The sequence below is a fragment of the Vibrio sp. 1557 genome (assembly GCF_033340175.1).
GTDB lineage: Bacteria > Pseudomonadota > Gammaproteobacteria > Enterobacterales > Vibrionaceae > Vibrio > Vibrio alginolyticus.
Window position 1 is genome coordinate 1 of sequence record NZ_JAWOVZ010000013.1, and the last position, 57671, is coordinate 57671.

Consider the following 57671-nt stretch of genomic DNA (forward strand, 5'->3'; position numbering starts at 1 on the left):
TTTAAAATACAAAACGCCCGATGAAGTACATCGAGCGTTTTAGTTAAAAAGTGTCAACCCATATCAGGACGGGTCAAATACTTCAAAAAAGTGACTAAGCGATATTCGTCACCTCTAGGATCAGCTCGGCTTTTTTAGGTAAATAAATACTGAATTTACTGCCCTTTCCCCATTCCGACTCGGCTTTTAGCTCACCACCCGTTTGGCTGAGGATACTTTGAGAGACCGACAGCCCTAACCCTGTGCCTTCTCGCTTCGTCGTGTAAAATGGTGAGAAGATTCGATTCAAGTTTTCTGGCTTAATACCGCAGCCCTCATCGATAACATGAATCGCGGCTCCTTTCACTTCTCCCTCTTCAATCCAGTCTTCACTGACTACTGTTAAAGTGCCTTTGCCGTTCATTGCGTGAATGGCGTTCATTTGCAAATTAACTAAGATTTGTAGCAAGTGGTGACGGTTTATCTCAACGGACGTATGCGCTTGTAGGTCAGTCACAAACTCAACGTCGCGTTTCTTGGTGCCAGTTTTAACCAAGGTGATGCTTTCATCAATAATAGGATTGACATGTTGCCAAGTGATTTCATCTTGAACACCGCCTTGGCGACTGTATTGCAATAAACTGCGTGTGATATTGCGGATACGATCAATTTGCGCGTGAATCGCATCAATTTCTTCTTGTACTCGACTTGCATCGTCACCCAATTCAAAATGGATCAATTCTACGTTGCCAAGAATCACGGCGGTTGGGTTATTAATTTCGTGAGCAATCCCCGCGGTGAGTTCTCCCAGCGCTGCCAGTTTTTCATGAACAACGAGTTTGTCGCGGGTTTGGTTGAGCAATTGAATATGCAGTTCAAGATCTTGGGTTTTTTCTCTCAGGCTTGCCGTACGCTCTTGAACTTTGCATTCAAGTTGAGCTGCGGAGTTTTTCAGTTCAATTTTGCGCTCTTCTAGCGCGTCTAACATATCATCAAACTGTCTGGCTAACTGCGCAAGTTCATGATCGGCATCTAATCCTAACGGGCCAATCCGTTTTTCTTTACCTTGTTGGACCTGCTTCACCACTTTGTGAATGCGTTCGATCGGTCGAAACAGATCATAAGAACCGCGATATACCATCACGCCAGAAACCAGCAATAACATAACCGTAATCAAGCTGATTTCGGCAATGTTGGTCATGTAGGCTTTAACGAATGGCCACATTAGGTAACCGGTATAAAGCATACCAATGACGTTGTCGTATTGGTCTTTGATCGGTTGATACGCCGTAATATACCAAGCGTCATACACATAGGCTCGGTCAACCCACTGTTCACCCTTCGAAAGTACTTGGTTATACACTTCTGCGCTCACGCGAGTGCCTATAGCGCGCCCTAGTCTATGATCGCTGTCTAAAGGAACGTTGGTGCTCACACGCAAATCATCAAGAAATACCGTCAACGTACCCACAGGGCGAAGGCGGTCATTATCACTTAAGTATATGAGATCGCGGATTTGATCCACCAGCACTGTACTATTGTTAAGGAGCAAACCACCATCAAGAAAGCCGATCAAATCGTTCGCTTGGCTGTATACCGGAATCACGGTTCGACTGACTAACCCACGCGCCTCCCTGTCACCATCAGCAAGAATAGGCACTTCTGCTCGTTTGGCGAGTTCAGGATCGAGGCGTTCGAGTTCTTCTTTATTGAGTACATCAAAAAACGATTCGCGCTTGGTGAGATCCATAAAGCGGAATTTGTTTTCCATGGAATTAACGCGTTGGAAAGAGAGAAAATCTAAAGCATATCTTTTCTTCTGCTCTGTGACCCACTTTTGCAGGTCACCTTGTGGCATTCCTTTATTAATGCGAATACGGAAATCGTACGAATCGGCAAACGCCCGCACGTAATTGGCTTGCTTTTGCTGTAACAACGTTACACTGTTATTTGCAACACCAAGACGTTCCGAGACATCAAGCAGCGCATTTTGCCACGTGTAATGAATAGACCAATAAATGGTAATGCCGATCAGAGCTAACAATGTGAGGAAAATCGGCGCAGAGGTTAAGAATAACAAGCGATAACGCACCATGGTTTTAAAACGGTGCGTCCATTTTGACAATCCTTTGTGCTGTGGGCCGTTAGTCGGCATATTCCTCACCCTCAGAATCCCATTCTTTGTACTTACGTTCTAAGGTCTTGCGAGCTACGCCCAAGTCACGAGCAGCAGCAGACTTATTGCCTTCATGCAAGTTAACGACTTGTTTAATATGTGCTTTCTCGACTTCTTTTAACGTCCAGCTGTTTGGATAGCCTTCGCCAGTAAATTCTTTGCCTTCTCTAAAGGTTGGTAACTCAGCAGAGTGAGAAACAGTAATCGATACATTAGGCAGTGAATGCCCGCCATTCAGCTCTCGCCAATAGTGTGCAGGTGGTTTGCCAAGCAAGATACAACGCTCAATCAAGTTTTTCAGCTCACGAATGTTTCCCGGCCAATCGTACTCACTCATGGCTTCCATGTCCTCGTGCGCCCATTTTGGCGCAGGCATACCGAGCTCGCGCGTCAGCATGTTGCTGAAAAATGGCACCAACTCAAATAAGTCGGTTTTGCGCTCTCGCAGCGGACACACTTCAATTTTCAGAACGTTTAAACGGTAATAGAGGTCACTGCGGAAATTACCTTGATTGACCTCTTCTTGCAGGTTTCGGTTGGTTGCCGCTACGATACGGACATCAATACTGATCTCTCTTTCTGAACCGACAGGGCGAATCGTACGCTGCTCTAACACACGTAATAATGATGCCTGCATTGCAAGTGGCATCTCCCCGATTTCGTCAAGAAATAAGGTGCCACCGTTCGCAACACGGAACAAACCTTCACGCGATTTTTTTGCACCGGTAAACGCGCCCGATGTATGACCAAACAACTCACTTTCTAAAAGCTCTGGTGCAATCGCGCCGCAGTTGATTGGCACAAACGGGCCCGTTCGCCCACTCGCCTGGTGGATACCTCGTGCAACTAGTTCTTTACCCGTACCCGACTCACCTTCCACCAAAACAGAAGCGCGTGATGGTGCAAATTGGTTAATAAGTTGCTTAAGCAGACGCGTTTTTTCTGAGCCGCCGATGATCTCTGAGGTATTGTGACGTTGGTAATCGCGTGTCATGGCGTACTGCATGCGTTCGTTCAAACGGCGATCCATACAGCGACTGACCGCTTTTAACATCTGCTCAAGGTTGAATGGTTTGAGGATAAAGTCGGAAGCACCGAGCTGTAGCGCTCGAATGGCAATTTCTAAATCCGCATAACCCGTCATAAAAATCACATCGGCACGTTTGTCATCATCTTCAAACGCTTCTTCCCACTCAATTCCAGAACGCCCTGGCAGATTAATATCCAGTAAGATCAGATCATAATGTCGAGAATTACGCAGTTGTTCTGCTTCTTCGATGCTACCAGCTGTATCGACATGTGAAAAAAGCTTACCCAATGCCTTTTTCAAGATGGCTTGCATGCCTAATTCATCATCGACGACCAGTACGGAAAAGGCGCTATATTGTTGGTTTGTACTAAGATGGGATTGAGTAGACATATTTACCCCAGATGGATTTCGATGGGACAGAGTGTACCAAGTTTAAACAGAGATACCCTACAAAAAGTGCGACATTTTGTACCAACGCAAACTTTTATGCAAATAACCCCATGATTTAGTGCATAAACCAAGCACTTTAAGCTTGTAAAAGGTTGGCATCTTGTTTGCTATAAGGTGGATACGGAGCGCATTTAAGTGATCTCAGGATGTTGATGTTTGCTTATTCCAACACCCTAAGACAACTTGCGTATTACGCTAATCGCTCTCGTCCAAAAAGGCTTCTCCCTAAAACCTGGAGAGATTCCAAAGAATCATTGGAAAGGAACACATAAAAATGAAAAAAATTGCGCTAACTCTGGCTGCAACGTCTATCACGCTTGTAAGTTACTCTGCGTTTTCTGCTCAAGACGGAGAACATGTTCGCCTTGCAACCACAACCAGTACTTACCATTCAGGTTTACTTGATTACCTGCTTCCACAATTTGAAAAAGACACGGGCTACAAAGTCGATGTTATTGCTGCAGGTACGGGTAAAGCCTTAAAAATGGGCGAAAACGGTGACGTAGATTTGGTGATGACACATGCACCAAAAGCTGAAGGCGCATTTGTTGAGAAAGGCTACGGCGTTTTACCTCGCAAGCTAATGTACAACGACTTTGTGATTGTAGGCCCGAAAGCTGACCCAGCAACAATCAAAAATGACGAAGGCGTGTTAGATGTATTCAAAGAGATCGCAAACAAAAACGCAACGTTCATCTCTCGCGGCGATGATTCTGGTACGCACAAAAAAGAAATGGGCTTCTGGGCTCAAACTAAAATCGAACCGAACTTTGGTGGCTACCGTAGCGTAGGTCAAGGTATGGGCCCAACTCTAAACATGGCGTCAGAAATGCAAGGCTACACCATGACGGACCGCGGCACATGGCTGGCTTACCAAAACAAATTGGATCTAGAAATTCTGTTCCAAGGCGATGAAAAACTGTTTAACCCGTACCAAGTTATTCTTGTTAACCCTGAGCGTTACCCAACGATCAACTACCAAGGTGCGAAGGCATTCAGTGATTGGTTGGTAAACCCTCGCGGACAGGAACTTATCAATGGTTTCCGCCTAAACGGTAAACAACTGTTTGTTGCGAATGCTGAGAGCAAATAACGCAATATGAATCTTGCTGATACAACACTGGAAGCGCTTCGCTTACTGGTGAATTTTGATGCAGACCTATGGGAGATCGTTGCGGTCTCCTTTAGTGTTTCTATTACGGCAATATCCCTAGTGGTATTGCCGGCTATTTTGATGTCCTTTGTACTGGCGTATACCGACTTTCGCGGTAAATGGTTTTTGTTGTCGATCGTAAATACGCTGCAAGCGGTCCCTACCGTGGTGATTGGCCTGTTGCTGTACATGTTGCTGTCGCGTGCTGGCCCTTGGGGAGACTGGCAAATGCTGTTCACTCAGAAGGCAATGATCTTCGGCCAAATGGTGATCTGCTTCCCTGTTTTGGTATCGATGATGCATGGTGCATTACAATCTAGCGACCGTCGTGCAGTGGAAACTGCCATCACGCTGGGCGTCTCCATTCCGCGCTTGGCAGCTACGATGATTTGGGAAACCCGCTTTCCTCTACTTGCGGCTATCATTGCAGGGTTTTCACGTATCGTGACCGAGGTGGGCTGCTCAATGATGGTTGGTGGGAACATTATGGGCGTGACGCGAAATATTCCCACGGCTATCGCAATGGAAAGCAGTAAAGGTGCTTTTGCGCAAGGAGTTGCATTAGGAATTGTATTACTATCTTTAGCGTTGGCTCTAAACTTCTTCTTATCAAGCATGAGAGGCAAAGGCTACCTCAGAACATAGAACATGAAGCAAACAAACGACTCACCATTAACCCCATGTCGAGGCGAATTATGACTATAAAAATCACCGCCGAACAGTTATCCATGCGCTTTAAAGAGCGTGTGCTTTTCCACATCCCTGAGTTAGCCATCGGCCCAAATGATGCCATTTATCTCAAGGGTGACAATGGTGTGGGCAAAACTACCCTACTCAAAATCCTTGCTGGCTTGCTCAAACCCTCTACTGGCGATGTTGTTGCGCCAAAAGATACGTGGCTGAAAAGACTGACGTGTCGCAATGGTCGTGTCGATGTGATTTATCTCCATCAATCCCCTTACCTTTTTGACGGCACTGTATATGAAAACGTAGTCTATGGAGTGAAATATCAACAAGACACGCAAAAAGATAAGCGAGCTCAAGTTATTCACGCGCTGCGCATGGTAGGTTTAGAAACCTTAGCGGACGAACATATTTCCGTGTTGTCCGGCGGTGAAAAACAGCGCGTTGCCATGGCAAGGGCTTGGATTTTAAAACCGTCGATTTTATTGATGGATGAGCCAAGTGCGTCTTTAGACCAAGAATCCATTGAACGATTGGTAATGATGGCGAAAGATCTTTTGGATCGTGGTTCCAGTATCGTGGTGACAAGCCATCAGGCCAACGCACTGACCGACTTATGTAAAAAACAGTGGTGGATTAAAGACAAGACTTTGATAGAGTCTCCTCTGTTGTATGTCATACCAAAAGAAACATCCCAAGAGAATGCATATGCTTCAACCAACACAAACTAGTTGGGTCATTTTGGCTGGTGGCCAAGCCAGCCGTATGGGTGGAAAAGATAAAGGTCTGATTGAATTAAATCAGAAGCCACTCATCGAACACGTTATTGAACGTTTATCTCCACAAACTCCACGCATTTTAATTAATGCCAACCGAAACCATGATGCGTACAGCAAATTTGGTTTCGTATTTAGTGATCAATTCAAAGATTTCCCTGGGCCTATGGGCGGTATTCACGCGGGTTTGATGCATGCTGAAACTGACTGGGTCGGATTTGTACCTTGCGATAGCCCACAAATCAACACCGACCTTGTCGAGCGTTTCTGCCAGTTCGTCAAAGAAGACAGCGATATTTTGGTCGCGCATGATGGTGACCATCAGCAACCTGTTTTTACGCTCTACCACAAGCGCGTACTGCCAAAACTCACCGCATTTTTAGAACGTGGCGACCGCAAAATCATTCTGCTCTACAAAGAGTGCAACACTAGTTACGTTGACTTTAGCGACTCACCAAACTGTTTCGTCAACTTGAACACTCCGGAAGAACTGGCGCAATTTGGACAATTAGAATCATGAAACACACGCTAAACATTCCTATTCTTGGTTTTGCGGCTTATTCAGGCACAGGCAAAACCACGCTACTTGAAGCCCTATTGCCAAAGCTGACCGAAGCAGGTTTACGCATTGGCATGCTAAAACATGCGCACCACAACTTCGATGTCGATAAGCCGGGTAAAGACAGCTACCGTTTACGCAAAGCTGGCGCATCTCAAATGCTGATTGCTTCTCGCAACCGTTTTGCGTTAATGACAGAAACGCCAGAAGCCGAAGCGGAGTTTGAATTCCTATTAACACGTTTTGATGAAGACATGCTTGATGTGGTTTTGGTCGAAGGCTGCAAAAACATCGCGTTTCCTAAAATCGAATTGCACCGTGAAGAAGTCGGCAAGCCTTGGCTTTATCCAAACGATGAAAACATCATCGCTATCGCTTCAGACGGCGGCGAGTTGGACTCTGAACTGCCACAAATGAACATCAATGATCTTGAAGCGATTGCTCAGTTCGTTATTCAGTATGTTCAAGAAGCGAAAGCACCAAAAAACAAAGAGAAAGAAGCCGCATGTTGCGACACACTTTCTCCTGCTTTCCTTTCTGTGGTTCAAGGCCAAGAGAAAATCCTTTCTTTGGTGAACACGGTTTCGGAAATAGAAGCATGCAAGATTGAAAACGCCTATGGCCGCGTTCTTGCGGAACATATCGTTTCACCAGTAAATGTGCCGCAATACACCAACTCCGCGATGGACGGTTATGCCATCCGCAGTGATGATGTTGACCGTGATAGCTACCAAGTGGTTGCTGAAGTGATGGCGGGCCATGCTTACGATCAGCCTCTGGAAGTTGGTCAAGCAGTTAAGATCATGACTGGCGCACCAACACCACGTAACGGCGACACAGTGGTCATGCGTGAGCAAGCCTCTCAAGAAGGTGACAAGGTCACCTTTAACAGTGCGAATATCAAAGCAGGCCAAAACGTTCGTCAAGCAGGTGAAGATCTCGCTATCGGCAGTGACGTCTTTACCGCAGGCACTCGCCTAGCCTCTCCAGAAATGGGCATGATCGCTTCGCTTGGTTTTGGTGAAGCGAATGTGTTCCGCAAAGTGAAAGTTGCCGTGTTCTCCACCGGTGACGAAGTACAAGCGCCGGGAACAGAGCAAAAAGCGAATTCTATCTACGATTCCAACCGTTTTACCATCATGGGCATGCTTGAAAAGCTCGGCTGCGAGATCTTGGACTTCGGTATTCTGGAAGACAACGAAAAGTTAATGATTGAAGCGTTGGAAAACGCATCGGCGCAAGCGGACGTGGTTATGACTTCTGGTGGCGTATCTGTTGGTGATGCGGATTACATCAAACTTGCCTTGGATAAACTTGGTCAAATAGATTTTTGGCGAATCAACATGCGTCCGGGACGTCCATTAGCGTTTGGTCAAATCAACAACAAGCCGTTCTTTGGTCTGCCGGGCAACCCTGTGGCAGTGATGGTTTCATTCATCAACTTTGTTGAGCCTGCACTGCGTAAGATGCAAGGCGAACAAGGCTGGAAGCCTCTGAAAGTGAATGCCATCGCGACTGAGAATCTTCGCTCTCGCCAAGGTCGTACCGAATTTAGTCGAGGAATCTATGAACTGGATAACACTGGCCGTTTAACCGTTCGTACAACAGGCAAGCAAGGCTCTGGTATTTTGCGCTCAATGAGTGAGGCAAATTGTTTGATCGAAATCTCCCCAGCTATTGATACAGTAAAAGCGGGAGAAAGCGTGACAATTATCCCACTTCAAGGCAGAATCTAGCTCAAACTAGAAATTCAAAGGTCAGCGAGTCTGGCCTTTTTGTTTAATACAGAAACCTTTTCAGAGAGACAGCTATGGCTCGCACCATTCTTTACACTTACAAAGACCAAGACAAAGAACTGACGTTCTCATACCAGCAGCACCGCAACATTCAAGAAGCGGTTGCAGAAGCAGAAGGTATCGATATCACTGAGTTCCTAAAGATGGAGCAACAAATCGAAGCAGTGTCTGACACTAAAGCAGTGCGCAACTACCGCGACAACTACTTCAGAAAATTAGGCTTTAGCAAAATCACCCTAGCTCAAAAAGAAAACCTGGGCGTAGGCAAAAAGAACAAATAAGCTTAGCTGCAAACAGAAAACTCACGATTCGTCGTGAGTTTTTTATGCATGCTACTTTTGTTCATGATCTATACCCGAGCATACCGAAATTACTTAGGTATATAAGTAAAAGCCCCGTTTAACCTTGAAAGTCTAAACGGGGCTTTAAATTTCTTCTTACTTTATATCGAGTAAGGTTTAAGTCATTACTTGATGTTTAAGAACGCAGCGCCGCGTACACCACCTGAATCACCGTGTTTTGCTTTGATGATCTTAGGACACTTAGCCACAGACAATAAGTGTTTAGGGATGCGTTTTGGCATCTCTTCGTAAATCAATTCGAAGTTAGATAAGCCGCCACCAAGTACAACGGTGTGTGGGTCTGTTGCAGTAAACAGGTTTGCAAAGCAGATCGCTAGCAGCTCCATAAAGCGCTCGACGTGCTCTACTGCTTTCTCCTCACCCTCTGCGTGCGCTTTAATAATGTCGATCGCTTTCTTCTCTTCGCCGTAGTAATGCGCGTAAAGAAGCTCGAAACCACGACCAGATAGGTAACTATCTAAACAGCCTTTGTTGCCACAGCCACAACCCAGTAATGGTGCGTTTTCGCCTAGGTGGAACCATGCGTCGATAGGAAGACGTGTGTGACCCACCTCACCCGCTACGTGGTTGCGGCCAGAGAATACTTTGCCTTCGTAGATAAAGCCGCCACCAAAACCAGTACCAAGGATCAAACCTAGTACAGATGGTTCATCTTGAAGATCTTCGTCCCAGGCTTCAGAAAGCGCGAAACAGTTTGCATCGTTTTCAATTTTGACGCTGCGACCGATTTTAGCTTCTAGATCAGCACGAAGTGGTTTGCCTTTTGCCGCAGGAACGTTAACTGTTAGTACCGTTGCATCATCGGCGTCTTCCATACCTGGTAGGCCAAGACCAATCGTACCTTCACAGCCAAACTCTGTATCGTATTTATTCACCAGTTCCGCAATGGTATCAACCAGCAGCTCGTAGTTGTCTGTTGGTGTAGGTACACGTTCCGTCGCTACACGCTCAAGCTTCTCGTTAAATGCACCAAATTCAATTTTAGTGCCACCGACATCAAAGCCGTAATACATGTATTTCTCTCCTAAAAAATGCTTCAAACGACTCTCAAAAATGGCTAGAGTCAAAAGTATAAACTGATGGCATTATCCATATCTGTACGCCTGCAAACCGTGACCGAATGCAGATTTATCCCCTCACCGAAGCCAGTTGAACAACATACCATCAACAAAAGCTCATTCCTTAGAGTCAGCTCTCGGTTTTCATCCACTCTTTGAAACGTTTCAAGTGTGGCTGGTTAGGGTCGCTTTTGACTCGAGTCTTGCTCAGCATGTAAGTTTCTCTGAAGGCTTCAAACCACAATTGAAGGCATTCCGCAGCTTTCGGCTCACCAGCTTGTTTTAAAACTAATGTCGCGACTTCGGCGGTTGAAAGATGCTGCTCATTCTCGGAGCGGCGCATGATGTATTCAGACAGAGATTCCGGCTCAATGGAAAGCACAGGCAAAGATTTAAGAAAATCAGAACGACGGAATATCTTTCGCGCCTCACGCCAGCTACCATCAATAAAGATCAGCAACCATTTTTTGTTCTCGACATCTTCTTTTACCAATCGCCCTGGCTCTAGATCTTCAATTAAACGAGAGGGATCATCCACATAGTCTGCAGGAAATACAATCACCGGTTGGTAACTGTCATCCTGTAGTAGCGCTAGCATCTCTTCAGACGGTTCTGTTCGGTTCCATTGATACACGTAAGTCTCTTGAATCGTATCAGCGATTAGACGACCGGTATTACTTGGCTTAAACACTTCGTTTTCAGAAACAATCAACATACATGCAATATTGGCCTTGATGTTTGGCTGAAGGTCGCACAAACAGTGTTGCTCAGAAACCTGGCAATATTGGCAACGAACCACTTTACATCCACGCGCATTGAAAGGCTTGGTTGAGATAGATTGTCGGTACTGATATAAACGGTGGAAAGCGTGAATTCTCATGGTAAGTAATGCCAAGTAAAAAGTAGAGCGCGATTCTACTGATATTATGGTTTCGCCTCAAGATAAGCCCATCAGCAGTGTGTTGAAATAATTTCACTCTTATCTCGGTCATAGATAAAGAAATAAATAAGGGAATGACAGTGACAGAAACGACATTTCAAGAACCCTCATGGCTCAGATTAGGCTTTTTCCTTGGCGTATTATTGCTTTGTGCCATTTGGGAAAACAAATTGCCTAGAAAAACACTGACCGCTTCGCGCAGGTTTCGCTGGGTCAATAACTTGTCATTGGTCGCTTTTAACAGCCTAGTTATTGCTTTAATCATGCCTATCGCCGCCTTTCAAGCTGCGGTCATAGCTCAGGAGCAACAATGGGGGCTGCTCAATATTCTGTCCCTCCCCGCTTGGTTAAATATTTTTCTAACCGTCATTTTGCTTGATTTCGTCATTTACGCTCAGCATGTTGTCTTTCATCATGTAAAGCCGCTGTGGAAGATTCACCGAATGCATCACGCCGATCTCGACATAGACGTCACTACAGGCGCACGCTTTCATCCCTTCGAAATAATCATTTCAATGGGAGTAAAAATTGCAGCCGTGTTTATCTTAGGTGTTTCACCTATCGGAATTGTGGTATTTGAAATTGTGCTTAATGCGAGCGCGATGTTTAATCACAGTAATGCAAAACTGGCTTTATCTATGGACCAAAAACTGCGAAACGTCATCGTTACACCAGACATGCATCGCGTGCACCATTCAGTGATAGTAAAAGAGACCCACTCAAACTTTGGTTTTTTCCTTTCAGTTTGGGACCGCTTTTTTGGGACATACCGAGCTCAGCCTAAGTTGGGTCATGAAGATGTTGTTATTGGTGTGCCGGAAATTAGAGACGAAGAAGAGCAAAGATTAGATAAGCTGTTAACGCAGCCCTTTCGCTACAATAAAGAGAAGAAGTAATGGTTGAAAAAATATTGTTGGATGAAGTATGTCAACAAAACGAATAGACCAAGCCTAAACCCCTGTTAAACACTACTTCATCCTCATGATGTGTAAGAACAGATTAGTTTTCTGCTAGCTGACGCTTTTTGTTTAACTGAGTAATACCAACAAATAAACCAACAACACCAAGCACTGCACATGCCAAAGCATTGGTGTTCATTACTTGCTGTGCCTCTATTGAGCTGTATAGAAAAGCAAGGCTGAAGAAAGTGGTGGCAAAGCTCAAACCTGTCAGTACGCTGAAACCAGCAAAACTGGCCAAGTCTTTAAAATCGTTCATAACGAGTCCCTGTTTACAATCCTTAATCGAGTGTTGTGAAAATAATAATTAACGAAATATTTGGCGCGATTGACTATGTTTTCGCGCATTCCATAACCAGATAGATACCCCAAATGAGAACCCTAAAAACAGTGTCTTCATTTGTAGGGCGACGTTGTTATCTAATATTTCTAATGTATAGTGAGCGTGGGAACTAAAGATAACATTGGTTATAAGAATCAATAACATAACGACTAGGCCAGAGCGGCGATGCTTGACCAATAGATACGCTGCTAATAAGTCTAACAGCCCCAACGAGCTCCAATACATATTCAACCAGCGTGGCGCAAAATCGTAAGGTAAAAAGCCACCAACAATGTTGTCATAAAGATGAACCACTCCGCCAACTGTCATAAAAAGGCATAAGAGAAACACGACGAATTTATCCATTACCGTTTCCTTATCTGAATGAATGAGCAAAGCATATAGAAGTCACTTAAACATTTGTAATCCCATCGCCATTTTTGAGATCGACAGTGCCATTATCAACACGATGAGAACAGTAACGGCTGCTCTACCTTCTTTATTTAGCATAGTGTTTGCTTTGTCATTGTCCCAAATCCGCCAATGCAACGACAGAATCCTCCTTTAAATCACGCCTTGGTTTAGCAACTCTCGTACCTTTTCCAGCCCGCGCTGAAACACAGTATGTGCATTCGCGGGAAGGCCGCTCTCGACATCGTGCCAGAAGAACGCGAAATCATGTCCACCATCGTCTTGCGTATGAAACAGCCATGAATTAGCGAGATCAGCACACTCACACAAAACAAAATGCCATGCTTGATTTTGAAAGCCACTGTCCCATGAGCATAAATATCGTGCGGAACGAACATGTGTGATACCAGACTCCTCAGCGAGCTCCCGCTTGGCCGCTATGATGTAACTTTCATCAAACACTTCAACAGTGCCCTTGACGAGCTGAACACCCGCCAACGGATGTTTAAAAAGTAGGATCTCTTGATTTTGATTACGTAGAACGACGGGGCAAACTTTATCGATCACAAAACCACTCCTTCTTATGGCTTTAGCTTTCTCTGGATATAAAAAAATCGCATGAAGCTGCATGATTCATTCCTTTGAATTCTGGCGACATTCTAGTCAACGAGTCCCTCGAACAAAGCATTAACATCACGTTGTGATAACTAAACCCTTTAGAAATGAACGAGATGAGATGTAACTCACTTTTGCGATGCAAATAGGAGCCATTGAATGGGTAGCCGTAACAAAAAAGCAGAACCGAGGTTCTGCTTTTAGTCGGTGGAAACATCTCATTTACTTGGTCTGATGAAGCTCATACTTGTGCAGCATTGCTTGCTGGTGCCCGGCAATTTCCGCCACTTGCTCAGAACTCTCAACCATAGACTCAAGCTGCAGCTTTGTGCGTTCGCCAAGATCAGAAATATGCGTGATGGATTGAGATACATCTGCCGTCGCTCGTTCTTGTTCTTCTGTAGCAACTGAGATTTGTTCAACACGTTCTTGAATGTGCTTAACCGCGAGGTTGATATCAGAAAATGTCGATTTCACTTCATTGCTGGACTGTAGCGCGTGGGTCATTTCTTCTCTTGAATCATTAACTGCTTGGCGCGAACGCTCTGCGGCAGTAATAAGCTCGCTCATCATTTCTCGGATGTTCGTCGTTTGTTGAGAGGTATCACTTGCAAGTTTGCGAACTTCATCAGCGACAACCGCAAATCCACGCCCTTGCTCACCAGCACGGGCAGCCTCTATTGCCGCGTTGAGAGCAAGTAAGTTGGTGTTGTCCGCGATCCCACTGATCATATCCACCATTTCACGAATCTGTTTAACACGCTGGTCTAGCTCTAACATTGACTGTTCATTTACATCCAAAGAGCTTTCTAATGACTCCAAACGTTCGCGGTTTTGTTCCACGACTTGAACCCCTTTTTCAGTGTGTTGGGTTGCAAGGAGCGAGTCCTGTGAAGATGCATTTGTCACCATTGCTATTTCACGAATAGAGGCTTCAAGCTGCGTTATGGTCGTGATCATACTCGACAACGCTTCATTTTGTGTTGCCAACCCATCACTTGTTTGTTCGGCTGCACTGTGACTTACTTCTGCCGTCTGATAAAGCGTTTCACAATTGCGCGTCACCGTTTGAATGGAGTCATGTGTGGAATCGATTACTTGATTCAACTTTCGTGCTACTTCTTTCAGCTCATAGGGGCCGACTTCTTCTGCCTTGTCACGAAAATCATGTTCGGTAAGTGCTGAAAGACGCGTTAGTACATTCCTTAACCCTCGGTTTGTCCATGACTTGAGACTAAACCAAGTAACCAGAATAATAAAAGAAATCACACACGCCGCAAACACGAGCACAACGCTCACCGATTCAATGGTCTCGTTGACCACCCGCTCTTTTTCATCGATCAACTGACCAGCGGTTTGGGAGATTTGATCAAGTAACCGCATGGTTTCATCCGCAAGCATCGAAGCCTGTTTAAACTCTGAACGTTGCAATTCCCCTTGTTCTAGTTTGGCGAGGATCAAACGCAGCACGCCCTTTTCACTAAAGCCTTGTTTCACCATCTCATATGGTGCGGTTAAGCTTGCATATTCACTTACTTCAGGATGAAAAGATTGGAAGTCTTCATAGGCGAGTTTAATACCTGCTATGCGATTTCGCATTTCTCTGTATTCTTTTTCGGCTTTGTTTAATTCTGAGTGCATCATCATGACTAAGAACGTACTTTCCATTGAGCTTGCAGAAGCAATGAAACGGTTAGCGGCATCGCTCGACTCAGGATTATCAGCACTAAGGAATGAACTGATTCGATTCATTTCCGGACCGATAGAGCTAAGCCCATAGCGAAAACCACCAACAGCGGCATCAATATCCATTTGAATTTGTATCACCGAAGATTGCTTCAACAAAATGGACTGCGTGATGTTATGTAAACGCGCTAGTTTGGTGTCTAACTCCTCCGAGAGTTGCTGAGCTACACCAGACGCTTCCACAACCAAAGTCGTGCTTTGAGTTGCAAGAGAGTCGATTTGCTCTTTTATGAGAGGCAACTCTTTCGGCTCAGTAATCTGCATACCATGGTTGAGTAGCTTAACCATCTCCAATACATTCCTGGTTAACTTTGCGTTTGCCATCGCGATTGGTAACGCTTTTTGCGACAAGTCTTCAAATTGTTCCCCTACCTGTTCCATTCCTTTGAAACTTGAGACAGAAAGGGCTATAACAAGAGCAATGATAGTTAAAAATGTTGCACTGACAGCCTGAATCAGTGAAAGTGATGTGCGTGAGCGTTTTCGCTTTGCCATAATCAATTTTTATTCTTTCTTAAGGTTGAATCGGTTCTGCAGTGATTCCGTCACATTTGTGAGACAAAACCGTGATTTGCAGCCCATACTATGGATTGGTTATGACACTAATATTTCAGTTGTGAGTCATAGAGATGACAGGTGGTGATTTGCGTCGAGTATATTTTCCTTTGATAATCAGTGTGCTACTAAGCGCCTGCTCTTCTGGGCCTGAGCCTAGTGAGCAAGCACAGGTGACAACACCTACAAATCAGCTATTGTCGGACAACCCAGACTTGTTCGACTTTTACACAGAGTGGCACGGCACGCCTTATCGCTTAGGCGGGACACAGAAATCTGGAATTGATTGCTCAGCATTTGTACAAAAAGCGTTTATTGAGGCTTATCAGCTCTCGTTACCAAGGACAACGAAGCAGCAATCAAAGCAAGGTGTGGAGTTAAGTTGGACGGATGCCAAGCAAGGGGATCTAGTGTTTTTTAAAACAAGACGTACAACTTATCATGTCGGAATTTACTTGGGTAACAAGCAGTTCATGCATGCATCGACGTCTAGAGGTGTGATTATTTCAAGAATCGACAACCCATACTGGGCATCTAAGTTTTGGCAAATAAGAAGAGTTACAATGTAACTCCTCTCACTCTTTAACCGGACATTGCTGTAAGTTAAAACAATATCAGTCGTAAGTCGCAACAGCATTATCGAACAGATTTTTGACCAGAGCGATGTATTCATCAAGGAACGTGATCTGTTCATTGGTCGCTTTTTTATGCCATACCCCAGCCAATATCTCACCAAGATCTTCAACAACTGCATCAGCCTCTTTCAACAATTTGAAGCGTACGCTCGAGTGAAGTTCTGGATTTTGCTCAAAAATCGCCATGATGTTTGAAGCCACCATATCGGTGACAACATCTTCGATGCTTTCGGATCCAGTGTCGCCAATTTCGGTCGTAAAAATATCTAGATTTAGAGACAAGTGCTCGATAAGAGCGAGATATCCATCGGTTTCTAAAACCACTGTTTTTCTCCGTTTATTGCAAGCCTTCGAAGCTGAAAGCAGAATAGTTTCAATAGTAAGACATGCCGAGAAAATTTCATTAACTTATTTCATATTAACAAACATTCACGAACCAACTGGATGATTTTCAAACAATTGAGCTTTGCTTCACTGAATTCGGATACAGGGTTTCTTCAAACCTTTTTATATTTCAGTCATTTTCATGCAAACAGGTTTGGTTACGACCATTTTCTTTTGCACGATACAGCGCAGCATCGGCACTCTTTAACCATTGAGTGTGAGTTTCAAAATAAGGCTTATACTCGCAAACACCAATACTTATCGTGTAATTAATCAAAAAATCTTCCACTTTCACGATCTCTTGCTCAATTCTTTTGCGCAAACGCTCTGCGAAATAGCAAGCTTGCTCCTGGTTTGTGTGAGGAAGTAGTACCGTAAACTCTTCACCACCAAAACGACCGCAGATGTCACTGCTTCTTGCTGTTTTTCTCAACAAGGCAGAGGTTCGACGAATGACTTCGTCCCCTGTCGGGTGACCATAAGTATCATTCACCTTCTTAAAGTGGTCGATATCGAATATTACTAATGAGCATGGTCCGTCGATAACTTTTAAGTGAGCAAACTCATCTTTCAATGATTGCTCCCAATAAGCGCGATTAAATAAACCTGTTAAACCATCTTTGCGACTGATTTCCGACAAATGTTGATTTGTTTCTTTCAAATGAATGCGATTTCTCGCAGTTTCAGAAACATCATTGACTTGAATCGCTATGTGGCTGACCTCTCCTGAGAGCCCAATTAACGGCGTGATCACGATATCTTGATACATAAAATCACTGCTGTTTGAAACCGGAGAAAAATTGTTGAACTTAAAAAGATACGGTCGGTTTTCCCAGCTAGAAAAAGAACGAGTTTCCAGATCGGCGGCAGCTTTTATCTTGGTTTCTAGCCAAGTTCTTGGCAGCTCTTCAAAATGCTCAAATAAACATTCACCAAGAATTTCTTGTGATAGAATGCCACTGTATGACTGCATAAAACTGTTCCACACACACACTTTATACTCTTGATCCAAAACAATAAGCCCTGAATCCATCGTATCGAGAATTTGTGTGACCCAATGAAAGTCTGCTATGTCCAGCGTGATATCGGACATTAGATTAGCTCCATGATTTCATAGATTATTTCTACGGATGGCTTATCAATTAAAAACAGTACCTCGCACTCGAAATCGAGCGCTTCTGCCATGTAGGTGTATTCGATAGTAAAGAGCTCGCCCAACTCGCCTTGCTCTTCACAATAAGGTGTTAAGGTATCCACAATGCCTGGCTGACGAAGTGAGAACTGCTTGTCGAGTTGATCGCCTAACGACGTGAGAAATGACGAAACCAGTAGGTTAGAGATATTCAAGATGATTTCATTATGAGGCGTAAACTCAAGGAGGTAACCTAATTTTTCCCCAATCTGATTGATATCCCTACCACGTAAGCACACCAGTGCCTCTCCGTGAATACCACCACCGACAAACCTCTGCGCTACCGCAACGGAACTGTCACGCCCAACCACATCAACCAGTGTCATATGAAGCTCGCCGTAGGACAAAGGTCCAACATGAGGAACAGGAAGTTGGATGAACTCATGTAAATGGTCGGCCATAATCGCAGCCCCTTTACCAAGGGCAATGTTCGCAATTTCACGGAATTTGGCTAGTAAGGAAAGCTCTTCGCAACCCTGGTTTTTAGAATCAACCGAATGACTAGGTTTGAACGCATAATGCAGCCCTAATTGTTCGTATAGTGGGAGCACCTGCTCTTCTGTCAGAGGCTTAGCGATAAAAGCTTGAGCACCAAGATCGAGACAGCGCTGTTTTGCCTCTTGTTGAACATCTCCAGAAATAATGACGATTTTGGTCGCGTACTGACTAACAGGTAATGATTCGAGGACCTCAAAACCATCCATTATGGGCATCGTTAAATCGAGAAACAAAATATCGATATTTTGCTCAGCAAGAATATTAAGCGCCTCATAACCATCTTGCGCTTCAATAAGATGCAATGATGTATCTTGTACGATAGAACGCGCAATAAGCTTTCTTGCAACAGCTGAGTCATCACATATCAGTATTTTCATGCCACCAATGGAACTAACGTCAAAAAAATCATAATACCTGTTGTAAACGTTCATCTCCATATGCTAAGCCAACAAATCAGAGGCTTATAAGCGATTTGATTCACATTTATACAAATTGACTACACTAAGAGGAAGGTTTCTTTACTAAGTATGCTCAACATAGCGCCAACTCCCTGCTATTTATCCTAAACTATTGGTGGTCAAATAGATTCGCGAGGTTTTGTATGTGGCAAGCAATATCGCAACAGCTTTCTGATACTTTATTGTTCGATTACCAGATCACGGAAAAAGTAAGGCTGTCTGGTGGGGATATCAGTGAAAGCTACATGATCAATGATGGCGAGCAACGTTATTTTGTGAAAATTAACGATCGCGAGTTTTTGTCTAAATTTGAGGTAGAAGCTGAAAGCCTGCATCTTTTGCGTGAAACATCCACCCTATTTGTACCTGAGGTGGTATTGGTTGGTAAAACCAAAAATGCCTCATTCCTAATTCTTAACTACCTTCCAACGAAACCATTAGAAGATGGTCCCAACAGCTTTAAATTTGGGCAGCAATTAGCTCACCTACACCAGTGGGGTGAGCAAAAAGAGTTTGGTTTTGATACCGACAACTATCTCGGTTCGACTCTACAGCCCAACAAATGGCACAAGAAATGGTGTGTATTCTTTGCTGAGCAACGCATAGGTTGGCAATTACAGCTCCTTAAAGAAAAAGGCGTCACCTTGGTTGATATCGATGACTTTATCGACGTCGTAAAACAGCGGCTAGCAAACCATGCTCCGGAACCTTCTTTGTTGCATGGCGATTTATGGAATGGAAATGCGGCACTCACTGCATTCGGTCCTATCTGTTACGATCCTGCGTGTTATTGGGGGGACAGGGAGTGTGATATTGCGATGACAGAGCTTTTTGGTGGATTTCAGCCAGAATTTTATCAAGGCTACGAATCGGTTATGCCACTTTCTTCAAGCTATGAGGAACGTAAAGATATCTATAACCTTTACCATGTTCTCAACCATTGTAATTTGTTTGGCGGCCATTACTTGGAACAGGCTCAACTGGTTATTAATAAAATCATTTCTTATTAATTTGGAAGCCACTGCATATTTCAAGATGTAAAATCTCGAGGCACATCACTACAGAAAATCACCCTAAGCTCAAGGTTGAGTTTGGGGTCAAGTTTTGTACTTATTTCGACTCAATTAGCAACAACTCTGCCTAATATCAAAGGAGACTTAACTTTGGATTGTGCCTATTTTCCTTGTAGGCAAAGTAAGTAAAGGGCTGTACTTCCTTGATGAATAGTGTGTTTAAAAGCCCTGCGAGATTAGGAGTTGTTGTATGAAAAATTATACCGAAAGGTATGTAAAGTGCCCGCATTGCGGACATTCTATCGGCATTACATTGGATGCAAGCAATGGTGACCAAGAATTTTATGATGATTGCCCAGCTTGTTGCCACGCTATCCACCTAAATATGCGAGTGGATGAGTTACAAGATAAGGTCGAACTATTTATCGATGACAATTACGAATAGCAGCTCGAGCATGTGAACATCAGAAATGTAAAAACGCTTAAATGAAAAAGGAGCACTCGGCTCCTTTTTCTCATTCTAAAGCTGTTTTGCTGCAAGAACGCGCTCAACAGTATCAACAATTGCTTGAGTCTGAGGATCAAACTCAATATTAACACGCTCCCCTACTTGTCTCACTCCGAAAAGCGTTCGCTGCAAGGTTTCTGGAATTAGGTGTACCGAAAAACGACACGCTTCAACTTCACCAATAGTTAGCGAGCAGCCATCTAAACCAATGTAACCTTTCGCTAATACATATTTCATTGATTCTTGCGGCAGTTGGAACCAAATCGTGCGGTTATTGGGCGTATCGATGATATCGACAATATCTGCCGTTAAACTAATATGACCAGACATGCTATGCCCGCCTATTTCGTCACCAAACTTAGCCGCGCGCTCAATGTTTACGCTATCCCCTTCCACCAGCCGACCTAAATTAGTAAGAGCCAATGTCGCTTGCATTAAATCAAAACTGATAAGGTTGCCTTCGATCTTAGTCACAGTTAGACAACATCCGTTGTGTGCAACGGATGCACCAATTTCTAACCCTTTACAAAGTTCATCGCTTAACTCGACAACGTGCGTTTGAAAGCGTTCTTTTTTATCAATTTTAACGACCTTCGCCGTACCCTGAACTATTCCTGTAAACATTTCTTTTTACCTATTGATTTAATACCAACTGTAGTCGAAGACTAAGCCCTAAACACTGCGCTACAGGTCGGAAATAAAGACCGCAGACGATAAAGCCATGGCTTAATGAACACTGGTTTGTTCTCATGCATGCTTCAACATTACCATGATTCGCTGCTGTTCTCAGTAAAAGCGTATCCTTAGCGTGGAGAGCGTCCAGTCAGTGTTATCGACTATTAGCTACCTAGCTATGGAATATAAACATACAATTGTTTATCATTTGCGCGGAGTTTCTCCGAGGCATTTTTTCACCTTATCGTGACTAAAATCAACCATCAGATCCGTTCACCACATCTTTTGCCCTCGAGTACTCTCATTCTTTCAACTTATTGTTCCGCTCTGGAGTATTTTTCGTGCATCGCTATAAAGAAGAAGCATCAAGTCTTATCAAATTGGCGACCCCGGTATTGATCGCATCTGTCGCTCAAACTGGTATGGGGTTTGTTGATACCGTAATGGCTGGAGGCGTTAGCGCCACCGACATGGCTGCGGTTTCTGTCGCTTCAAGTATTTGGCTACCATCCATTTTGTTTGGGGTGGGTTTATTAATGGCATTGGTCCCTGTTGTCGCACAGTTAAATGGCTCTGGTCGTCGAGTGAAAATACCGTTTGAAATTCAGCAAGGCGTCGTTTTGGCATTGCTGATCAGTGTGCCGATAATTGCAGTCCTGCTTCAAACCCAGTTTATTCTCGAGCTGATGGATGTTGAAGCACTGATGGCTGAAAAAACGGTGGGATACATTCATGCCGTTATATTAGCAGTACCCGCTTTTTTACTTTTCCAAACGCTTAGAAGCTTTACGGATGGTATGTCATTGACGAAACCGGCAATGGTGATTGGCTTTATCGGTTTGCTGCTCAACATTCCTCTAAACTGGATTTTCGTGTACGGCAAGTTTGGTGCACCTGAATTAGGCGGTGTTGGCTGTGGTGTAGCAACCACGATTGTTTACTGGGTCATGTTTGCCATGCTATTGCTGTATGTGATGACATCAGAGCGATTGAAAAGCATCAACCTATTTGGAGAATGGCATCGCCCACAATGGAAAGCGCAAGTTCGTCTATTCAAGCTCGGCTTTCCTGTTGCAGCAGCGCTGTTTTTTGAAGTGACATTGTTTGCTGTTGTTGCACTGCTCGTTTCACCACTGGGTCCTATCATTGTGGCAGCGCATCAAGTCGCGATTAACTTCTCCTCGTTGGTATTTATGCTACCAATGAGTATTGGTGCAGCAGTAAGCATTCGTGTCGGCCATCGACTTGGTGAAGAAAACGTAGATGGCGCGCGCGTAGCGTCACGAGTCGGCATTATGGTTGGTCTAGCATTGTCCGTTCTCACAGCGATTTTAACCGTCTTGTCTCGTGAGTGGATCGCCGAGCTTTACACTAGCAACCCAGAGGTAATCACTCTAGCGATGCACCTGCTCGTATTTGCCGCTGTTTATCAATGTACGGATGCGGTTCAAGTGATCGCAGCTGGTGCATTACGCGGCTATAAAGACATGCGAGCCATCTTCAACCGTACTTTTATTGCTTATTGGATTCTTGGGCTGCCAATTGGTTACGTCCTTGGCCGTACAGACTGGATTGTCGAGCCAATGGGAGCACAAGGCTTCTGGCTTGGTTTTATCATCGGCCTATCTTCTGCGGCCTTTATGTTAGGCGTCAGAATGCGTTGGATGCATCGCCAAGAGCCAGAAGTGCAATTGAACTTTTCAGTTCAATAAAAAGTAAAAAAAGCCAGCATCCGCTGGCTTTTTTGATCGAATAATCACACGGTTGAGTATACTTATAACAAGATTACGAAGCGGTTGATTTTGCTCTCTAGACAACGGATACGAAGTTATAAAAAAGGATATTTGTGCGGTCTATTTTATTGTTCTTAATCTTGATTCTTAATGGTTGTGATAACTGGTTCAATCCAGAGAACGCCATGTTTGATAAGTATCATCAACGTGTAGCCAATGTATTGGACGTTCCTGCTATTCCAATAGAATTACAGTCTACGGTAACGATTCCTGCGAAACGCGTTTTGTTCGAGCCATTGCCAAGGCTATCTATTGGCCTGCTAGAGAGCTATCAATTACGACAATGCGGACTCTTTAATTTACTTGCCGAGAAAAACTCACAACTTGGAAAGGTGCAGGATGCCTTTCATGATTTTGATTATCAAACTGCCCTTTTAAGAGTCATGCATCGATGTTTATCCGAATTTCCACTTAGCGATGAAGAACGCGCGACATTGACAGAGCTTTACTCAACCAAGTGGCAACATTTAGACATTCATCTCGACAACTTACTACTCGTAAGTGACGCCATGCAAAAGCAACTAACTGCCTCTGATTGGCTATCTCAAAATACGACGAATGATATTGCACGCATTAACGATGTCTATCGTATTTTCAGCGAAATGTATGATTTACCCCACCGCGCGGTCTCACGTCTACCCGACGTGGAAGTTACGCAATATCAAGAAGAGTTAGAGAAATCTCGTTTACTCGGACGACTTTACTATTCAATAGTAAACACATCCCTTTGGTTAAAAGCGACAACTCAGCTACTTGAGCAGAACCAGAGCAATGTATTGTGCGGGCCGAACAGAGACACCACTCAGTTCCGCTACTTAAGAAATGTCTTTCAATCCATTTACGTTGAAGAAGTGCAACCTTATTTGGCTTATTTAGACAGTACCTATCAACAACTTAATGATGGTGCCACTTTGGTGGAGAACCGTATGCAACTCCATGGTCACCAGTATGGCATAATTGAGGCACATAGGACATTTAGGCAAGAAACCCTAAACCACGTTCAGTTTTGGCAGGGTCTCTTCAAACGATGTGGCGTAACCGTTGGCAACTAGTAAGTGCAGAGCGTTCTATTCCTTCAACCTTTCACGCAAGAATCGAGCAAAACGCGGTTTACCAGTATGTGTAAAACCGTTATATCTAAATGTAATGGTTGAACCAATTTTCGGAGGCTGGCGACGCACTTCATCGGTAAATCCGCTACCGATGTAAAACTCAATGCCATTTGGTAAGCGAACTAACATTGCTCCCATCATACCTAATAAGCGCCCTGTTCCTGGCTTATAACCCACAACTAACGCTTCATCATCTGCGTATCGTTTTAGTTTAAGCAAATCACTACCGCGTCCAGCCTGATAGCGGCTTGATACCTTCCGCAACATCACCCCTTCACCGTCGGATATTGAAATTTTATCCAACTGTGTGAACAGATGAGCTTCATTTTGAATGGCTCGGTGCTCGACATATTTGATATGAGGCTGGTCGACTTCAAGCACTAAATCTTTGATGTTGTAATAACGCTTCCGATAATCACCAGCGGAATATGGCATATCAAAGATCATAAAGTCGATGTGTCGCCAAGCAGATTCAACAGGAGTTTTATCTAATACCGTTTGCTGAACAAGATGGAAGTTACCTCTCCCAGCCCAAAGTTCACCGTCCAACGGATAATCAGGTAAAGGTCCTGTAAACCAATCTGGGGCGTAGATTCGATTACCATTTCTCGTCACGAGATGTTGCCCAGTCCAATAAGCGCGAACACCATCAAGTTTTTCGCTATACCAATATTCAGACACATCAATGCCATCCTGATAGCTTTGTGCAAGAGAAACTGGTGGTGCGAGAGACGTATCCGCTTGAAGCTGTGAAGACGCTGCCATAACAGCCAGCGCAATTAATGTCATTTTTAATGGCATAAGAAGACCTTGTACAAAAAATCGCCTTTATTGAAACGTAAGTCCTCTCGATGACCTATTTATTACTAGTTATTCTTCGACTCATAACAATCAACATTAGTAATAATTTGCAAAGATAATCATAAACTTTAGACAGGTTTTGCATTTAGTCGTTACACGCTATTCACGTAAGGCGGATGGTTCGTCAATCGAGTTGGAATCTAATCATGACGAACCTCCCCGCTCTAACGACTTCTTTCGGCTCAACACCTCTTATAAGCAAACCATTTCTCTGTGCGTTTTTGATTCTCAATTTGAGAATCAGTCCTTTCTCAAATTGAACAATATCATTAACAATATTTAACTATTTGATTTTTAATTAATTTCAAATTGGCACGTTACCTGCTCTATATCCAATTAGAAAAACAAACGGAGACAGAGTCATGGAATTACGCAAACTAGAAATCAATCAAGACAAGTTAGCCATTGAGTTTTTTGGTGACTTAGATGCAAGCGGCTGTCGACAAGCACAACATCACATTGATGAGGTAATTCACAACAATCATCACAAAGAAGTCGAAATTAACCTACAGCACGTCCAATTTCTTGATTCTTCAGGGATTGGTGCCATTGTTTACTTATATAAGCGTCTAGTTGAACGTGAAAGAAGCATGAGTATTGAAAACGTATCAGGCCAACCTTTAGAAATCATGAGCTTGCTTCGTATCAACCATGCCATTCCCGTTAACTCAAAAGGACACTAAAAATACCGGTTTAAACGGAGGTTGGCATGGTAAATCTTTTACGACGATACGCAGTAAGCGGTCTTGTTGTCGGCATGTTTGGTTGTTCGTCGTTTGACTACCCAGAACACGGGAAAGGTGGCTTGGCGGAAAGCTATCAAGATATCTCGATCGAGAATTATCAGTTTTCCCCAGTAATGCCTGACGAGCCTTTAGGTCCAGAACATGGGTTAAGGTTTGATTGGCAATTGACCAAGTTACATCTAGACGCACTAATCCAAGAGGGCGCGCGCTGGTGTTTTCCTGCGGCAGTTGTTCAGGCCCTTGAAAAACAAAATAGAATTGCGCGCGAGTTAGAAGGTGGGCTTTTACTCGACGCTGCCAACGACCTTGTGATTCAGCGTCGACGCTTAAACCAGCTCGAACAACAACTCGACTACGTACTGAGCCAAACCACTTGCACACCGCCCGATGATATTGAAGCACTACGTAGCGACCTAAACATAGTCTCGGATATCTATGCACTACTTAATATCGACAACCAGTTTGCTGTCGATTCAGCAGAAATCAACCCGAAGTACATGGGACATTTGGCAGAAGCAGCCTACATTTTACGTGACCACCCCAACCTATCTCTTGTAGTAACGGGGCATGCGGATGCAACTGGAACACCCGATTACAACCAGAAACTTGCTCAAGCGCGTGCGGAACAAGTAAAGCGTTACCTAACCGTATTTGGTATCACTTCAGAGAGAGTCACTACCAAATCTGTCGGAGATAACCTGCCACTCTATGAAGGTGAAACATCCGCCGTGCGTTTAACTAATCGTCGAGTAAGCATCGAGGTTATTAGCCCTAATTCAGATAGCGATACCTCAATAAACCGCAACCCAACGGCAGGAGGCGCGCTATGAACACGATGAAACCATTTATCCTCTTAATGTTGTTGTGTCTGGTCGCGTGGGTACCTTCTTCCATAGCGGATGAGAGCAATACTGTTAAGGTCGGTGATTTAATACAGATTAACTTACCTGGAGAGGCGTCGTTAAACCAAGGGTTTCAGGTTGATCGTCGTGGACGAATTAATTTACCAGAAGTCGGCCCTGTGTTAGTGGCCGGCTACAATGAACAACAACTCCAAGACGTGATTATCGACAGGCTAAAGACCGTGTATCGTGACGTTAACAACGCTCGAGTTTTTATTAAACAGCAACAGTTGTTAGTGTCCGTTCAAGGCTACGTGGTCAAACCCGGTGAATATACCTTACCTTCTGGGTCCAACATTCAAATGTTTGTGTACGAAGCTGGCGGCCTGCGCGCTGGGGCTCAGCTTGATAAAATGATCGTGAAACGTGGAAATAAAAACATTGAATTTGACTACAAACGCTTCCTTGATACGGGTGACAATAGCCAACTGCCAAAACTAGAATCACTGGATGTCTTATTTGTCCCCGCTTCCCCACTCGTAGGGAATATTGAGCAAGAGTTTGATGCAGCAAAACTCGCGAATTCAGGTGACAGCGCAGATTCCGCTCGTGCAATCAAAGTCTTTGGTGAAGTCAACGCACCTGGCTCGTTCTCATACAAGCCAAACACCACGCTAGTTGATGTCGTAATGCGAGCTGGCGGCGTGACACGATATGCCAGTGTTGAGCAAATTCGCGTGATAACAAACAATAACCCAACCATGTTTAACCTGAAAAAGTACCTTGATACTGGAGACCAAAGCCTACTGCCGGAGATCCTGCCAGGTGCCACCATCTTTGTCCCAAAACAGGAAGAAGAAATCAAAGCAGGTGCAAATGTGGTTTACGTGATGGGTGAAGTCGCCCATCCTGGGGCATACGAAGGCAAGCAAGGCGCTAGCTTCATGGATATCCTCGCCAACGCTGGCGGGCCCACTCGCTACGCAGAATCTCGCCAAATTCGCGTTATAAAAGCCGATGGCAAAGTCATCAAATTCGATCTTACCGCGCATACAGAAGGACTATCTTCAGCCAGACCACCAAATGTTGGACCGGGAGACGCGATTTTCGTGCCGGAGAAAACCGATTTCAATGAGAAGTCTTGGTTAAAAGTAGCACCTAGTCGAGCGGTCGCAGTGATGGGAGAAGTTGTTCGCCCTGGACGCATCGAGTGGTCAGACGAAATGGATTTGATTGATCTGCTTGCACACGTTGGAGGCCCAACTCGACGAGCTGATACCACCAAAATTGAAGTCGCCAATAACGGTCAAATGACACAATTTGACTTAGACCAATACATTCTGGATGGCTCACCAACATCAAGCCTACCTCAAGTTTCCGCTGGTACAGTCGTAAGGGTACATGCATTGCCTGACGACCCATCCGATAATAAATCGCAATGGGTAAGCCAAAGCTCTGACGCATCGATATACGTTTTCGGGCAAATCAATGCACCTGGGCGCTATCGTTTCACTGAAGATATGCATTTTCTGGATATTTTGTCTGCCGCCGATGGACCGACAATGGATGCAGATATTCACAACATCCGTGTCACACACCGAGGCCTAGGTTATGCCAAAGTGAGTAAATTGAATTTATCGATGTACTTTGAAACAGGCGATGAGTCAATTCTGCCCCACGTTCGTCCTGGTGATACCATTTACATTCCAGAAAAAAACAAAAACTGGTTAGATCGTTCAAAAGAGTCCACGGTACGCGTATTAGGTGAAGTAAGAGACCCAGGGCGGTACGTATTCAATGACAACATGACTGTGCTTGATCTGTTAGCGGAAGCAGGAGGACCAACTGACAATGCCTACCTTGAAAAGATCAGTGTGGTCAATATGTCTTGCTGCCAAGGCCAAGCCCGAACATTTGATTTGGTTAACTTTAGTAAAACAGCCAACATTTATGAGCTGCCAGTTATTCGCGCAGGCGACACGATTTACATTCCCCATAAAGACGAAAGCTTTGTTGAAAAAGCGAGGGCCGGATTAAGAGATATTTTACAAATCACCACAACCATCGTGTTAATAGGAGCGTTGTAATGACTATTCCTGCAACTCACGCTGAGATTGAGCAAATTTATCTTCAGAGCGAACAGAAAGGCCACAAAACGATTTGTGTTGTGGGTTGTAAATCTGAAGATGGTGTCACTTCCGTGGCGTCATCTCTTGCAGAGCGCTTGGTTTTAGCAGGGCACAATACTTTGTATGTAGACCTTAACTTATTCAAACCCGCTTATCACACTGTTCACGAATTTGATGATGACGAGAAGGTTGGCTATTTGATCACACGAGAGAATACACATCAAACTTTAGTCGGCCTCCCTGCTCCATCTCTCGCCAGCACTCAGTTAGCGTACCGAGACCCAACAATGCTGAAACGAAACATTGCACAATGGTTAACGCAGTACGAGCGCGTCGTGATAGATACATCACCACTTCTCAGTGTCAACCGAAGCAATATTGCGCCTCAAGTGATTGCTGGCGTATGTGATGCTACTTTGTTAGTAGCGCATTATGGTTCTACGACTGCAACCCAGCTCGAGCAAGCCAAAAAGCTACTCGATGCTAGCGATGCGAACGTGATTGGTTCTGTCTTGAACATGAAGCATACACCAAGCCTGAAAGATGAGTTAATCCGCCAAGTTTCCAAGCTGCGTTTCTTACCAAAAAAGTGGAAAGAAAAACTGTCTCAGCAAATTAAAAAAAGCGAACTGTTTATGTTATAGGGAGCGCTATTATGACGATAAATAACACATTGACTATCGAGCAAGAATTAGTGGATGAGCATATTCTTCAGCAAATGATCAAAGATACGTGCGCCGAAATCATCCCTACCTTGATTGATCACTATGTCGAAGAGTCACGCGATCGCATGGAGAAAATAGAGCAAGCATTAAGCACAAAAGACCTTCAAACATTAGAGTTCGAGGTTCACACACTGGGCAGTTCTGCTCTCGCTCTAGGCAATCGAACGCTTTCAAGACAAGCAAGAATGATTGAGAAGTACTGTGTCGAAGGAAAAATACCAAAAGCATTGGAGCTTTGTGAAACACTTCCTCAACTCGCCAATGAATCGTTTGATGCGTTAGAAAAGCGAAAAGCTCAAGGGTTTGAGTAGTATCAGTGTCTTACTCCCTAGCGAAGCATCGCGTTTGATAAAGCGCGATGCCGACATCATCTCAGAAATTTAGGCTCCAAATTCAGTCACCCTCGCCAAGCCACACACCTTGAAGTTATTTGGGCATAACTTAATCAATTAAAAAGTATGGATTTTTCGCAAATTTCCTACCTTGTGCTAATACTTAAATAACGCTTTTCTCAAATTGAGAATTTTCAGCACTAGAGAGCAATAAACCACTCATAACGCCAAATAGTAGTGCTGACAAAAATCATAAAAAATGAAACAAACTACGTTGGGATGGGACTATGAGACCAAGGGTGTTACTGGTAGAGGACTCTACTTCACTAGCCATACTTTATAAGCAGTATGTGAAAGACGAACCTTATGACATTTTTCATGTCGAGACAGGTCGCGAAGCGATTCAATTTATTGAAAGAAGCAAACCTCAGCTCATCATTCTCGATTTGAAACTGCCCGACATGTCTGGCGAAGACGTGCTGGATTGGATCAACCAGAATGACATTCCTACGTCCGTTATTATTGCTACGGCACACGGCAGCGTCGACTTAGCCGTTAATCTAATTCAAAAAGGTGCGGAAGATTTCTTAGAAAAGCCCATAAACGCTGATCGCCTAAAAACGTCAGTTGCATTGCACCTTAAACGCGCCAAATTGGAAGATTTGGTGGAAAATATTCAGTCCAAGTTTGATCGCCACAACTATCACGGATTCATCGGTTCAAGTCTCCCGATGCAGGCGGTATACAAGACCATTGATGCTGTTGCGCCAACTTCTGCCAGTGTGTTTATTGTGGGAGAAAGCGGCACAGGTAAAGAAGTTTGTGCTGAAGCCGTCCACCGCCAGAGCGACCGTAAAGACAAGCCTTTTATTGCAATTAACTGTGGGGCTATTCCACGAGATTTGATGGAAAGTGAGATTTTTGGTCACGTTAAAGGGGCCTTTACTGGAGCAACAACAGATCGAAAAGGTGCGGCGACGCTGGCACATGGTGGTACGCTTTTTCTTGATGAGCTATGTGAAATGGAACTTGAGATGCAAAAGAAGTTGCTCCGCTTTCTACAAACGGGCACTTACACTCCTCTTGGTGGCACTCGAGAAATGAAAGTGGATGTGAGAATCATTTGTGCCACCAACCGAGATCCATTAACAGAAGTAGAAGAAGGTCGTTTTCGTGAAGACTTATACTACCGTGTGCACGTTATACCTATCGATATGCCCCCATTACGTGAACGAGGAAGTGACATCGTCACGCTTGCCAAGCACTTCTTGACCACTTACGCCAAACAGGACAAAAAGAAATTCTCAACAATCGACAGCGAAGCTCAACATATCATCAAGCATTACGAATGGCCGGGTAATGTAAGGCAACTACAAAACATCATACGTAACATTGTGGTGCTTAATAACGACGAAAAAGTCACGGTGAGCCACCTACCCGCTCAACTCACTAAAAAGTCTAAAGTTACGAAAACAACGACACCTGCGCATGTTGCTCAAGAGTCAGCAAACATTGCACCAATCACACCACCACCTGTTTATACTGAGGAACCTTCACCTTCTGCGGTCGAACCGTCGATTACCGCAGCGGAGCTGCCTGGTACACCGTCCTCTGCTGCTACCTCACCGTACTTTAACTCTGATGGAACCATTCGCCCTATGTGGCAAGTAGAGCGTGAAGCAATTCAAAACGCAATCGCGTACTGTGATGGCAACGTCCTCAACGCCGCTGTCATGCTGGAGTTAAGCCCATCTACGGTTTACCGAAAAAAACAAGCGTGGGAAGCGGATGAAATTAATCTCGAACAATCTTGATAAACCTGCCATTGGTGAAATTTGGATCTTGCTTGATAGCCGTCTATTCGGCGGCATTGAAAGTCACGTTATCGAGCTAGCTCGGGGATTAATCGCCTTTGGAAACAAAGCTCGAGTTGTGCTAACCACCGAGTATTCGCCAGCCGCTCAGATTGTACAGAAGGCAAAAGAAGCCGCGATCCCTGTGAGTTACTTAAACTATTTGTCTGGCGAGCCCAATAAAGCTTTAAAAATTAAACACCTAACAAGCGCTGTCGCCAATCACCAACCCTCAGTGGTTCACTCCCATGGTTATAAAGCGTCGATTTTGTCGCGCTGCGCCAAACTGCTCACCCGTACGTTTCCTCGTTTGATTTCAACTTATCATGCTGGTGAATCGTCCTCAGGGGAACTATGGCTATACGATTGGCTTGATAGAAGCTCAGGCAGCCTATCTGACCATTGCTTTGCTGTCAGTCCGAGTATTCAGCGCAAAGTTTTTTGTTCTTCAGAACTGCTGAATAACTTTGTTTCGATTCCCAACAGTCAACCCAACTATCAGGAGATCGCTTTTGTCGGCCGATTGAGTCAGGAAAAAGGCGCCGATCAATTTATTGAGGTAGCGAGGCTCTGTCCAACATTACAGTTTAGTGTGTACGGTGATGGCCCAGAAAAAGAGTCGCTTAATCAAACTGCCCCTTCAAATGTGACTTTCTTCGGCCATCAAACCGATATGGAAGGTGTTTGGGAAAATATCAGTGTACTTATCATTTCTTCTCGTTATGAGGGTCTTCCAATGGCGGCGCTTGAAGCCATGTCGAGAGGCATTGCCGTGATGAGCTTACGTGTAGGTCGCCTTCCAGATATTATCCAAACGGGTAAAAATGGTTTTATCGTCGAAGACATTCCCTCTCTTGCTAAATGTCTTCATGACTGGATGTCGATTGGTGAAGCGCAACAATCACTCATTCGCCAGAATGCTCGACAAACCATCATTGATGATTTCTCAGCGCAAAGTGTGATTCCCGTATTGCTACAAAAATATCAAATTGAAACGGATCACTAATCCATATTGATTCTCAATATGAGAATGATGAGTTCCAAACATAAATATCATATAAGATTCAATCATATAAACTAATGGCATATTTTGGCATCTCTATTGCAGCTCAGCAGTTAACGCAGATTAATGATGAGACAGAGGTGACTTATGACTACGCCAAAACGCATTCTATATGTTCATTATGGTGATAATTGGATTCGCGGCAGTGAAGTGGTGCTTCTGGATCTCATTTCAGGAATCGACCGCGATAAGTTTGAGCCATTCGTATGGTCCAACTGCCAACCATTAATCGATAAGTGCCAATCGCTCGGAATTGAAGCGGAACATTCAGCCTTCAATTTGGTGGGTGGTTGGAGCGCTCCGCGCTGGGATATTAGCGGGTGGAATAGCCTTATCAAACAAGGCTCAGCATTGATCGAAAAGCACAACATCGACTTGGTACACGTCAATAGCGGCGGCCCTTGTCAATGGATGTGTTTGGCTGCTCGCATGAATCATATACCACTTGTCACGCAACTTCATTGCCATTATACATTGCGCGATCGCTTCTCTCTCGGACTTCACCTCTCTCCAAAATTGATTTGCGTTAGCAAAGATGTTGGACGCGAAATTCTTCAGGACGGCTACCCACAAAACCAACTTCATGTCGTACACAACGGCGTGTCACTTCAAGGCGTGGATACACCCATAGACATTAAAGTTCGCCTCGGAATCCCATCACAGGCCTTTACCTTTCTGTCGGTGGGTTCGCTGATTAAGCGCAAAGGGTTCGACCGCCTTATTCGCGCAATGCGCATGCACAACTACCATCACAACAACCCTCACCTTGTTATTGTTGGTGACGGCGAAGAAAGAGAAGCATTGCAACAGCTTGCATCGGATCTTGGTATCCAAGAACGAGTGCACTTTGTCGGAGAACAACACAATGCCGGAGCGTGGATGTGTGGTAATGCAGACGCTTTTATTAGCGGCGCCTATGAAGAGGCCTTTGGTCTCGTGCTCGGGGAAGCGGCTTTAGCTCAACTGCCTATCGTGGCTCCTAAAACGGGAGGCATTCCTGAGTTGTTCGAGCATAATCACTCTGCATTGCTGTACCAGAACAGTGGAATGGCGAGCCTGTTAAACGCGATTCAACAAGTCATCCAAGACGCGGCATTAAGAAACAAGCTGGCGGAAAACGCTTACCTACATGCTAGCCAGAACTTAACGACGACTGCATCTATCAACGCTATTGAACGTATTTACGAAGGTGAACTTAATAACAACGCCATTACACCAATGCCAATGACTCACTGCATGAAGCCGCTTTCACGCTGGTTGAGCATCAATTGAGGAGCCCGGTCATGAAACGTGTATTGATGTTCGACGCCATCCCAATGCAAGGTGGATCCAAAATCGCGAATGCAGAGCTCCTTAAGCAGTGCGATAAGCTGAACGTGATTGGTTATCTACTCACTACAAATCCAGAGCATTGGGCGTCACTGCTTAGTGATACACCGCGTGTGCAAGTTATAAAAATAAAACCATCACCATTTAACTCGACTCATGGACTGACCTACTGGTTGATGAACGCTTACTACTTTCTCCAACTTCTCTACGCGTGCATGAAGCTGCCAAAAATAGATAGCTTTTTGGGCCTATCTTGCCCAAGTAATGATATGCCTTTGTACTTACTACGATTAATTAGCAAAAAGCCTGTGGTACAGATGGTTCATGGCCCTATTGGACGATCGAGATCTGCTGGCTACTGCTTAGTAAAAGCATCGGCAATTTACTACTTGGCAAACACCCGCGAATCAATGGTAGAAGCATTACAGGCCTACCTCAAAACAGAGAAGCCAGCCACCGAACGCTATTGGTGTGGTTTGAATACATCTACATTTGTTAATGGATTATCGAAAGATCGCTGGCCAAAACAAGCGAATCCGATTTCAAGCCGCGTTTTCTGGGCAGCTAGCTTACTAAAATGGAAGAACATCGATCTTTTGCTTGATGCTTTAACACTTGATGAGTCGAAAAAGATCAAATCCACCGTGTGTTACATCAAACCTAACGTGGCAGGTGTGGAATATTCAACACCGGACTTCAACACACAAGGTGTTGAATGGCATGAGTGCCCAAACAACTTAGATGAATTGCGTTCACAGTGTGGTGTGTTTGTTTCCACCAGTCTCAACGAACCTTTTGGGTTATCTATTTTGGAAGCGCTCGCTGCAGGTATGTGTGTCGTCATTCCACATGATGATAGTTATTGGGACCGCGTGTTAACTCACGGCCGAAATTGTATTAAATACACGCCTAACAATGTGGCTTCGTTACACAACGCAATTCGCCTTTTGAATGAATCGCCGTGGATGAAAGTAACGATGGGTATCGAAGCACTCAATGTTTCTCAACTATACACAGCCGAACGTTGTTATTTGCCAATCGCCCAGCACCTTGCTGCCGAAATTGCTACCAACAATGATTGCACACTCAAGACACCGCGAGACATCAAAGGATATGATCATGTCTAAAGCAATGACCAACATGACGCTATTTGCTATCGCCTTAGTGATCAATAAAAGCATCAGCCTAATCATGCTGCCTGTATTGCCCCACTTTCTCTCACCAGAACAAATGGGCAAGCTTGAGCTTCTAACAACCTTTGGTGTTGTTACGACCTTGTTTGTCAGTTTCGCTTTGCATGAAGCGCTTTATCGATTCGTCGGCGTTGAAAAGGATAAAAATACGCGCACAAGCCTACTAAACCAGCTGTACTCACTTGCTTTACTCATCGCTGGCGTCGTCGCTCTTAGCTTGCTCACTATCATTTTAATCGCCCCCATTCCCGCGCCTTTTACGCGAGTCGAATTTGCTATTGTTATGTTTGCCATCGTTCTAGAAGGCAGTATTGCAATCGGCACTGCCTGGTTAAGAACACAAGACGACAAAGCAAGAACACTGCTTAACGTCATGGTCACTACCACCATTTTTCAGGTCATTTTTATCGTCGCGGCGCTGTCTGTTCATCCCCATGTTATTTCTGTTTTGTGGGGGGGCTTGTTGGCTGCTATTACTCAATTTGTTTGGCTGCACATCGTTAACCGTTACAATGTCACCCTTCCTAAGCTGACATTGGCAAAACAATACCTAAACTACTGCCTACCAATGATGATGGCCGGTTTAGTAGCATTTTGTCTCAATGGCGCTGAACGCTGGTTCATTGGTGCCAACACTTCTCTTGCGACGTTAGGGATTTACGCGATAGCGGTAAAATTTGCAGTGGGCATGTGTATTTTAGTGCAGCCGTTTGGCATGTGGTGGATGCCACGTCGATTTAACTACTTAGAAGGGCGCAAGAACACTGAAGCAGTGCGCATCACACACTTAGGTATGATTTACATTACAGGTTTGAGTGTAGTGGTTGGCACATTAGCAATGGTGATGATCACCCACTTACTGCCAGAAACCTATCATGAGGCGGTACTATTCAGCTTATTCTTGCTACCTATCGCCATGTTAAAAGAATGGAGCGAGCTGATTAACATCTCCATTTTGTACAAGCGTCGTACTCGCTGGCTACTGGGTATAAATGTCGTCTCTGCGTGCGTTGCGATTGCTTTGCTGTTTGGCTTATCTTCTCTGGGTATTTATGGTGTGTTCATTGCGCTTTATTACGCACAACTGTGTAAGCTGGGCCTGACTTATGTAGTAGGTCAACAATGTATGACGTTGCCTTTTCACCTAAGTCTGATGGTTTTATTACAGATTATATCCGGTGTGGCACTGTTCCTGCTTCACTCTTCACAATCAATAGGAATCGCCATCGCAATTTGCATTTTGACATGCAGTTTGCTGGCAGGGATAGCCACTCGCTACATGAGTAAAGAGACGCTCAATGCTCTCACTCGATACATAGTGAAACGGCGTGGACAGGTGAAGAGATACTCGTTATGAATGAAACCAAGGTGAGAACAAAACAGTCCATCGCAGCACTGACGATCACTGTCGGTATCGGCCTGCTTTGGGTTGTTATGCCTCATCCCATTTTGATTGTTGCGTTGTGTTTCGCACCACTCGCGTTACTGTTTGTTCTCAATCAAACGTTTTGGCTTGTCACACTGTTCGTTATTTTTTCATTCTTTCGTATTCACGAAGCCTTTCCTGTTATCTATAACTTCAAGATCCCATTACTCTTATCACTGGGGGCACTAGCCGCACTCGCTTTTCACCTTCTTATAAGCCGCCAGATTACAGCTTTTTGGCACCCTTCATTAAAGTGGCTGTGTATATTTTGGGGTCTGGTTATCATCGGAATCATATTCGCTTCCAGTCGTGATATCGCAATAACGGTGTTCAAAAATACCTATTGGAAAATCATCATTATGACGTTGGCAATCACTTGGCTTATTACTAAACCTTCACAGCTCGCACAGATGTCAAAAGCAATTATTTTCGCCGGACTATTGATTGGCTTAGTGGCATTACAAAACGCAGCGAATGGCATTGATTTAGTCGAAGGAACGCGCGTGTCAATAGGACGATCCATAGGTTCAGTACTTGGCGATCCTAACGATTTGGCACTAGTGCTGATGTTTCCCCTTGCCTTTACCGTTAGTCAATTGATGGAGAAGCATTCCCCCAAGCATCTCAGGCTCTTTGCCCTTATCACCTGTTTGGTTTTGTTCTTTGCGATAATTGAGACTCAGAGCCGCGGTGGGTTACTCGGTTCACTGTCTGTATTTGCCTACTTTGCTTTTAAACACATCAAAAGCAAAACATTAGTCTTGGTACTAGGCGCCATCGCAGCGATCGTACTCTACGCATTCGCTGGTATTTCAGGACGAGAATCGGGGGGAGCCGCTGAGGATGGTATAGATGCCTCTGCGATGGGGCGACTTTATGCGTGGGAAGCGGCATTTAAAATGGCGATGCATCATCCGTTGACTGGCGTAGGTCTAGATAACTTCTACTTTAATTACTATTTCTACAGCCCACACTGGGATGGTATCAACCACGCCGTCCATAGTACTTGGTTTGGCGTGTTAGCAGAAACGGGTTTTGTCGGGCTCGCGGTGTTCATTACTTTAATTGTGTCATTGATCCGCACCTCTTTGCATTCCATCTCATTGCTGACACCAAAATCAGATTACACCCTCTCTGTAGGAGCAAACGCCGTGTTAAGTGGGCTTATCGGTACCATCGTATCAGGCACTTTTCTGACTCAAGGTTTCACTTGGCCAATTTACATTCTAGCGGCGTTAACAGTTGTCGTTAGCCGAATTGTTCAAAGTGACTGTCAAAATGAGAAATCCTAGTTTCAAACATAAACAAAACCCATAACTCACTGTTTTAAAATGGCTAATTCCTTGGCACGCATTGTGATTACTCACTTAATTAGTAATCAAATAACCAAGACTCAAGGAGAGCCACATGACGGACATCGTAGTATTTGGAGAAGATTTTGGTGGGTTACCCTCTTCCACTCAGCATATTGTCAAGCGACTAGCAGCGAACCATCGAATCCTTTGGGTGAACTCCATTGGCCTTCGTCAACCTAAGCTGGATTCTAAAGACATACAGCGTGCGTTAAACAAACTCACTCGTGTATTTCATAACGTAGGCTCACACAAGCCAACATTGGACTCTGAAACAAACCCAAACATTCACATCATCAACTTGCTCACCATTCCTGCCCCTAATTCTGCATTAGCAAGAAAAGTGGCCGCTAAGATGATGAAACACCAACTCAACAAACAATTACAAGCTCTTGGTTTTGATAAGCCTGTATTTTGGACGTCGCTCCCGACTGCTGCCGATGTTTGTGCAGAAATGAACCCACGTGGACTGATTTACTATTGTGGCGATGACTTTAGCGCTTTAGCTGGTGTTGACCACTACACGGTAACAAAGCACGAACGTACTCTTGTTAATGCGGCCAACGTTATCTTTACGGCAAGCGAAACACTCTCCACCAAGTTTCCATCACATAAAACCGTCACTTTGCCTCATGGTGTCAACGTTAGTCTGTTTTCTGAGCCAGCACCGAAGGCCAAAGACTTGCCTGATAACGGCCGCAAAGTGCTGGGCTTTTATGGTAGTTTGTCTGAATGGTTAGATTACGACTTAATTGCCCAAGTCGCAGACCAAGCGCCTGACTGGGATCTCGTGTTCATCGGCCCTAACGAGTTCAGTGATAATCCACTTCCACAAAGATGCAACGTATACTACCTGGGCCCGAGAGCGCATCACACTCTGCCACGTTACTCCCAACACTGGGATGCCAGTTGGTTGCCCTTTGTTGATAACGCTCAAATCAAGGCATGTAATCCGCTTAAACTTCTTGAGTATTTGGCAACAGGAACCCCTGTTATCAGCACACCATTTCCTGCATTAATGCCCTACAAACATATGCTTCATGTGGTTCAAGATGTCGAAGACGTGCGTGCCAGTCTCGATCACCTGATCCCACCCCCGGCAAACTCAAAGCAATATGTTCAACAGCAAAGCTGGGAAGCAAGAGCCAACCAAGTTGATAAATTAGTGAGGGCGCTATGAACGATTTAAGAGAAAACCTCAGCGTACTGTTACATGGAGCTTGGAGACGTCGCTACATGATCGTTATTCCTATGCTTGTATTGCCTGTGCTGGGTTTCATCGTAAGTAAACTGGTTCCGACGACTTATGTTGCTCATACCAGCATGCTTATTCAAGAGACAGCGAAAATGAACCCGTTCCTTCAAGACCTTGCCGTCTCAACAATGCTTAAAGACCGATTGAGCGCACTCAGTACTCTGCTAAAAAGCCGACACGTTTTGTATTCTGTCGCAAAAGAACAATCGCTGATCAATGACGAGATGAGTGCAAAAGAGCAAGAGTTCATCATAAAAGATCTTGCGTCGCGCCTGTCTGTTCAGCCACTCGGTAAAGACTTCATTCAAATTCAATTGCAAAGTGGTAAATCAGAAGGAATGGAGTCGATGCTGCTGTCTGTCAGAGAGCATTTTGTCGAACAGCTTTTGGCTCCTGAGCGTTCTTCGATTAAAGATTCGAGCCATTTTTTGACTATCCATATCAACAAACGCAGGGAAGAACTAGACAAGGCTGAACAAGCCTTTGCAGAATATAAAAATACTTACTCAGACGCGACGCCCGAAATGCAAGCTCAAAGCCTTACTCGCCTTGCTAGCCTCAAACAAACGCTAGCCGAAAAGGAGGCGGAGCTTGCTGGTGTTTCACGAAGTCTAGGCAGTTTGGATCAACAACTATCCAAAACGAACCCGGTTATCGGTAAACTGGAAGAGCAAATCATCGACATTCGTAGTGAACTTACCCTGCTTCGCGCTAAATACACAGAGGCGCATAGTTTAGTGCAAGGTAAGTTGCGAGAATTAAACCGGTTGGAGCAGGAACGCTCGGTACTCTTGAACTCTAAACAACCAGAACTAAACAGTGCTCAACTATGGGATATCGCGAGCAATACCACAGTAAACAGTCTTGGCGAAGCACAGCCTCTACTTGTCTCCCAACTACATCAATTACAAATGATGCGTGGACGTTTTGAAGCACTTACGGAAGAAACCAACAGCTTGCGAGACATGATCCAAGAATTAGAGCGAAATGCGCACCAATTTGGGAGCACAGCAACAGAAATCAACCGCTTAGCTCGTGACGTCGCAGTGAAGAGAGAAATGTATGATGAACTCGTCGAACGCTATGAGATGGCCCAACTAACGGGTTCTTTGGGAGAGTTTGAAGAGAATAAGCGCGTAAAAATCATTGATGAACCGTTCACGCCAACGATTCCAACTAACTTACCTAGTTTTGTGTTTGTCATTTTAGGATTTATTGGTGGCGCTGGTTTAGGCATTGGATTAGCGACGATACTTGAGTTAGCCGATAACTCTATCCGCTCTAAAAGAGCATTAGAAAAACACCTTGGTGTTCCTGTCATCACCACTTTACCTAACGTAGTGTACGGAAACTAACCGCCATAAGAACTCATTTACAAGCACTCAGTCGGCGAGTGCTTTTCTTTTACTACTGCCTTATACAGCCTCATAGCATGTCCACTAATATGAATCTCAAATTGAGAATAAACATAAAGCCTCACAAGCATCAATATTAACTTATTGTTTTTAAACGATTATTTTTTTTGGCACGCAGTCTGCAATTCCTAAATAAACAACGAACTCAACGAGGGTTTGAAAATGGAATTCAGACAAAAACACAATAACACTAAGCACAGCAAAAAAGTGATATTACACGTCGTGCAACACTTAGCTCCTGGTGGTTTAGAAACGCTCGTACTAGAAATGCTTCGTTTTGCGCAGCCCAACCATTCCGTTTTTGTCGTGAGCTTAGAAGGAAGCAAAGAACATGCACTACAAGGCTGGCAAAAACTATTGTCCTACCAAGGCCAACTGCACTTTCTTAATAAGAAACCTGGATTCAGCGGAAAAACCATCAGTACGCTGACTTCCATGCTCAAAGGACTTAAGCCTGATGTGGTCCACACTCACCATATCGGACCACTCTTATATGGTGGGATTGCGGCACGTTTAGCGCACGTACCTGTAGTTATTCATACCGAACACGACGCATGGCACCTTAATAACAAAAAATCAGCTCGACTGCAGTCCCTACTGCTAAAAATGATTCGTCCACATGTGGTTGCCGATGCGAACTTTGTCGCCGAACAAATCCAAACAAAACTGAATTACCGCAAAGTCTGCACCATACATAATGGGATCGATTGCCAGAAATTTCAAAGCGGTAACCAAGCAACCAAGAGAAACTTGTTTGGGCTTCCAGCCAACAAAACCGTGATTGGCGTTGCTGGACGTTTAGAAGCAGTTAAAGGCCATAAAGTGCTTATCGAAGCCTTCTCTCATCTTGCGCCAAACACACACCTAGCCATTGCTGGAGATGGTTCTCAGCTAGCTCAATTGGAAGCACAAGTTAGAACGTTAAAACTTGAGGATCGCGTTACCTTTTTAGGCTTGGTCGACGATATGCCCAGCTTTTACCAAAGCCTCGATTTATTTTGTTTACCGTCGCTTCAAGAGGGTTTCCCCCTCTCAACCCTCGAGGCTCAAGCATGTGACATTCCTTGCGTCGCAACGGATGTTGGCGGCGTGAAAGAGACGCTCTGTCCGAACAACAGCACACTGGTTGAAGCAAATCGCGTGTTTTCGTTGGCCGAAGCGTTATCACAACAACTGGAATCATCACACCGCTCTCCTCGAACTTTTATTCTCAAACACTTTGATATCAGAGACATGGTGAGTCGCTACTCACGTTTGGCCAAGGAGGCTAGCTATGAATGATTTACTTTGGATTATAGGGTTTGGTTTATCCGCATTTTTGATTGTCTATCATCACGTTGGGTACCCACTGCTCCTTAAATGGCTTCCTTTAAAACGGCAAGCCGAAACCAAAGCACCATTTGTAGAGCGAGCTTACAAAGCCTCCAAAACAGATAACCAGCTACCCTCTATTACTGTCATCGTGCCCGCCTACAATGAAGAACAATGGATAGCAGAGAAGATCCGTAACCTTGCGAGCCTAGATTACCCGAGGGATAAATTAAGGGTAGTGATCGCATGTGATGGCTGCACAGATAACACAGCCGAGATTGCGCAAGCGACAATTCAAGAAGCAATCTGCTCTGATACTCTGTTCATTATTAATGATCACCAAGTCAATCGCGGTAAAGTTGCCCTACTCAACGAAGAAATGCGTCATGTTAGCTCGGACATTACCGCACTGAGTGACACGTCGGCATTGATTTCTTGCGATTCTCTGTTGCTAGCTAGTCAGCATTATCAAAATGAGAACGTTGGAGTGGTTAACGCAACATATCAAATAATGAGTACTGATAACCAAGGTGAAGCGGCGTATTGGCGATACCAGTCTCGAGTAAAGCATCAAGAATCCTTGTTAGGTTCAACGATTGGTTCCCACGGTGCATTTTACACTTTCAGAACTCACTTATTTGAACCACTGGAAGTCAGCACCATTAATGACGACTTTATTCTCCCTATGAGAATCGTTTTGCGAGGCTATAGCGCTATTTACGAGCCAAACATGCTGGCTCTTGAACTAGAACAGAGCTCAGACAACGCAGATTTCAAGCGGCGCCTAAGAATTTCAGCGGGTAACATGCAGCAGCTCATGCAATTAAAGCAATTACTGCTACCTCGTTATCGTGGCACTGCCTTTGCATTTCTATCGGGAAAGGTTCTGCGCTTAGCAACACCCTATTTGATGATTGTTTGCTTTATTTGCTCACTACTACTGGCACACAATCCGCTGTTTCAAGTAATGCTGTTCGCTCAAGTTGGCATTTATAGCATCGCGCTTATCACTTACTTGATGCCAGCACTTAACACAATTAAACCTTTTAAGCTGATTAGCTACATCGTCATTGGTCATCTCGCCAACTTTATCGGCGGTATGAAGTATTTACTCGGAATGGAAAATGGACGTTGGAAACGCGTCAACCAATAAGGAAAGCATCATGAAAAACTCACGCTACGATTCAAATGTATGCCACGCGAAAAGAACGTTTGATGTACTGGTTGCAATGCTTATTTTGGTTGTCACTGCACCGCTATTCCCATTTATCGCGCTAGCTATAAAAATCACATCGAAAGGCCCAGTGATCTATCGTCAACTGCGTGTTGGGCGCTGTACACCAGAAAAAATGGATCTTTTTCAAATCATGAAGTTTCGCACCATGTATATTGATGCAGAGCAACGCTCTGGCGCAGTATGGGCAACTGAAAATGATCCCCGCATCACGCCAGTAGGACGCTTTTTACGCAAAACGCGTTTAGATGAACTACCTCAACTGTTTAATGTGTTGAGAGGTGAAATGTCGATGATTGGGCCGCGCCCAGAACGCCCAGCTTTCTACCAGAAATTGGAAGATGAAATCCCCTATTTTGTAGAGCGCACATATGGCGTGTTACCAGGTATCACAGGCTTAGCTCAGGTTAACCAAGGCTATGATGCATGCATTGAAGATGTAAGACGCAAAGTTGGGTTTGACCACAGTTACGCACTAAGCTTAGGTTCGTTTTACTCTTGGATTTCAATGGACCTTTCAATCATGAGCAAAACATTCGTTGTGATGATTGACGGACGAGGTCAATAACTTCCGGTTCTGGTAACGGTCACTCTTGCCACTGGCGGCGCATCTTTTCTATCGTCGCTGGTGGCACGTCATGAATGCTTTGATACGCTCCGTGACACACTTTAATTTCCACCTCGATGCGCTTCTTCATGCAGTAGTCCATGTAACGCTTCATCTCCCAATGTCGAACAAACGTATTGCTCACAATCACGACTCTCCCTTTGTTCAACCACTTTCTAGTTTGCTGAAAACACCACTCATGCGCTTGAGGTAATTGAACCGGTTCAAAGTGATAATCACCTTCATCATTTTCAAAATACATGTCAGCTTCAAAATGCTTAGCACCAAGCTCTATTGCCAGTTGTTTTGCTAAGGTTGTTTTACCTGAACCCGGAAGTCCACGAATAAGAATGAGTTTAGCCAGTGACATAATGCAGTTTAATGAGGTGGAAATAAGCCTAAACTGTAACGAAATTATTGGAAAAGAAAAGTAGAAATAAAAAATGCCGAGCACATTAGGCTCGGCATTTAAACTCAATCATGGATCGTGTTGTATTTATTTGTAAGCTGGCAGTTCTGTTCTTAACCCTTTCACCAAACTTACGCACATCAACAGCAGAACAAAAGTAAACGGTAATCCTGTTGCAACAACACCCGATTGCAATGCTTGCAGGGCTTCTTTACCACCAACCCAAAGCATTACGGCTGCAATTGCGCCTTCAATACACGCCCAGAAAATGCGTTGCGGTACTGGTGCATCAATCTTACCACCGGCGGTAATACTATCGATAACCAGCGAGCCAGAGTCTGACGATGTAATAAAGAATACCAGAATCAGCACGATAGAAAGCATTGAAATCACTGAGCTATACGGAAGCGCATCGTAAACATGGAACAGAGTCAATGAAATATCAGTTAGGCCATTTGCACCTAGCTCACCAACTTTATTCACCACTTGGTCAAGCGCGATACCACCAAACACAGACATCCAAATCAAAGTAACAACTGTAGGAATAACGATGACTGCGAATAAGAATTCTCGAACCGTACGACCTTTAGACACACGCGCGATAAACATACCAACAAACGGTGACCAAGATACCCACCAAGCCCAGTAGAATACCGTCCAGCCTTGCATCCAAGTTTCATCTTCACGACCGTGAGGGTTACTCAATGGAATAATATTTTCAATGTAAGCCATTGTTGTGTCGCGTAGCGAGCTCCACGCCGTATCAAACGTGATGAAGGTAATGAAAATAAGCAGCGCAAACGCAACCACCATATTGACGTTACTCAGTAGCTTAACACCACCATCAATACCACGAATCACTGATAGCACCGCGATAAAGGTAACGAAGGTGATCACAATCATTTGTGTACCAATGCCGCCTTCTAGACCAAAGACATGGTTAATACCACTGGTCGCCTGCTGAGCACCCAGACCTAGCGACGTTGCAAGACCAAATAGCGTCGACAAAACGGCAAGGATATCAATAACGTGACCTAACCAGCCCCATGCACGGTCACCAAAAATTGGATAGAACGCCGCGCGCAATGAAAGTGGTAAACCTTTGTTAAATGCAAAAAACGCTAATGCTAGTGCAACGAGTGCGTAAATACTCCAACCATGCACACCCCAGTGGAACATAGTGGCACCCATCGCGAGGGATTTTGCTTCTTCGGTGTATGGTACTGCGTTAAGTGGCATTCCCCACCAATCAGTGAAATACGCGGTCGGCTCAGCCACACTCCAGAACAGAAGACCAATACCCATACCCGCGGCGAAAAGCATCGACAACCAAGAAACGGTTGAGTGATCCGGCGTTGCTTCTTTGCCACCTAAGCGGATTTTACCTAGCGGAGAAAAAAGAAGAGCAACGGCGAACAATAAGAAGAAGTTTGTCGACCACATAAAAAACGCATCAAACTGTTCGATAATTCCGTTTTTTAGACCGTTTAATACGTCACGAGCAGTGGTTGGCTCAACAAGAAGAAGTGAAATCAGACAGAAAACAACGAGCCCCGCACTAATGCCAAAAACCGGATTATGTATATCGAATCCCCACTTTTGAACGTTATCCTGTCCAACCTGATAATCGGTTGTATCAATACTATATTTTTTAAATGCATTATCCATAAATACAAATTTAACGTGAATTTGAAACGCCCCTCAGGTGAGAAGAACTCCAATACCGCCCTCCATTAATTTGAACTCTAAAGTTTTAAAGCGGAACGAATTTTAGCAGCAATCACATATTTTTGCAAAAAGTCGTGATTTATTGCATTTTAAGCTCAATTCGAGACAGATGAAGGGGAAATAATATCAACACAAAAATTATGAGGTCTAACGATTGATTTTGTCGTAGGTTGTAGACTAGAAAAGGCACAAGAAATACTTAAGTTCATAGCCAGTCACTGCGCAAATAGAGAAGACCTGCGATGATTTGGTTTCACAATTAACGACGAAACCAAATCAGCAAACCTTTCATCCAGCGAGCGTTATAAGAAATGGAAGGTGATGTTCCCTGTTACGCTGCTAACGGTATCGCTATCGCCTTCAATATCCACGCCAAACGCTTGATAACTCGCGCCCACAGACACATTGTCAAGCAAGAAGTATTCGGCACCAACACCATACATGTAAGAGACGCCATCATCTTTGTCTAAGTTTCTAAGTCCGCCGTCATAATCAACGTTGAATGCATTGATGCCGCCTTTTGCGTAAACGTGTAACGGGCCGAAGTCGATACTAGGTTTCGCCGCTAAATAGAATGAATCAAAATCAGCACTACCCCTGCTGCCACTCAAAGATAAATCCACTTTGCCGTGGTTAAAGTAGCCTGCTTCAATGCCAATGAACGGCAAAATACCAGTACCAACATGAATACCGTAGGTTGTATCATTTTCGCTGTCGATATCGGACTGACCAATTTGGCCACCAGCGTAAATCCAAGAGTCAGCCATAGCTGATGTTGAGCACAACGTTAGAGCGAATAACGAGAGTGTTTTTTTCATACTATCCCTTCCTGATCGATTCCTAAGCGAAACATTACGCAAATATGCGCATTTAATCGCCACTATATATTGGAAAGCATAGGCATTTTAAGACTCTAAAAGTGAATAATTTATGTTCAACTTTTGTTTTGTGACTTCCAGACAAAAAAACACCGACATAAAGCCGGTGTGTTTCATATGGTGTTAGAAAGCTTGACGCTTATAGGAAATGTAGTGTTGCGTTAACAGAGAACGTGCTGATATCGTCTTTACCAGCAGTGTAGTTCATGTAGCTAGCACCAACAGACATTGGGCCAAAAATGAAGTACTCAGCACCCACACCGTACATTAGGTCCAAATCGTCATCGTCTTTGCCGCCTTTCACTTTTTTGTCCCACTGATGGAAACCACCTTTTGCGTACACGTGTAGCGGACCGAAGTCGATACTTGGCTTAAGTGCTGCGTAGTAAGAAGTTAGCTTAGTGTCTTGACCATTTACGTTGAACTCACCGTGTTGTGTTACACCAGCTTCAACACCAATGATAGGTAGAATGCCTGTACCAACGTGAACAGAGTATGATGTGTCCGTCTCACCTTTGTAGTCAGACTGACCTACTGTTGCACCACCGTAAATCCAAGAATCCGCCATTGCCGCAGAAGATGCGCCAAGTAGCGCCACTGCTAATAGAGTTTTTTTCATCATCTACCTTTACTCTTTATTATTCCCACGTCTGCATAACTCAGTCGTTGGTACTACAAATAAAGGGAGGCGAACTATTGCCTCCCAGAACTAAAAAATAATGCTTATTGAGTTACTAGCAATTAGTGTACCAGCAACTTCTTAAGCGATAATTACAAATCTGACACTATTTTACTGGTTGATTAGCAAGCATCAATCGCGTTTTTGACTCGTTTATCAGAAACAGGATAAGGAGTGCCTAATTGTTGAGCAAAGTAACTCACGCGAAGTTCTTCAATCATCCAACGCACTTCTTTTACATTTTCAGGAATGGCCACACCTTTCGGGATCTTGTTCAGCAACTCTTTATAGTCTTGAGTCACAGATTCAATCTTCAGCATATGTAAACGATCTTTGTTTGGATCGATTGGCAACTTCTCCATACGACGCTCTATCGCGCGCATGTAGCGAAGAATATCCGGCAAGCGTTTCCAGCCACATTCCGTTGCAAAGCCTTTGAAGATCAAGCCTTCAATTTGTGCTTTGATATCGGACAGAGCAAACGCCATTGTGAAGTCGATCTTGCCTTTTAGCTTCTTATTGATGCTAAACGCCGTGGTCAGAATAGTCTCAACCTGTTGAGCGATCTCTACAACGGTGTCACCCAATTCAGCACGAACGTGTTCTTTCAATGCTTCGAACTTCTCTGGCTCCCAAACTAAGCCACCCTGCTCTTCAATAAGCTTATCGACACCACAGGCGATACAGTCATCAATCAGATCAAGCACTTTGCCGTAAGGGTTAAAATACAAACCCAACTTCGATTTGTTCGGTAAGTTGGCGTGCAAATATTTAATTGGCGACGGTACGTTCAATAAAATTAGGCGACGCTGACCAGCACGCATTGCCGTTATCTGCTCGTACTCCGTTTCGTAGAGTTTGATTTCAACGCTGTCTTTGGTATCAACAAGCGCCGGATACGCTTTTACATCGTAGCCGCCACGTTTTTGTTGATACACTTTCGGCAATTCTCCAAAACTCCACGTATGCAGACCTTGCTGTTCGATATCGTCATCCGCAACTTTGGAAAGCGTTTCTTGAACTTTGTCTTTCAAACTTTCTTTCAGTTCATGAAGGTCTTTGTTTTCCTTCAATTTACGATTTCGGTGATCAACCGCACGAAACGTGACTTTCAAGTGCTCAGGTACTTGTTCCAAGTTCCAGTCTTCACGCAGCACTTCTACGCCCGTCATGCGTCGCAACTCTTTCTCCAATGAATCTAACAGCGGCGCTTCCATTGGCGTAACGCGCGCTAAGAATGCATCGGCATAGTTCGGCGCAGGCACAAAGTTCTTACGAATTGTCTTTGGCAACGATTTAATCAAGCTAACCACAAGCTCATGGCGTAAACCTGGGATCTGCCAGTCAAAGCCCGCTGGTTCAACTTGGTTTAAAATCGGCAACGGCAAATGCACTGTGACACCGTCACTATCATCGCCTGGTTCAAATTGGTAACTCAATTTGAGCTTCAAACCATTTTGATGCCAGAAGTTCGGGTAATCCAAATCGGTCACATGGCTAGCATCACCCTTGAACAGCATCTCTTTTTCAAAGTTCAGCAGTTCCGGATTTTCTTTAGATGCCTTTTTCCACCACGTATCGAAATGCTTACCAGACACCACTTCGGTGCCAACGCGTTGGTCATAGAAATCAAACAGCTCATCATCATCCACTAAGATGTCTCGACGACGAGATTTATGCTCAAGCTCTTCCACTTCTTGTAAAAGCTTACGGTTTTGCTTAAAGAACGCGTGTTTGGTTTCCCATTCACCCTCAACCAATGCACTACGAATGAAGATTTCGCGACTTACGGTCGAATCGATACTGCCGTAGTTGACCAAGCGTTTCGGTACGATTGGTACGCCGTAAAGCATCACTTTTTCGTGCGCCATCACCGCAGCGCGTTTCTTCGACCAATGTGGTTCGCTGTAACTACGTTTAATAAGGTGTTTAGCTAACGGCTCAATCCATTCTGGCTGAATCTTTGCGATGATACGACCCCAAAGTTTTGAGGTTTCCACCAACTCAGCAGACATGATCCACTTAGGCTGTTTCTTGAATAGACCTGATGCAGGGAAGATATGGAAACGAGCATTACGCGCGCCTTGATATTCATTCTTTTCTTGGTCTTTCATGCCGATGTGCGACAGCAAACCAACCAAAATGGCACTGTGTACGCCATGGTAAGAAGCGGGCTCATCGTTAAGCTTGAACTCCATCTCACGCATCGACTGATGAATTTGGAAGTACACGTCTTGCCACTCGCGAACGCGCAAGTAGTTCAAATAGTCTTGCTTACACTGTTTGCGGAACTGATTGCTAGACAAGGCTTTTTGCTGCTTTTGGATGTATTCCCACAAATTCACAAATGTCAGGAAGTCCGACTCTTCATGGAAGAAGCGACGATGTTTATCGTCTGAAGATTGTTGTTTGTCGGAAGGACGCTCGCGTGGATCTTGAATCGACAAGGCAGCTGCGATGATCATCACTTCTTTAAGCGCACCATATTTTGGCGCTTCCAATACCATACGCGCCAAGCGCGGATCGATTGGCAAACGCGCTAATTGGCGACCAATGGAAGTCAGGCGTTTTTTCGGATCTTTTACCTCAGAGTTAATCGCACCAAGCTCTTCCAGCAAACGCACGCCGTCTTGGATGTTACGTTTATCCGGTGCTTCCACAAACGGAAACGCTTGAATATCACCCAAACCAAGTGCCGTCATTTGCAAGATAACCGACGCTAGATTGGTACGTAGGATTTCAGGGTCAGTAAACTCTGGGCGTGACTCAAAATCTTCCTCTGAGTACAGACGAATACAGATACCCTCTTCCACACGACCACAACGACCTTTACGCTGGTTCGCACTCGCCTGAGAAACTGGCTCGATTGGAAGACGCTGAACCTTAGTACGGTAACTGTATCGACTGATACGCGCCGTACCCGGGTCGATAACGTATTTAATGCCCGGAACAGTTAGCGAGGTTTCTGCCACGTTGGTTGCCAGTACAATTCGGCGACCAGTGTGAGGTTGGAAAATCTTATTCTGCTCACCTGCCGACAAACGCGCGTAAAGCGGCACAATTTCCGTGCTCTTCAGATTACGTTTGGACAATGCATCTGCGGTATCACGGATTTCACGTTCACCGTTCATGAAAATCAGGATGTCACCTAAACCTTCATCGCACAGTTCATCTACCGCTTCGAAGATGCCTTCAAGCTGGTCACGATCATTGTCGTCATCACCGCTTAGTGGGCGGTAACGTGTTTCTACTGGGTAAGTACGACCCGATACTTCAATGATTGGTGCATTGTTGAAGTGTTTTGAGAAGCGTTCTGGGTCGATGGTTGCTGACGTGATGATCACTTTCAAATCAGGACGACGTGGCAGCAACTCTTTCAAGTAACCCAAGATGAAATCGATGTTGAGGCTACGCTCGTGCGCTTCATCGATAATGATGGTGTCGTATTGATTCAAGAAACGGTCATGCTGAATTTCAGCCAACAAGATACCGTCCGTCATCAATTTGATTTGGGTATTTTCAGAGATCTGATCGTTGAATCGAACCTTGTAACCAACAAACTCACCAAGCTTGGTTTCCATCTCTTCGGCAATACGGTTAGCAACCGAACGCGCTGCAAGACGACGAGGCTGAGTATGACCAATCAGACCAAATTTACCGCGACCAAGCTCAGCACAGATTTTTGGTAGCTGAGTGGTTTTACCAGAACCGGTTTCACCCGCGACGATAACCACTTGGTTTTCTTCGATCGCTTTCGCAATATCGTCGCGTTTTTGGCTTACAGGCAGGATTTCTGGGTATTCAATCGTTGGTTTGTAGTTGCTGCGCTGCTCTGCAACCATCATGGATTTTGCGATGTCTAATGCGATTTCGTCGAACACAGCATTACGCGCTGCGTCCTTCTTAATTTTGCTTGCACCAGAAATACGTTTACTCAAGCGGAAACGGTCGCGCATCATGCACTGATTCAGCGCTTTACGCAGAGATGCCGCGCTATTCACTTGAGCCTGAGGTGTTTGAGCTTGTTTCGCTGTCGCTTTTTGCGCACCATTTGACGGTGTCACTTGCTCTTCAGCTAGATTCTTTTTTGGGGGCTGTGACGAAGTCAAAGCGTTTCCTATTCTTTTCATTACAAAAACTGCGCGGATTGTATCACACAAGATCTGTAACAAGATAACCGAAAGCTCATTCAATTTTTTCGAACATGTTCAGCGAATCGCTAGGCTTTTGAACTCACTTACGTTGCTTATAATGGCTCCCATAGTCGAAAGCACTTATTTAAGGAATAACCATTATGTCTCGTGTACTAGCTCTAAAATCAAGCATCCTTGGCGATTACTCTCAATCAAACAAATTGGTTGAAGACTTCATCAAAAATGTAGACCAAGACAAGCTTACTGTTCGTGATTTGGCTGCAAACCCGCTACCTGTTTTGGACTTCGCCGTTGCGACTGCACTGCGCGCTACGGAAGATCTTTCACAAGAACAGCAAGCGGTGGTCGACTTGTCTGACACCCTTATTGAAGAAGTAAAGGCCGCAGACACTTTGGTTATTGCCGCTCCAATGTACAACTTCACCATCCCGACTCAGCTTAAAAACTGGATTGATTTGATTGCTCGTGCAGGCGTGACATTCAAATACACAGAAAACGGCGTTCAAGGTTTGATTGAAGGTAAAAAGGCGATTGTAATAACGACTCGTGGTGGTATTCATAAAGATTCACCAACTGACAACGTTACGCCATACCTACGCACTGTGCTGGGTTTTGTAGGAATCACTGATGTGGAATTTGTTTACGCAGAAGCGCTAAACATGGGTGAAGATGCGGCTGCAAAAGGCATTTCAGAAGCGCAAAGCCAACTTGCAACAATGGCGTAAGTTAGAATAAACCAGAATACAAAAGGGATTGGTTCGCGCCAATCCCTTTTTGGATCCTGATGCCTTGATCGTATTTATAGGGTCTCTAACATCGTCAAAAACGATTCACTTTCTCCAAGTTGCGTATTGCATCGAGGTAGACTTTTTCTAAAGACCGCTCAGCTTCGCTTATCATATTCTCGATCATCGCATTAAACGCGACATCGCTACGGATTTCTATATTGTCTCCCGCCTTAACGTCAAGAGAGTTGACGTACAACACCAACCATTCATCGCCCTCCAAGTGCCCTTCTCCGTGAATGGCAAAAAAGCGTTTGGCAAATTCAGCGTTGGTACAATTTATCGCTTCAATTTGAAGATTGAATGAGGAGTCGATACTCATGGTGCTTATGCCATCCGATTCATCAGATGCATCACAAACAGCCTTAACTCTGGCACGATATACGAAATTTCTCGTTGAAAGCAGCATAGTATTATTCATCATTACTCATAATGGGCGATAAATAAGTCAGTTGCAAATCCGACCTATATGCATCTCGTGATGCGCTAAAACTCGAACTGGAAATAAATAGTATTGTAGTTGCTCCCACCTTTAATTCGCCCAAACTGCGAAGCGCTTTCAAAAATCGCCGAGCGGTGATGCAATGAATAGCCCACCCACATATTGTTCCAGCTCTTTTGGTTGAAGAGATCGCCTACATTGACATCAAACGAGAAATCTAGGTAGTTGAGCAACTTGCTTGGTGTATAACCCTTGTCTTCCATTTCTGTGCCTTCAATATAGGTAATGCTATCAATGTATGACACACCTTCCGCTACACCAAATCGCCAAGTCGTAGGCCAATTAACCGTATAATAAGCCTTAATCGCCATGACGTATTCTGTGCTCGCAGACTGAACACTGGACGACCAGTGATGAACCAACCCTGGCGTTAAATAAATATCAAGAGGAAAACCAAACAGCTCATCCGTTAATGGATGCCCATAAAACAATGAAGTAAGTTGATTGTCGTATGGGTCTTTTTCTCTCTCAAAGCTAAATATTTCACCGATGTTCGAAGGCGTCGCCCAACCATGCGCAATACGTAGATATGCTTTATTGCTCAGTGTCGGTTTCGGAGCTTTGCTTTTATCGTTGAAAAAGCCAAAACCGACAAACACTTCTCCCTGATATCGATCTTCTACAAGCTGACTGTTGTAGGCGTTATCATCTAAGCGAGTAACACTCGTCTCACCCAGTAAATACAAATTTGAAGTTACATGGTAACGCGCTTTAATACCAAGATTGGTGTCAAGTCCAGCTCCAATTCTCTCGCCAGTAATATCCTTAAAGGAGTAATATTCACTATTGAAATCAGCGTCTTTGTATCGAATCGTAATCGATGGCTCTAATTCCCAATCCCCAAATACATAATTGGCAGCAAGGCGGTAATTAGAGTGAAACTGGAGTTCGTCGTCCGTCATCAACTCTACTTCTGCGCGCCAATTGTCGTTAATGCTATAACGCACTTGCCCACCGAAATCGACTCTGTCCCCTTCATTAGCATTTTGTAGCGACATGGGAATATCGACAAATCTCAATCGCATGAGTGCGCTCGCACGCCAGTCGGAATCACTCTCATTATACAAAAAAGCGCCACCTTCAATGCCATTGATATACACATGTTCGTTTTCAAAGAACATCATTGGTACAAATGTACTCACCGTAGAGTCATTATCGGCGGTATAAAACGGAATCGATGCTGTGCGATACATCGCAGCAATCCCCCACGTTTGTTCTTCTGCACCATGCGCAGAAGAAACTACCGCAGCTAAAGGTAAAGCGAGTGTTGTTAGAATTAATCTCTTCATGAGTTCGAAAAATGTTGGTTGAGAAGCAGGCAAACATCAATGATTTGCCATTAAAAGCTTATGTTCTGCTGATGATAGCCGTTACAATGGCAAATGTTGTCATCCTCGTGACAGTTTGAGTCCCAAGATCATATTAATATTGCACGACTAGGTGAGCTTGTTTGCGAATATTTTACCATTACAACAAGCGCTTAAACTCTAGCTTAGTTCTAAATCAAACATAATGAAGTAAAAAGTGAAAGCATCAGAACTCATCTCTACCTTGAATCATTTACCCGCAGACACAGACCCAGACATTGTGATGGGAGAAGCATGGCTGCCAGAGAGGTTGATAGGGACTCAACTCGATGGTGACATGTTGTTTTTGCACTTTGATAATGCACCAGAAGATGGTCAAGGTGACGAAGAAGGGCGTGGCTTCGTCGAACACGAAATCGACCTAATTAGAACTCGGCTTCAGCAAATTTTGGATGAAGACAGTAATAACGCGTCAAAAGCCGATGCGATGCTTGGTTTGTTCCTTATGGGACATGAACTTAGTAGCTCGCAAGTTATCGAAATATTAGAAGAAGAAGCTGACACATAAGGAGCCGTTTTGCCAGCATTGATGAACACGACTGAAATTTCTTCACTTCCTCTTGTCGTTGCAGGTCCGATCCTACGTAAAGTGACCGCAACTGAAATCAATATTTGGCTAGTCACCACCCAACGCTTGGAGGGTATGGTGCAAATTACGGATGAAAATGCCTCCATCCTTTATCAAGCCCCTTTAAGTGAACAAAAAGAACAGCTTCAAATCGGCCTCAATGCGTGGTGTTGCTTACTTAAATTAGAAGGCGAGTTTCCAACCCATCAAGCGTTACGCTATCAAATAAAAACGCAATATGGATTAGTGACGGAACTGCTCCCTCACCTGACTTATGAGCGAGATAATACGCCAAACTTGGGTATTGAGTTCCTCGTTAGTGAAAAAGCGGATTATCTCCTACATGGCTCTTGCCGTAATCCCCATCACTTCAGTGATGATACATTGGTCGCTGCGGATCATAAAATCGCGTCTCAATCCATTGAAGAAAGACCGGATATGCTCATCATGAGTGGTGATCAAATCTATGCAGACCATGTTGCAGGCCCCACTCTCGATGCCATTGAGCAAGTCATAGCTTTATTGGGTTTGCCAGGCGAAGAATTCGATCAAGCTCCGATAAAAAATACCAATGACCTCTACCAACACCCTGCTTGCTATTATGGTCGAGATAAATTGTTGCCTCATTATGTGAGTGATGACAGTTTACTAAGTAAGTTTTTTCCACACCGAGGGACACCAATATTCAGCGCCAAAGAGTGTGAGAATCACCTAATAAGCTTTGCTGAGTGCTTTGCAATGTACTTATTGGTTTGGTCTCCGACCTTGTGGAAGCTTGTTCGAACGGATCGTTTATTAGAAAACGAATTTACTGTCGGCGGAGAAGTTCTTGAACCCAAATGGCAGCAGCAATGGCGCGAAGAAAAAAAACAAATTGATAAATTCGTCGCAGGTCTGGACAAGGTTCAACGCTTACTCGCTCACATTCCAACCTATATGATTTTTGATGATCACGATGTCACCGACGATTGGAATCTCACCATAGGCTGGGAACAAGCCGCATACAGCAACACGTTTGCAAAACGCATTATCGGTAATAGCTTGATTGCTTACTGGCTTTGCCAAGGTTGGGGAAATGCGCCAGAAAAATTCAATGATGAATTTATGAGCCTCGCTCAACGCTTTATCGATGAGCGAACCTCGCAAACCCAAGATGCATTTATTCAATATTTGTATCGCTTTGAGAATTGGCACTACACCATTCCTACGACACCAAAAGTTGTCGTGCTAGATACACGAACCAGACGCTGGCGTTCTGAGTCTAAAATGAACAAACCTTCTGGCTTAATGGACTGGGAAGCGATGATTGAGTTCCACCAAGAGCTCGTGCACCAAGACAAAGTTGTTATTGTTTCTGCCGCGCCAATGTTTGGTGTGAAATTTATCGAAGCACTACAACGTGTAGTGACCATGCTTGGTAAACCATTGATGGTTGATGCTGAAAACTGGATGGCTCACCCCGGAAGTGCGAATACTCTTATTAGTATTTTCACACACACAAAGACACCAACTAACTTTGTTATTCTCTCTGGCGACGTACACTACTCTTTTGCATACGATATTAAGCTCCGCTATCGAAAAAACAGTCCGAATATCTATCAAATCACCTGTAGTGGAATTAAAAATCAGTTCCCTACACAACTGCTCAATATTTGTGATGGCCTAGATAGACTGCTATACAGCCCTCGCTCACCTTTAAACTGGTTCACAAAACGTAAACGACTCAAGATTTACAAACGCGCACCAAGTACGCACAACTTTTATCGCTTGGTTAACCATAGTGCCATTGGTGAGCTACGCCTTGATGATGAAGGCAAACCAAGTCAAATTAGTATTCTGACGAGTGATGGTGACGAAGTTCATTTTCCACCGACACGTGCTGAAAGCTGAGTATCAATCCCCAAATGACTTGCCCTTTGTAAGAGGCAAGTCACCTTGAACTAACTCAGGAGTTTAGGTTTTTTGGTGAGAAAGTGGCCATGCTTAAATGTCAACGGCGTGCTAAATTTGGTATCGCACCTTGAGATCTTCCGTATTTATTACCATGTTAACCAAATAAACAATAGCTCGGTGTTCATTATGTTTAATTCTCTCACATCATTATTTAAACAACTCATTGATGGCTCTGATTTAAGCCAAACCAACACACTTTCCCCTAACATGGCTATCGCGTGTTTGCTTTGTGAAGTTTCTGGCGCAGACCATAGTGTCGATGATAGAGAACAAGAAACAAAGCGCTCTTTATTGATGAAACTGCTTTCGTTAAATGAAGAAGAATCAAATACTTTGTTAGAGCAAGCGCAACAGAAAATAAAAGATTCCGCTTCGCTGTACGACTTTACCTCTCAACTAAGAGAACTGACTCAAGAAACTCGTTACAACTTAATCAAAAGCATGTGGGAAGTCGCTTACGCAGACGGCGAAATTGACCCGCTAGAAGACGCGGTGATCCGTAAAACAGCAGAGCTACTCTATGTTGATCACAGCGAGTTCATTCGAGCGAAGTTACAGTCTCAGTAAAGTGACGAGATGAGTATATAAGTCGCTGGCTAACTCTAAGCTCCCCCTATAATGACAACAGATATCGCTTCTGTAGCCATAAAAAAACGCGCACTCTGCGCGTTTTTCAATAAGCCAACGACATTGTTATTAAAATACTGGTCAAGGTATGTGTTTAGCTCTTTCCACACTAAACAGACTGCATGACAAAACAACAATGGTTGGATGATTATTTAATTACAAGCTAGCTAGGTTCGAATAACTAAAACATGGTCAAAGCAAGCTTAGCTAAGTTATATGCATCTACATAGCCAGAGTGTTGACGCCCTTCCCAGTCTATTCCTTTTGCTTCTTGAGCGGCTCGATGGCCTATACGTTTATCTTTAAGACGATTTTGAATACGGTAGAGTGTCGCTAAGTTGATGAACTCTGTGAACGGTGCTTCAATACCTTTTTGCTTACACTCTTCTAGAAGAATGACGTCATCTCGCCCCCAAGATGCAAAGATTTTGTTGCGACCACCGAAGTTCTTAACCATGGATTTAAGCACTTCTTCTAGTGGGCGTCCTTGTTTTTCAATCTTACGTGGT

General features: G+C 44.3%; 53 protein-coding genes (1 of these 53 running past the window's edge). 32 read left to right on the top strand and 21 right to left on the bottom strand.

Features of this window, described 5'->3' with window-relative positions; genetic code table 11:
* Positions 1 to 94: 94 nt before the first annotated feature.
* Complete coding sequence (locus tag R7070_RS15525) at positions 95 to 2134, bottom strand: cache domain-containing protein (RefSeq protein WP_256900573.1); 2040 nt, start codon at positions 2132 to 2134, stop codon at positions 95 to 97.
* Positions 2124 to 3575 (bottom strand): sigma-54-dependent transcriptional regulator, encoded by a 1452-nt coding sequence (locus tag R7070_RS15530; RefSeq protein ID WP_064353911.1) that lies wholly within the window; start codon positions 3573 to 3575, stop codon positions 2124 to 2126. Before R7070_RS15530 ends, R7070_RS15525 begins: the two co-directional genes overlap by 11 nt.
* Positions 3576 to 3909: 334 nt before the next feature.
* Here R7070_RS15530 and R7070_RS15535 point away from each other — a divergent pair, with 334 nt between their 5' ends.
* From R7070_RS15535 to R7070_RS15560, 6 genes are all read left to right on the top strand, one after another.
* Positions 3910 to 4728 carry a substrate-binding domain-containing protein gene (locus tag R7070_RS15535; RefSeq protein WP_005389522.1) on the top strand — a complete coding sequence of 273 codons (819 nt, stop codon included), beginning with the start codon at positions 3910 to 3912 and terminating at the stop codon, positions 4726 to 4728.
* 6 nt (positions 4729 to 4734) lie between these two features.
* On the top strand, positions 4735 to 5433 hold the full coding sequence (locus R7070_RS15540; RefSeq protein ID WP_005389524.1) for an ABC transporter permease: 699 nt from the start codon (positions 4735 to 4737) through the stop codon (positions 5431 to 5433).
* A gap of 50 nt (positions 5434 to 5483) precedes the next feature.
* Positions 5484 to 6203 (top strand): energy-coupling factor ABC transporter ATP-binding protein, encoded by a 720-nt coding sequence (locus R7070_RS15545; protein ID WP_005377570.1) that lies wholly within the window; start codon positions 5484 to 5486, stop codon positions 6201 to 6203.
* On the top strand, positions 6181 to 6768 hold the full coding sequence (gene mobA / locus R7070_RS15550; RefSeq protein WP_318141244.1) for a molybdenum cofactor guanylyltransferase MobA: 588 nt from the start codon (positions 6181 to 6183) through the stop codon (positions 6766 to 6768). The genes R7070_RS15545 and mobA overlap by 23 nt, the downstream gene beginning before the upstream one ends.
* Complete coding sequence (locus R7070_RS15555) at positions 6765 to 8543, top strand: bifunctional molybdopterin-guanine dinucleotide biosynthesis adaptor protein MobB/molybdopterin molybdotransferase MoeA (protein WP_137281987.1); 1779 nt, start codon at positions 6765 to 6767, stop codon at positions 8541 to 8543. The genes mobA and R7070_RS15555 overlap by 4 nt, the downstream gene beginning before the upstream one ends.
* 74 nt (positions 8544 to 8617) lie before the next feature.
* Entirely contained in the window at positions 8618 to 8884 is a 267-nt protein-coding gene (locus R7070_RS15560; RefSeq protein WP_005377584.1) for a DUF2960 domain-containing protein, read from the top strand.
* 185 nt (positions 8885 to 9069) lie between these two features.
* Here R7070_RS15560 and nagK read toward each other — a convergent pair whose 3' ends face one another.
* Both nagK and R7070_RS15570 read right to left on the bottom strand, forming a co-directional pair.
* Positions 9070 to 9978, bottom strand: coding sequence for an N-acetylglucosamine kinase (gene nagK, locus R7070_RS15565; protein ID WP_005377586.1), 909 nt, complete (start codon positions 9976 to 9978; stop codon positions 9070 to 9072).
* Between the two features lie 175 nt (positions 9979 to 10153).
* Positions 10154 to 10903, bottom strand: a complete 750-nt coding sequence (locus tag R7070_RS15570; protein ID WP_213895590.1) for a tRNA-uridine aminocarboxypropyltransferase — start codon at positions 10901 to 10903, stop codon at positions 10154 to 10156.
* A 140-nt stretch (positions 10904 to 11043) separates the two neighbouring features.
* On the opposite strand from R7070_RS15570, the gene R7070_RS15575 reads away from it, so the two are divergent.
* On the top strand, positions 11044 to 11859 hold the full coding sequence (locus tag R7070_RS15575; protein ID WP_031777247.1) for a sterol desaturase family protein: 816 nt from the start codon (positions 11044 to 11046) through the stop codon (positions 11857 to 11859).
* Between the two features lie 103 nt (positions 11860 to 11962).
* Here the strand turns inward: R7070_RS15575 and R7070_RS15580 are convergent, their stop codons facing one another.
* The 4 genes from R7070_RS15580 to R7070_RS15595 form a co-directional block, all read right to left on the bottom strand.
* Entirely contained in the window at positions 11963 to 12181 is a 219-nt protein-coding gene (locus R7070_RS15580; RefSeq protein ID WP_005389537.1) for a hypothetical protein, read from the bottom strand.
* Positions 12182 to 12229: 48 nt separating this feature from the next.
* A complete protein-coding gene (locus tag R7070_RS15585; protein WP_053307088.1) occupies positions 12230 to 12610 on the bottom strand; it encodes a hypothetical protein in 381 nt (126 codons plus the stop codon).
* A gap of 198 nt (positions 12611 to 12808) precedes the next feature.
* A complete protein-coding gene (locus R7070_RS15590) occupies positions 12809 to 13222 on the bottom strand; it encodes an NUDIX hydrolase (protein ID WP_025766662.1) in 414 nt (137 codons plus the stop codon).
* A gap of 270 nt (positions 13223 to 13492) precedes the next feature.
* Positions 13493 to 15511, bottom strand: a complete 2019-nt coding sequence (locus tag R7070_RS15595; RefSeq protein WP_005389543.1) for a methyl-accepting chemotaxis protein — start codon at positions 15509 to 15511, stop codon at positions 13493 to 13495.
* A 134-nt stretch (positions 15512 to 15645) separates the two neighbouring features.
* Here R7070_RS15595 and R7070_RS15600 point away from each other — a divergent pair, with 134 nt between their 5' ends.
* On the top strand, positions 15646 to 16140 hold the full coding sequence (locus R7070_RS15600; RefSeq protein ID WP_025998640.1) for an NlpC/P60 family protein: 495 nt from the start codon (positions 15646 to 15648) through the stop codon (positions 16138 to 16140).
* 45 nt (positions 16141 to 16185) lie between these two features.
* Here the strand turns inward: R7070_RS15600 and R7070_RS15605 are convergent, their stop codons facing one another.
* From R7070_RS15605 to R7070_RS15615, 3 genes are all read right to left on the bottom strand, one after another.
* Complete coding sequence (locus tag R7070_RS15605) at positions 16186 to 16530, bottom strand: DUF3802 family protein (RefSeq protein ID WP_005377620.1); 345 nt, start codon at positions 16528 to 16530, stop codon at positions 16186 to 16188.
* A 190-nt stretch (positions 16531 to 16720) separates the two neighbouring features.
* Positions 16721 to 17683, bottom strand: coding sequence for a GGDEF domain-containing protein (locus R7070_RS15610; RefSeq protein ID WP_005389546.1), 963 nt, complete (start codon positions 17681 to 17683; stop codon positions 16721 to 16723).
* The gene (locus R7070_RS15615; protein ID WP_033905358.1) at positions 17683 to 18657 is read right to left on the bottom strand and encodes a response regulator; all 975 of its coding nucleotides are present in this window, start codon (positions 18655 to 18657) and stop codon (positions 17683 to 17685) included. Before R7070_RS15615 ends, R7070_RS15610 begins: the two co-directional genes overlap by 1 nt.
* A 224-nt stretch (positions 18658 to 18881) precedes the next feature.
* Between R7070_RS15615 and R7070_RS15620 the strand changes: the two genes are divergently transcribed.
* Both R7070_RS15620 and R7070_RS15625 read left to right on the top strand, forming a co-directional pair.
* Positions 18882 to 19748, top strand: coding sequence for a fructosamine kinase family protein (locus R7070_RS15620; RefSeq protein ID WP_005377623.1), 867 nt, complete (start codon positions 18882 to 18884; stop codon positions 19746 to 19748).
* A 253-nt stretch (positions 19749 to 20001) separates the two neighbouring features.
* Positions 20002 to 20196: a CPXCG motif-containing cysteine-rich protein gene (locus R7070_RS15625; RefSeq protein ID WP_017634925.1), complete on the top strand. Its 195-nt coding sequence runs from the start codon at positions 20002 to 20004 to the stop codon at positions 20194 to 20196.
* A 75-nt stretch (positions 20197 to 20271) separates the two neighbouring features.
* Here the strand turns inward: R7070_RS15625 and R7070_RS15630 are convergent, their stop codons facing one another.
* Positions 20272 to 20883, bottom strand: coding sequence for a riboflavin synthase (locus R7070_RS15630; protein WP_005377625.1), 612 nt, complete (start codon positions 20881 to 20883; stop codon positions 20272 to 20274).
* A gap of 392 nt (positions 20884 to 21275) precedes the next feature.
* Here R7070_RS15630 and R7070_RS15635 point away from each other — a divergent pair, with 392 nt between their 5' ends.
* Together R7070_RS15635 and R7070_RS15640 are read left to right on the top strand one after the other, a co-directional pair.
* Positions 21276 to 22646 carry an MATE family efflux transporter gene (locus R7070_RS15635; protein WP_256900575.1) on the top strand — a complete coding sequence of 457 codons (1371 nt, stop codon included), beginning with the start codon at positions 21276 to 21278 and terminating at the stop codon, positions 22644 to 22646.
* A 134-nt stretch (positions 22647 to 22780) separates the two neighbouring features.
* Positions 22781 to 23779 carry a DUF3080 domain-containing protein gene (locus R7070_RS15640; protein ID WP_213961985.1) on the top strand — a complete coding sequence of 333 codons (999 nt, stop codon included), beginning with the start codon at positions 22781 to 22783 and terminating at the stop codon, positions 23777 to 23779.
* A gap of 15 nt (positions 23780 to 23794) precedes the next feature.
* On the opposite strand, the gene R7070_RS15645 is transcribed toward R7070_RS15640, so the two are convergent.
* Positions 23795 to 24640 (bottom strand): DNA ligase, encoded by an 846-nt coding sequence (locus tag R7070_RS15645; RefSeq protein WP_086046755.1) that lies wholly within the window; start codon positions 24638 to 24640, stop codon positions 23795 to 23797.
* A 422-nt stretch (positions 24641 to 25062) separates the two neighbouring features.
* Between R7070_RS15645 and R7070_RS15650 the strand changes: the two genes are divergently transcribed.
* From R7070_RS15650 to R7070_RS15725, 16 genes are all read left to right on the top strand, one after another.
* The gene (locus R7070_RS15650) at positions 25063 to 25383 is read left to right on the top strand and encodes an STAS domain-containing protein (RefSeq protein ID WP_017634929.1); all 321 of its coding nucleotides are present in this window, start codon (positions 25063 to 25065) and stop codon (positions 25381 to 25383) included.
* Between the two features lie 26 nt (positions 25384 to 25409).
* Complete coding sequence (locus R7070_RS15655; protein WP_017634930.1) at positions 25410 to 26276, top strand: OmpA family protein; 867 nt, start codon at positions 25410 to 25412, stop codon at positions 26274 to 26276.
* Positions 26273 to 28375: an SLBB domain-containing protein gene (locus tag R7070_RS15660; protein WP_017820662.1), complete on the top strand. Its 2103-nt coding sequence runs from the start codon at positions 26273 to 26275 to the stop codon at positions 28373 to 28375. Before R7070_RS15655 ends, R7070_RS15660 begins: the two co-directional genes overlap by 4 nt.
* The gene (locus R7070_RS15665; RefSeq protein ID WP_318141245.1) at positions 28375 to 29061 is read left to right on the top strand and encodes an AAA family ATPase; all 687 of its coding nucleotides are present in this window, start codon (positions 28375 to 28377) and stop codon (positions 29059 to 29061) included. Before R7070_RS15660 ends, R7070_RS15665 begins: the two co-directional genes overlap by 1 nt.
* An 11-nt stretch (positions 29062 to 29072) precedes the next feature.
* Positions 29073 to 29453: an Hpt domain-containing protein gene (locus R7070_RS15670; protein WP_005377636.1), complete on the top strand. Its 381-nt coding sequence runs from the start codon at positions 29073 to 29075 to the stop codon at positions 29451 to 29453.
* 308 nt (positions 29454 to 29761) lie between these two features.
* Positions 29762 to 31288: a sigma-54-dependent transcriptional regulator gene (locus R7070_RS15675; protein WP_085569876.1), complete on the top strand. Its 1527-nt coding sequence runs from the start codon at positions 29762 to 29764 to the stop codon at positions 31286 to 31288.
* Positions 31263 to 32333 (top strand): glycosyltransferase family 4 protein, encoded by a 1071-nt coding sequence (locus tag R7070_RS15680; RefSeq protein ID WP_318141246.1) that lies wholly within the window; start codon positions 31263 to 31265, stop codon positions 32331 to 32333. Before R7070_RS15675 ends, R7070_RS15680 begins: the two co-directional genes overlap by 26 nt.
* Positions 32334 to 32477: 144 nt before the next feature.
* Entirely contained in the window at positions 32478 to 33662 is a 1185-nt protein-coding gene (locus R7070_RS15685; RefSeq protein ID WP_238855389.1) for a glycosyltransferase, read from the top strand.
* Between the two features lie 11 nt (positions 33663 to 33673).
* Positions 33674 to 34846, top strand: coding sequence for a glycosyltransferase (locus R7070_RS15690; RefSeq protein ID WP_005377641.1), 1173 nt, complete (start codon positions 33674 to 33676; stop codon positions 34844 to 34846).
* The gene (locus R7070_RS15695) at positions 34839 to 36269 is read left to right on the top strand and encodes a lipopolysaccharide biosynthesis protein (protein WP_256900576.1); all 1431 of its coding nucleotides are present in this window, start codon (positions 34839 to 34841) and stop codon (positions 36267 to 36269) included. Before R7070_RS15690 ends, R7070_RS15695 begins: the two co-directional genes overlap by 8 nt.
* The gene (locus R7070_RS15700) at positions 36266 to 37630 is read left to right on the top strand and encodes an O-antigen ligase family protein (protein WP_213872000.1); all 1365 of its coding nucleotides are present in this window, start codon (positions 36266 to 36268) and stop codon (positions 37628 to 37630) included. The genes R7070_RS15695 and R7070_RS15700 overlap by 4 nt, the downstream gene beginning before the upstream one ends.
* Positions 37631 to 37745: 115 nt before the next feature.
* The gene (locus R7070_RS15705; protein WP_065274517.1) at positions 37746 to 38870 is read left to right on the top strand and encodes a glycosyltransferase; all 1125 of its coding nucleotides are present in this window, start codon (positions 37746 to 37748) and stop codon (positions 38868 to 38870) included.
* Complete coding sequence (locus R7070_RS15710) at positions 38867 to 40300, top strand: GumC family protein (protein ID WP_005377649.1); 1434 nt, start codon at positions 38867 to 38869, stop codon at positions 40298 to 40300. The genes R7070_RS15705 and R7070_RS15710 overlap by 4 nt, the downstream gene beginning before the upstream one ends.
* A 222-nt stretch (positions 40301 to 40522) precedes the next feature.
* Complete coding sequence (locus R7070_RS15715; RefSeq protein WP_176310955.1) at positions 40523 to 41641, top strand: glycosyltransferase; 1119 nt, start codon at positions 40523 to 40525, stop codon at positions 41639 to 41641.
* Entirely contained in the window at positions 41634 to 42824 is a 1191-nt protein-coding gene (locus R7070_RS15720; protein ID WP_176310954.1) for a glycosyltransferase family 2 protein, read from the top strand. The genes R7070_RS15715 and R7070_RS15720 overlap by 8 nt, the downstream gene beginning before the upstream one ends.
* Positions 42825 to 42834: 10 nt before the next feature.
* Positions 42835 to 43473 (top strand): sugar transferase, encoded by a 639-nt coding sequence (locus tag R7070_RS15725; RefSeq protein ID WP_054576904.1) that lies wholly within the window; start codon positions 42835 to 42837, stop codon positions 43471 to 43473.
* 19 nt (positions 43474 to 43492) lie between these two features.
* On the opposite strand, the gene R7070_RS15730 is transcribed toward R7070_RS15725, so the two are convergent.
* The 5 genes from R7070_RS15730 to hrpA all read right to left on the bottom strand — a co-directional run bounded on the left by R7070_RS15730 (position 43493) and on the right by hrpA (position 51315).
* Positions 43493 to 43882: an ATP-binding protein gene (locus R7070_RS15730; protein ID WP_005377656.1), complete on the bottom strand. Its 390-nt coding sequence runs from the start codon at positions 43880 to 43882 to the stop codon at positions 43493 to 43495.
* A gap of 126 nt (positions 43883 to 44008) precedes the next feature.
* On the bottom strand, positions 44009 to 45589 hold the full coding sequence (locus tag R7070_RS15735; protein ID WP_176310953.1) for a BCCT family transporter: 1581 nt from the start codon (positions 45587 to 45589) through the stop codon (positions 44009 to 44011).
* 362 nt (positions 45590 to 45951) lie between these two features.
* Positions 45952 to 46467, bottom strand: a complete 516-nt coding sequence (locus tag R7070_RS15740) for an outer membrane beta-barrel protein (protein WP_005377661.1) — start codon at positions 46465 to 46467, stop codon at positions 45952 to 45954.
* Positions 46468 to 46666: 199 nt separating this feature from the next.
* On the bottom strand, positions 46667 to 47146 hold the full coding sequence (locus R7070_RS15745) for an outer membrane beta-barrel protein (protein WP_021033871.1): 480 nt from the start codon (positions 47144 to 47146) through the stop codon (positions 46667 to 46669).
* A 182-nt stretch (positions 47147 to 47328) separates the two neighbouring features.
* A complete protein-coding gene (gene hrpA, locus R7070_RS15750; protein ID WP_196358480.1) occupies positions 47329 to 51315 on the bottom strand; it encodes an ATP-dependent RNA helicase HrpA in 3987 nt (1328 codons plus the stop codon).
* Between the two features lie 185 nt (positions 51316 to 51500).
* Between hrpA and R7070_RS15755 the strand changes: the two genes are divergently transcribed.
* A complete protein-coding gene (locus tag R7070_RS15755) occupies positions 51501 to 52085 on the top strand; it encodes an FMN-dependent NADH-azoreductase (protein WP_025766683.1) in 585 nt (194 codons plus the stop codon).
* Positions 52086 to 52179: 94 nt separating this feature from the next.
* Here R7070_RS15755 and R7070_RS15760 read toward each other — a convergent pair whose 3' ends face one another.
* Positions 52180 to 52569 carry a hypothetical protein gene (locus R7070_RS15760; RefSeq protein ID WP_228009997.1) on the bottom strand — a complete coding sequence of 130 codons (390 nt, stop codon included), beginning with the start codon at positions 52567 to 52569 and terminating at the stop codon, positions 52180 to 52182.
* Between the two features lie 62 nt (positions 52570 to 52631).
* On the bottom strand, positions 52632 to 53936 hold the full coding sequence (locus R7070_RS15765; protein WP_005389460.1) for a MipA/OmpV family protein: 1305 nt from the start codon (positions 53934 to 53936) through the stop codon (positions 52632 to 52634).
* Positions 53937 to 54171: 235 nt separating this feature from the next.
* Here R7070_RS15765 and R7070_RS15770 point away from each other — a divergent pair, with 235 nt between their 5' ends.
* From R7070_RS15770 to R7070_RS15780, 3 genes are all read left to right on the top strand, one after another.
* The gene (locus tag R7070_RS15770; protein WP_017634942.1) at positions 54172 to 54522 is read left to right on the top strand and encodes a hypothetical protein; all 351 of its coding nucleotides are present in this window, start codon (positions 54172 to 54174) and stop codon (positions 54520 to 54522) included.
* A gap of 9 nt (positions 54523 to 54531) precedes the next feature.
* Positions 54532 to 56472 (top strand): alkaline phosphatase D family protein, encoded by a 1941-nt coding sequence (locus R7070_RS15775; RefSeq protein ID WP_017634943.1) that lies wholly within the window; start codon positions 54532 to 54534, stop codon positions 56470 to 56472.
* A 189-nt stretch (positions 56473 to 56661) separates the two neighbouring features.
* Positions 56662 to 57102 (top strand): TerB family tellurite resistance protein, encoded by a 441-nt coding sequence (locus tag R7070_RS15780; RefSeq protein WP_017820644.1) that lies wholly within the window; start codon positions 56662 to 56664, stop codon positions 57100 to 57102.
* 241 nt (positions 57103 to 57343) lie between these two features.
* Here the strand turns inward: R7070_RS15780 and R7070_RS15785 are convergent, their stop codons facing one another.
* Positions 57344 to 57671 carry the 3' portion of a 3'-5' exonuclease gene (locus R7070_RS15785; RefSeq protein WP_213891665.1) on the bottom strand. Its footprint extends 203 nt past the window's final position, so 328 of the gene's 531 nt are visible here — the last part of the coding sequence; its start codon lies beyond the right edge, outside the window; the stop codon is at positions 57344 to 57346.

What these genes read in the sequence shown, in the direction of transcription:
- R7070_RS15525 (WP_256900573.1), bottom strand. Translation starts at nt 2,134, where the DNA reads ATGCCGACTAACGGCCCACAGCACAAAGGATTGTCAAAATGGACGCAC.
- R7070_RS15530 (WP_064353911.1), bottom strand. Translation starts at nt 3,575, where the DNA reads ATGTCTACTCAATCCCATCTTAGTACAAACCAACAATATAGCGCCTTT.
- R7070_RS15535 (WP_005389522.1), top strand. Translation starts at nt 3,910, where the DNA reads ATGAAAAAAATTGCGCTAACTCTGGCTGCAACGTCTATCACGCTTGTA.
- R7070_RS15540 (WP_005389524.1), top strand. Translation starts at nt 4,735, where the DNA reads ATGAATCTTGCTGATACAACACTGGAAGCGCTTCGCTTACTGGTGAAT.
- R7070_RS15545 (WP_005377570.1), top strand. Translation starts at nt 5,484, where the DNA reads ATGACTATAAAAATCACCGCCGAACAGTTATCCATGCGCTTTAAAGAG.
- mobA (WP_318141244.1), top strand. Translation starts at nt 6,181, where the DNA reads ATGCTTCAACCAACACAAACTAGTTGGGTCATTTTGGCTGGTGGCCAA.
- R7070_RS15555 (WP_137281987.1), top strand. Translation starts at nt 6,765, where the DNA reads ATGAAACACACGCTAAACATTCCTATTCTTGGTTTTGCGGCTTATTCA.
- R7070_RS15560 (WP_005377584.1), top strand. Translation starts at nt 8,618, where the DNA reads ATGGCTCGCACCATTCTTTACACTTACAAAGACCAAGACAAAGAACTG.
- nagK (WP_005377586.1), bottom strand. Translation starts at nt 9,978, where the DNA reads ATGTATTACGGCTTTGATGTCGGTGGCACTAAAATTGAATTTGGTGCA.
- R7070_RS15570 (WP_213895590.1), bottom strand. Translation starts at nt 10,903, where the DNA reads ATGAGAATTCACGCTTTCCACCGTTTATATCAGTACCGACAATCTATC.
- R7070_RS15580 (WP_005389537.1), bottom strand. Translation starts at nt 12,181, where the DNA reads ATGAACGATTTTAAAGACTTGGCCAGTTTTGCTGGTTTCAGCGTACTG.
- R7070_RS15585 (WP_053307088.1), bottom strand. Translation starts at nt 12,610, where the DNA reads ATGGATAAATTCGTCGTGTTTCTCTTATGCCTTTTTATGACAGTTGGC.
- R7070_RS15595 (WP_005389543.1), bottom strand. Translation starts at nt 15,511, where the DNA reads ATGGCAAAGCGAAAACGCTCACGCACATCACTTTCACTGATTCAGGCT.
- R7070_RS15600 (WP_025998640.1), top strand. Translation starts at nt 15,646, where the DNA reads ATGACAGGTGGTGATTTGCGTCGAGTATATTTTCCTTTGATAATCAGT.
- R7070_RS15610 (WP_005389546.1), bottom strand. Translation starts at nt 17,683, where the DNA reads ATGTCCGATATCACGCTGGACATAGCAGACTTTCATTGGGTCACACAA.
- R7070_RS15615 (WP_033905358.1), bottom strand. Translation starts at nt 18,657, where the DNA reads ATGAAAATACTGATATGTGATGACTCAGCTGTTGCAAGAAAGCTTATT.
- R7070_RS15620 (WP_005377623.1), top strand. Translation starts at nt 18,882, where the DNA reads ATGTGGCAAGCAATATCGCAACAGCTTTCTGATACTTTATTGTTCGAT.
- R7070_RS15625 (WP_017634925.1), top strand. Translation starts at nt 20,002, where the DNA reads ATGAAAAATTATACCGAAAGGTATGTAAAGTGCCCGCATTGCGGACAT.
- R7070_RS15630 (WP_005377625.1), bottom strand. Translation starts at nt 20,883, where the DNA reads ATGTTTACAGGAATAGTTCAGGGTACGGCGAAGGTCGTTAAAATTGAT.
- R7070_RS15645 (WP_086046755.1), bottom strand. Translation starts at nt 24,640, where the DNA reads ATGCCATTAAAAATGACATTAATTGCGCTGGCTGTTATGGCAGCGTCT.
- R7070_RS15650 (WP_017634929.1), top strand. Translation starts at nt 25,063, where the DNA reads ATGGAATTACGCAAACTAGAAATCAATCAAGACAAGTTAGCCATTGAG.
- R7070_RS15655 (WP_017634930.1), top strand. Translation starts at nt 25,410, where the DNA reads ATGGTAAATCTTTTACGACGATACGCAGTAAGCGGTCTTGTTGTCGGC.
- R7070_RS15660 (WP_017820662.1), top strand. Translation starts at nt 26,273, where the DNA reads ATGAACACGATGAAACCATTTATCCTCTTAATGTTGTTGTGTCTGGTC.
- R7070_RS15665 (WP_318141245.1), top strand. Translation starts at nt 28,375, where the DNA reads ATGACTATTCCTGCAACTCACGCTGAGATTGAGCAAATTTATCTTCAG.
- R7070_RS15670 (WP_005377636.1), top strand. Translation starts at nt 29,073, where the DNA reads ATGACGATAAATAACACATTGACTATCGAGCAAGAATTAGTGGATGAG.
- R7070_RS15675 (WP_085569876.1), top strand. Translation starts at nt 29,762, where the DNA reads ATGAGACCAAGGGTGTTACTGGTAGAGGACTCTACTTCACTAGCCATA.
- R7070_RS15680 (WP_318141246.1), top strand. Translation starts at nt 31,263, where the DNA reads ATGAAATTAATCTCGAACAATCTTGATAAACCTGCCATTGGTGAAATT.
- R7070_RS15685 (WP_238855389.1), top strand. Translation starts at nt 32,478, where the DNA reads ATGACTACGCCAAAACGCATTCTATATGTTCATTATGGTGATAATTGG.
- R7070_RS15690 (WP_005377641.1), top strand. Translation starts at nt 33,674, where the DNA reads ATGAAACGTGTATTGATGTTCGACGCCATCCCAATGCAAGGTGGATCC.
- R7070_RS15695 (WP_256900576.1), top strand. Translation starts at nt 34,839, where the DNA reads ATGTCTAAAGCAATGACCAACATGACGCTATTTGCTATCGCCTTAGTG.
- R7070_RS15700 (WP_213872000.1), top strand. Translation starts at nt 36,266, where the DNA reads ATGAATGAAACCAAGGTGAGAACAAAACAGTCCATCGCAGCACTGACG.
- R7070_RS15705 (WP_065274517.1), top strand. Translation starts at nt 37,746, where the DNA reads ATGACGGACATCGTAGTATTTGGAGAAGATTTTGGTGGGTTACCCTCT.
- R7070_RS15710 (WP_005377649.1), top strand. Translation starts at nt 38,867, where the DNA reads ATGAACGATTTAAGAGAAAACCTCAGCGTACTGTTACATGGAGCTTGG.
- R7070_RS15715 (WP_176310955.1), top strand. Translation starts at nt 40,523, where the DNA reads ATGGAATTCAGACAAAAACACAATAACACTAAGCACAGCAAAAAAGTG.
- R7070_RS15720 (WP_176310954.1), top strand. Translation starts at nt 41,634, where the DNA reads ATGAATGATTTACTTTGGATTATAGGGTTTGGTTTATCCGCATTTTTG.
- R7070_RS15725 (WP_054576904.1), top strand. Translation starts at nt 42,835, where the DNA reads ATGAAAAACTCACGCTACGATTCAAATGTATGCCACGCGAAAAGAACG.
- R7070_RS15730 (WP_005377656.1), bottom strand. Translation starts at nt 43,882, where the DNA reads ATGTCACTGGCTAAACTCATTCTTATTCGTGGACTTCCGGGTTCAGGT.
- R7070_RS15735 (WP_176310953.1), bottom strand. Translation starts at nt 45,589, where the DNA reads ATGGATAATGCATTTAAAAAATATAGTATTGATACAACCGATTATCAG.
- R7070_RS15740 (WP_005377661.1), bottom strand. Translation starts at nt 46,467, where the DNA reads ATGAAAAAAACACTCTCGTTATTCGCTCTAACGTTGTGCTCAACATCA.
- R7070_RS15745 (WP_021033871.1), bottom strand. Translation starts at nt 47,146, where the DNA reads ATGAAAAAAACTCTATTAGCAGTGGCGCTACTTGGCGCATCTTCTGCG.
- R7070_RS15755 (WP_025766683.1), top strand. Translation starts at nt 51,501, where the DNA reads ATGTCTCGTGTACTAGCTCTAAAATCAAGCATCCTTGGCGATTACTCT.
- R7070_RS15760 (WP_228009997.1), bottom strand. Translation starts at nt 52,569, where the DNA reads ATGATGAATAATACTATGCTGCTTTCAACGAGAAATTTCGTATATCGT.
- R7070_RS15765 (WP_005389460.1), bottom strand. Translation starts at nt 53,936, where the DNA reads ATGAAGAGATTAATTCTAACAACACTCGCTTTACCTTTAGCTGCGGTA.
- R7070_RS15780 (WP_017820644.1), top strand. Translation starts at nt 56,662, where the DNA reads ATGTTTAATTCTCTCACATCATTATTTAAACAACTCATTGATGGCTCT.